Below are 57,430 nucleotides of genomic sequence, written 5' to 3' on the forward strand. Positions count from 1 at the left end.
TGGCGGCCGATACCCTGCTGCAGGCCGGCATGGAACTCGTTGCGGAAGCCGGGATTGAACGGCACCGCAATGCACGAACCATACTGCTGCGAGAAGATGCCGTTGAGCACGGGATCGAGGCAGCCCTGGCTGGAGAGCACAAGGTTCTCGTTGAAGGGTGTCTCCTGCGTACGAGCGTACGAAACGCGCAGCACCGTGTTCGTCTTCTTGACGTTATAGGAGATGCCCGCGCGGGGCTCAGCCTGACGCTGGATGGCGAGACCGTTGTAGAAGTCGCCACGGATACCGGCATTGAACAGCCAGTTGCCGATGGTGATCTGGTCCTGCGCGTAGAGTGCAAGCTGCTTCACATCGGTCTGGCCGTGCCAGGCGTAGAACTTGCCGCCGCGCGTCAGGTCGAAGGGAAAGAGCACGGGGTTGAAGTTCGGGTTCGGATTCGCGCAGGGGTTCGGGTTGCCGGGAAGCGCGTTGCTGTTGTCGTCCAGGCACGGAGCATTCAGCGTGGGATCAACCAGGGCAAGCTGATCGTTCTCACGCAGGAAGGTCTGCGCATACATGCCGCCGATCTTCACGTTGTTGATGCCCCTCACATACGACCAGTCGGAGTGAACGCCAGCATTGGTCAAAGAGCGCTGCTGCGCCACGCTCTCCTGCTGCAGGTTCGCAGGGCCAAGGTCCGACAGAGGATTGTTGCTCGGATAGTAGTTGTACGCGTCGCGGCGGATATACGGACCGAAGTTGAAGACGCTGTACGCGCCGATGGTACGGGTATAGGTCGGCGCCAGGTCGAACGTCTCGATCTTCGAGCGCTGATCAGTTACCGTGGGATTCTCGCCACTCTGCACGAAGCCGAACTGCGAGTCGAAGCTGTTCGGCGTCTGGAACCACGAGCGTGTGTACTGCACGTTGGTGTGGATCGAGCTCACGTTGCTGAGCTGATAGTCGAAGCGATCGAAGAAGTTCTCTTCGTTGCCCTTGTCGTGATACACAGCAAACTCCGGCGCGTCGAGGAAGCGTCCCGACTCAAGCCCGTTGGCCGCGATGAAGTTGCCCCAGTTCTTGCCGCCGTAGGCGAGATCGAAGGCGAGGTTCCCGGAACCGAACGTTCCGTACGACAGGGTGATAGCACCGGTCGGCTTCAGCACACCCTGGCCTGAACGGGTGGTTGCCTTCACCACGAGGCTGGTCTTATCGCCATACTCAGCCGGAGGAGCGCCTTCGATTACCTCGAGGGACTGCACAGCCGCTGCCGGAACCTGGTTGGAGAAGACCTTGCTCTGCTGATCGGTGATGGGCTGGCCATCAATGTTGAACGAGTTCTCCGCGTGGTCTCCGAGGCCGTGCATCAGGCCGTTGGAGTCTGCCGCAACGCCCGGGGAAGCCAGCGTGACGATCGAGCTCAACTCGGACGAGGCGCTCTCGAGCGGCAGGTGATCAATCATCGAGCGGTCGATGTCGGTGTGCGCCGTGGGGTCGTTCTCAACAAGGTCGGAAGGCGCGTCTACATCGACACTGGTCGTCGAACCGGCCACCTGCAGTTTGACCGGAAGCGTGATCTGCACCACCGAGTTCACCTGAACAAGCTTATTGAAGGGCTGGAATCCGCTGCCCGTCACACCAAGGCGATAGGGGTTGAAGGGAATATTGACGAAGCGAAACTGTCCGGTCGTGTCTGTTGTTACCGTGCGGCTATAGCCGCTTACCGGGTTGGCCAGAACAACGGTGGCATTGGCGATGGCAGCGCCGGTCGAATCGGTCACAGTGCCGGCGACGTTGCCGGAGGTGCTCTGGGCAAGTGCCGCACCGGCGGCGAAGGCCATCAGCAGGCCCAACACAAACGTGATGGCAAATATTCGGGGAAAGGGGGATCTTTGCATGAAAACGAAACTCCTGTCTGTTGAAACGCAGACTCCGGACATCGCGAGATGCGGTCCGTGGTCTTCTGCCGCGCGGGTTGGCGTGGGAGAAGAGCCTCTGAAGGGAAGATGACGCCAGCGGCGCTTAGCCACGCTCTGATTTAGGAGCGCAACCATCTTCGAAAGTCGAAAAAGATGAAGGGACTAGAGAGTTTTCAGAGCAGGAGGGGGCCTGCTGAACATCGCAAAGTGCCACTGACTGACCGGCACATGGTCGATCGCCGTCGCCAGCCTGCATTCCATCAGCACCAGGCCAACCGCAGCGAGATGGGAGTCCACCGGGAGCGACAGATGCATCGCCACGCAGAGCGGGCAGTTGATCTCCCCGCCTGGAACCTGTGAATTATCGGCTGCGGAGCCTACCTGCGCTGCGTGATGCGGCAGCCAGTCACCATGGACGTGTGCCGCCTGGGCAGAGCTGGTAAAGCCGAGCAGCAGAGCGCACAGAAGAGCCAGAACGCGCAGCCAAGTAGGGTGCGCAGGGGCATTCGCTCCGCGTTTGATTCGTTTCGTCAAAGGATTGCTGGGCAGCGATGCGAGACACCGCTCTCCCTAGTATGACGCAAGTGAGGCCGCGCTGGTCTCATTTTAGCGCTAGGCCGGGCCACTGCACCCCAGAAGCTACCCCGGAAAGACCGTAAATATAGCGGTATTCGCCATTTTGTGGGGGATGAATTTGCGTTTGCATTCGCAATTATCTTTGCTTTTGCTTTTCTGGTTGTCATTCCGAGCGCAGCGAGCGAACCTGCTGTCTCCTGTTCTTTGTTCGTACCCGCCAGAAATTATGCGCGCGCTGGAACTGGAGTTTGGTTTGAGCTCACGCACAACGTTTGCGGTGACAATGGCGAAAAGCGGGAGACAGCAGGTTCGCTCGCTGCGCTCGGAATGACAACCAAAAAAGCAAAGACAACTACAAAAGCAAAGACAAAACAGCCCGGGCAATCTCCCCAATCCTTACGCCGCCCCCTTGATCGCCCTCGTCAACGCCGGTACGACCTCAAACAGATCGCCCACCACCCCTATATCCGCAATCTCGAAGATCGGAGCATCGGCATCCTTGTTGATCGCGATGACTGTCTTCGCCCCCTTCATCCCGACGAGATGTTGAATGGCTCCCGAGATACCAACCGCCAGGTACAGCTTGGGTGCAACGGTCTGGCCGGAGCTTCCAACCTGACGTTCCATCGGCAGCCAGCCCGCGTCACAGATCGGCCGCGATGCCGCCAGCTCTGCACCAAGTGCAGCGGCAAGCTCTTCGGCGAGCCCAAGATTCTCCTGCTCGCCGATCCCGCGCCCCACGCTGACGATCACCTGAGCGGCGGAGAGATCGACCGTCTGCGTGGCCTCACGGAAGGGCTCACTCGGCTTGGTGCGCAACTGTGCGGCCTCAAGCTGAGGCACAAAGGTCTTCACTTCGCACGAGCCTGCCTCTACCTCATCGGCGCGAAAACTGCCCGCCTGCACTGAGACCAGGCAGACACCATCACCCTTGTGCGCGTACTCCGCATTCAGCTTGCCCTGCATCCATTGGCGCACGAACACCGGGCCCGAATGGATTCCCGTCACATCGCTGATGAGCACCTGCCCCAGCCGCGTCGCGAGCGCGGGCGCGTAGTCGCGCACCTGATACGTGTGCGGGAATACGACATACCGCGGCTGCGTCTCAGCAATGAGCTGTTGCAGCGCAGCCACCCAGGCATCCGCAGTGTAGTGGGCCAGCAAAGCATGACCGGCAGCCCAGGCACCCGCAAGCTTCTTCGTCGCAAGCTCGGCGGAGAGCGGCGCAATCCCTGCATCTTCGCCCAGGACAACGGCAGAGCACGGAACGCCAAGCTCTGCTGCCAGCTTCTGCCCTGCAGCCAGAGCCTCCAGGCTGATGCGATGCCATCCGGCATCGCCCTTCTGTTCCATCACGACCAGGACGCTCATAGAACCTTTACCTCAAACTTCAGCTTCTCGACGATCTTCGTCGCAATCTCATCGGCCGAACCGGTCAACATCTCCGTCCGCTTCACGCGCTCCGGAGGAGCGACCTTCACCACCTCGTCGACACGTGCGCCAGCGGCCACGGCTTCAACCTCGCGCGTCTCTTTCGACTTGGCTTTCTTGATTCCCATCAGCGTGGCATAGCGCAGCTTGTTGCCGCCGGACTGGATCGTCAGCAAGGCGGGCAGCGGCATCTCGATGTGCTGGAACCAGCCATCTTCGAGCTCACGCTTGACCTTGATTCCTGCTCCGGCGCGCTCTACTTGCAACACCAGCGTCGCGTGCGGCACCCCCAGCAGCTCCGCCACCACAACGCCGGTCTGTCCCGCCCCGAGATCGTCCGACTGCAAGCCCGTCAGTACCAGGTCAGGCGACTCCGCCTTGATCGCCTCGGCCAGCAGCTTCGCCACGCCCAGCGTGTCGCGCGAAGGCAGGGCACCTTCCCCCTCCTCCGGCGTAACGACATGGATCGCGCGGTCCGCGCCCTTCGCCAGCGCTTCGCGCAGCGTGCTCGTCACACGCTCCGGCCCGGCGCAGAGTACGACCACTTCCCCCTCGCCGTCGCGCTCCTTCAACTGCAACGCCTCTTCCAGCGCATACGCATCGGGTTCGTTCATCGTCCATGCAACATCGCTCTCGTCGACGCTGCGGCCATCCGCCGCAACCCGTACAGCGGCATCCCGCTCAGGAACCTGCTTCACTGCTACAACGATCTTCATCGGCACCCCTCAACATCCATTAGACGCAACCGGTTAGCCTACCGCATCGGAGGCTCCGTCGTCTCTGCCGGACGCTCCAACCTCCAAAGCTCTTCATGCCGGAAGTTGTAGAGAGAGCAGGAACAGGGCTCCGGAAAAGGTGAAGAGCAGATGAGAGTGAGAGAAACTGGAGCTTCTGTCTATTGAACAGTCAGCGTCAGGTTAGCCGAACTCTTCGCTCCTGTGGCCGCATCCATTGCGGTCATTACCAGAGCATAATTCTGTGCAGTCGGGGATGAACTGGAAGAACCATGATTGCCACCGCAACCGCTCAAACTCAACATGGCTCCCAATGACAATGTCGCTATAGCCAGCATTACCGATAGGCGCAATAGCTGCCGCTTTCGCAACGATGTCATCCCTGCCAAGGGCAGGATCAACAGCGCAAATGCCATCGTGGCCAGAGACCCTTTCAAGGGTGAGTTCTCATTCCGGGCGGTCTGGGCATTGCTGGTCTGGATGGTCAGGGTGACCGTGGTCGCTCCACTACCGGCCGGAAGTGTCACCGGAGAGAAGGTCGCTGTCGCCCCTGTAGGCAGACCCGTTACGCCGAACGCCACCGTGTTGGGGAACTTTGTCCCGGCTCCAGGCGTCAGGGTAAGGCTGTAACTTACCATTCCACCCGCAGTCGTCGTAGCACTGGCAGGACTCGAACCCGAGGCAAGCGTAAAGACGTCTGCAGTTACGGTAAAGCTGGTGGTCGCAGATGCCACACCATAGTTACCGATGCGTTCCTGGTTGGCGCTTAGAACGACCGTACCTACCCCGGTGAGCGTAACCGTCGAACCGGAGATAGTTGCCGGCCCACTGACCACTGCATAAGTTACCGCTCCGCCGGAAGCCGAAGTTGCACTTACCGTAAAGGGTGCGGTGCCATACGTCTGTGAGGGGATCGCTGCGAAGCTCAACGCGGGCACGATGGGCGCAACGGTAAAGCTGGTGGTTATCGTTATCTCCTCATAGTTGACAGTGGCTAACTGCGTGGCGCTCAGAACTACAGTACCTATCCCGGTAAGCGTAACCGTCGAACCGGAGAGGGTTGCCGGCCCATCGATCACGGTATAGAACACCGCTCCACTGGAGGCCGAGGTTGCACTTACCGTAAAGGGCGCGGTGCCATACGTCTGCGGAGCGATCTCCGCAAAGCTCAGCGCAGGTACTCCGGGGGCAACGGTGAAACTGGCGATTGCTGTCGCTGGGCCGTAGTTTCCACTGGCTGCCTGACTGGCGCTTAGAACTACATCACCTGCTCCGGTGAGGGTAACCGTCGAGCCAGAGATGGTTGCCGGTCCACTGACCACGGCATAGGTCACGGCTCCACTGGAAGCCGAAGTTGCACTTACCGTAAAGGGCGCGGTGCCATACATTCGCCCGAGAATCGTTGCAAAGCTCAGCACAGGCGCTGGTGGCGCCGTCCCACTCAATGCAATGCTCTGCACCGCATAATTTGGCGCTACGGCATTAAGGCTGTTATCCGTCAGCACCAGGGCTCCGGAAGAGGTCCCTCCAGTGGTTGGAACAAAGTTGATGGGCAGCAGGCAGGAGCCACCCGCTACCAGGGTTCCGGCCGTTGAGGCGCTGGCTCCCACAAGAGGACAGGCCGTCGTTCCCGTGCTGTCCAAACTAAAGTTGGCCGAGATGCTCGGATTATTTCCCGAAGCTGGAATGGGGAAGCTCAATGGAGCATTGCCGATGTTCTCGACTGTTACCGTCTGGACGCTGCTGGTGGGATTCGCAGGCGTGGTCGTGAAGCTGAGGCTCGGTGGATTAGCGAAATTCAGCTCCCATGCCGCGCTACCATCAGCGCTCGAGGCAAAGACATTCCCGATACCATCCACTGCCACTCCCAGAACATGATTCAGGCCGCCTGCTACCGTACTTTGGGTGTAACTGCTCCCCGAAGGCGTCTCCTTGACGATCTGGTTATTGCCGGTATCCGCGATATACACGTTGCCGCTGCCGTCGACAGACACCGCATGGGGCTGATTCAGCCCGCTACCAAGCGTGCTCTGGGTGTAGCTGCCGTTGGACAAGGTCTCCATCAACACCTGGTTGTTTGTGGTATCGCCGAGATAGACATTTCCTTGTTCGTCCACGGCGATTCCGGAGGCATTAACGGCCTTGGCAATGGTGCTCTGAGTGTAAGCGCCTGCGGTCAGAGTCTCCTTCAACACCCCGTCTGTAGGGCTGGCAATATAGACATTTCCGTTCCCATCAACCGCGACCGATTCGACATTGCCCAGGTTGGTGAATGCGACACTTTGCGCATAGCCGCCACCGCTCGCCGGAGTCTCTTCCAGCACCTCCGCGGCATCCTGATCCGCAATGTAAACATTTCCGGCCCCATCGACTGCGACCCCAACGGGATACGCCAGACCGGTAGCTACCGTGCTCTGGGTGAAGCTCCCGTTGGATAAGGTCTCCTTCACAACCGAGTTCTGAGGACTGTTGCTACTGACAGCATTCGCGATATAAAGATCTCCCGCTGTATCCGCCGCCAGGGCATAGGGATTGGTCACATTGCTGAGAGATAAGGTGCTCTGGGTACCAGGCTGGAAGTTCACTTGAGGCCCCAGTCCGGTGCCATGAACATACCCCGTGGCAATTACATTCCCCGAGCTGGACTGCAGTTCCGCCGCCCCATACCTAGGCCCAGCTAAGCCCGGCTTCAAGACCACATCCACGGTGCAGCTATCGCCCGCAGCATGTTGGAAGGTCGTTCCAAACGTGCTGCAGGTTCCTGTACCGGCATCGGTAAAATCCAGACCCGTTTGGCCCTGGGTCAGCACCACGGGGGCGCCAATCGTACCTGCTGTGTCGAGGGTAAAGATCAGGGAAACAGGCGAGCTTGAACTGCCAACGCTGACCATGCCGAAGTCTCCGGCTGATGGAGTGACCTTCAACAGACTGTTGGAAGTAGCCACAAAGACATTGCCGCCAACATCCACTGCAATATAGATCGGAACTACATCAAAATAACTACTACTACCAACCAGGCTTTGAACGTAACTGCCATTTGATGGCGTCTCCTTCAATATCTGGCTTGCCTCCGCATCTCCGGCGGTACCGTAGACGGAGATATAAACGTTGTTGCTACCGTCCACTACAACACTACTGACAGAACTCAGGCCACTGACGATCGTGGTTTGGATGTAGCTACCGCCTGACAGCGTCTCTTTAAAGACCTGATTGCTGCCCGTGTCTCCAATGTAGACATTCCCACTTCTGTCAACAGCCAAAGTAATGGGCGTAGAAAGATTACTTCCGATTGTGCTCTCAACGTAGCCATTTCCCGAAGGTGTCTCTTTTAACACGCGGCTGTTTAGCGGATCGGCTATAAAGATATCTCCGCTCGCATCTACCGCAATATTCAACCTAAAACCTAGGTTGCTGCGGACCGTGCTCTGGGTATAGCTGCCGTTCGACAATGTTTCTTTTAATGCCCTGCCGTTATTCGAATCGGCAATATAGACGTTCCCGCTCGCATCTACTGCAACTCCGGTGGGCGAGCTCAGGCCGCTGCCGATTGCGGTTTCGGTGTAGCTACCGCTCGATAGCGTTTCCTTGACAACCCGATTATTAGAAGTATCAGCAATATATAAGCTGCCGTTCGCATCCACAACGATCTGATGGGGATTATTAAGGCCTGCGATAGGCAACGTGACTTGCGACCCACTGAAATGCGCAGTCTGCGCATAAGCGCCTGAAGATGCCACTCCTGCAATCATAGACAGAACAGCGCCCATTCCGGCAACGGCACAATTCTTCCATAAAGGACGAATAAAGGAGTTAGCGGAGATAGTGCGAGGACGCAGGAAGGCAGAGAAGGTGTTCAACAGAGACTCCACGAAAACAAGTTGAAGTTACGCAATCGGCGCCACATTGCTTCAAGGTTGAAGACGCAACGCCACAAATAAAGTGCAATCTCTGTCAGATGAAACCGGCTGCGGGACTCATTGTTTCTGTACACAGGAAACCTGGCCCGTAGTTACAATCCAGCAACAATTCTTCTAGTGATCGGCCTAGACACGGTACCACGGACATTCCAGCCTTCGCTACACCCTTCGTGTGAATCAGCGGAGGTACGAGGTTTCGGAAAAGCTGAAAACACGATTCGTTCAAAACTCGCTTCGCAAATCGAGCTCCACTGAACGGAGTTCAATAATTTCGCACGTTTTCGCTTGTACCTCTCCAATACAAAGGAGACGCTCGTAATAGAGGACAACAGAAGATGGCAAAGCTTTCGCGACGGGACTTCACGGCGCTCTGTGGTGGTGCGCTGGCGGCAGGTGGATTGATGGCCTCGTGGCCGCTCGGCGCGGAGGCCGAGGCCATGGCAGACGACAAGCTGACCACCATGACCCTGTCCGAAGCTTCGGCTGCCATCCGGAATCGCAGCGTCACCCCAACCCAGCTGACGAAGGCTGTCCTGGGACGCATCGCCGTCTACGATCCCAAGCTGAACTCCTACATCACCGTGATGGGCAGAGAAGCTTTGAAACAAGCCGCCCAACTGGATGAGGAACAGAAGGCGGGCAAGTTTCGCGGGCCGTTACACGGCATTCCCATCGCCCTGAAGGACAACATCGACACCGCAGGCACCCGCACAACAGCGGCCAGTGGCGTCTTCCAGAAGCGCATCCCGACCGAAGACGCCACCATTGTGCGCAAGCTGAAAGCCTCGGGCGCGATCATCCTGGGCAAGCTGAACCTCCATGAATTCGCACTGGGCTGTACGGGCGATGTCTCCTACTTTGGGCCGACACGCAATCCCTGGGCCCTCGATCGGGTAACCGGCGGATCTTCGGCGGGCTCCGGCGCTGCTGTTGCCGGGGACCTCTGCTTTGCGGCGCTGGGGACCGATACCGGCGGCAGCATCCGGGTGCCTTCGTCGTGGTGCGGTATCGCCGGACTGAAGCCGACAACCGGACTCGTCTCGATCCGCGGCATCATCCCCTGCGCCGCCTCACTGGATCACTGCGGACCGATGGCGCGCTCCGTGGAAGACGTCGCTCTGATGCTGGGAGAGATGACGGGTTATGACAACCTCGACATCTTCAGCGTGCAGCACGGGCCCGAAGACTACACGAAGGCCATGAAGCAGCCGGTCTCGAGCTTCAAACTCGGCGCGCCCGCCGAGTTCTACGACCACATGGAGCCCGAGGTCGCAGCAGCCATCGCCGCTGCCTGCGAGGTCCTGTCCAAACTGACTGCCGGCATCACCTCGCATGCGCCTTTGCCGGACATGCCGGAGGGCAACAACTTCTTCATGCAGCTCGGCGATACGGCCTCTTACCATGAGCCTCTGTTTAAAGGCGCCCCAACGGCCTACATGCCGCCCACGCGGATGCAGTTGGAGAGGATGATCCAGGGAGGCAGCGCCGTGGATAGTGCCCGCGCCCATGATGAACTGGCCCTGATTCGCAGAACCGTGGATGCAGCCTTTACCGATATCGACCTCGTCGTCATGCCGACCATCCGCAATCTTCCGCCCACCATCAACGACTCGCTGGCAGCAGAGATGGGGACGAAGAAGCCGCGGGTCTATGACTTCTTCGCAGCGCCCTCGGGCTGCACCAACACGGCTCCGTTCGATGTCTACGGTCTCCCCGCACTCACGATCCCCTGCGGCTTCAGCACCAGCGGCCTGCCCATCGGACTGATGATCGCCGGGCCGCACTTTGCCGAAGGCAAGGTGCTCGCCCTGGGCTATGCCTACCAGCAGGCCACGGACTGGCATAAACGCAAGCCGACGCTTACGCCGGACATGGTGCCTCCGTCGATCGTAGAAGCTTCGTAAAAAGAACCAGGGCACGGAAATGCCCTGCGATCACACAGCATCGCGGATATGCGATCCTGAAATAGCGATGCACAGCTCCATCACAAACCGCAGCAAGGCCGCAGCGTTACTGCTCTGCGCTTTGCTGGTTGTGATGAGCATCGTCTCGCCGATATGTCCCACCTGCGATGGCTTTGGAGGCTGGCACAGCAACCATGCCCCGCTTGCCGACAAGCAGGCGCCGCCTGTGAACGACACCTGCAATGGAGTCTGTTCCTGCTGCGGCTTTCACTGGCTGCCACCCCAGCAGACGCAGTTATTTACAGTCGCTGTCGTAACGATCGTTCCTGTCTTGTGGAAGGAACATTACCCGACACACGATACCCCGCCTCCTTTCCTGCCCCCTCGCGCTTAGCCCAGAACAGAAATCGCAACACACGCTTCGGCGTGCGATCTCACTTCTTTCTGGAGCCTGAAATTTATGACACAACTTCGCTGCGCCCTTCTCGGGGCGGCTACCCTGCTCTGCATGGCGCAGATGCGGGCACAAACTCCTACCGTGGAAACACCAGAGGCCAATCCGGGCCGCCCTACCGTCTCCACGCCCGCGACACTCACTCCCGTGGGATATCTTCAATTTGAAAACGGTGGTCTCTACGCCCAGACATCGCCCGAATTCAAAACGCGATTCGGCATCAATCAGGTTACGAAACTCGCCGTGACCTCTCGCCTGCAGTTGCTGGCGCTCTCAGAACCGTTCGTCCACGCAACGGGAGCGGAGGTCTCAGGAGACCGCCCGGGCGAGGTCTTTGCCGGATTACAAGCAGTGGCTCTATCGGGAACAGGCCACACTCCCACGGTGAGCCTCAGCTATATCCGCCGGCTCTACGAAAGCCCCGCACCGGAGATCGATATCGGCACCTTCCGGCAGAGCGCGCTTTTCCTGGTAAGCAACGATCTCGGCGGATTCCACTTCGACGTGAACGGCGTCTTCTCCGAACAAGCGGAAGGAACCGTTCGTCGCGGGCAATTCGGTCAAACGCTTTCGGTCTCTCACCCGCTGGCCCGGTTCACGATCTCAGGAGAACTCTGGCACTTTACGCAGCCGCTCACGAGAGGGAACGCCGTCGGCAACCTATGGGCAGGGTCATATCCAATCAGGAAGAATCTGGTCGTAGATGCAGGCTTCGACCATGGACTCACCTCGACCTCGACGCATTGGGAGGAGTTCGCAGGATTCACGTATGTTCTGCCTCATCGGCTCTGGGGAGGGCGGGAAAAGCATTAGGACCTAACAACGCTCGCGCCCTAAAGAATCAGATCGGAAGCTAATCAGGAACATAGCGCGAAGCGCGTTCCCTGACGCTTTAGCGTCAGGGAGTCGGAGGGAGCCGTAGCCTTTAGACTACGGTAGCAAGGTCAGGCGAGAATCGGGCTTCAGTCTCGGGCCTTTTGTTCGCAGCCAAAAGAAGGCCCGGGCCTAAAGGCCACATCTTTGCCAAGCCTGAATTCCGTAGCCTAAAGGCCACGGCTCCCTCCGAACCGCGACGCTCAAGCGTCACGGTGTGACGCTTCGCGCTGTTGTGAACGCGCCTGATTCAACAAATTTTATGATTCATCCGACAGAAACCCTTTGGCATCGTAGAAAAAACTTCCAGGTATTGCTAACAGGAGCACATTCTCGATACCCTAGAAACATCATGCGCCTGCAACCGGAAATCGCTCTCGAACCAACCGCAACCGCATGGCCCGACCGCGTCGGGATATGGGCATCCGTCCTTTGCGTCGTTCACTGCCTGATCACACCCATCCTGCTTTCGATGTCGACGGTCTTTGTGCACTTCCTTCCGTCGGAGGAGCGAACGCATCGGTCGCTGGCGCTGATGATTGCGCTCATCGGAACGATTGCCCTCATCAGGGGATTCCGCACTCATCGGCGGGCGCGGGTGATTCTCCTAATGGTTGCAGGACTGGGTTGCATCTTCTTCGCTGCCTTTGCAGGAGACCGGCTGCCTGGCCACTGGATCGAAGTGGCAATCACCTTTCTCGGCAGCCTCCTCATGATTTCAGCGCACCGCCTGAATCACACGTTCTGCAAAGACTGCGCCTGCTCAAGCCGGTAAAAGTTACGAGCCGTGCAGCAGCAGGTGCATCGCGATAGCACCCCCCAGCGCGACGAATAGAGCAATAGGCATAGCGACGATGCCGACCTTCAGGAAATCCCAAAAGCTCACATCCAGCTTCTCCTTGCGCAGGGCGAGCAGCCAGAGGATGGTTGCGAGCGATCCTGTGACGGAAAGGTTGGGCCCCAGATCAATTCCGATCAGCACCGCATTCGCGAGCAAGCCCTTCGCCTGTGCAGCATGCAAGGTCGCCCCTGCAATCAAACCGAGCGGAAGATTGTTCACGAGATTGTTCGCAATGCCTACCGCGTACCCGACGACCAGGGTGCCTGCTACCGCGGGAAGGTTTTGCGCCCAGGCCAGCCAGGTCTGCGTCAACTTCAGCGCGCCCTGGCTCTCGACCGCGTCCACCAGGAGAAACAATCCTGCGACGAGAACCAAGGTTCCCCAACTAATCTCGGCGGCCAGCTTGAGCGGGTTGCTCTTCGCCTTGATCGAAACAATGGCTGTAATCACCAGGGCCGCAAGGCAGGTAGGAAGTCCCAAATCCTTCCTCATCGCCGAGGCCGTCAGAAGAACGGCGATCATCACAGCCAGACCCGAGAGGACCAGCTTGCCGTTCGTGCTGAGAGGCGCGTCCTCAGCCTCGCTATCGATCGTCTCGCAGAGTTCTTTGCGAAACAGGAAGCGCATTACAAGATAGGTTGCGCCAATCGAAAGCAGCGACGGCACCCCAAACAAGGCGAGCCATTGTCCGAGCGGTGGCATCCCCGTATGGAAGACCACGAGGTTTGCGGGATTGGAGATCGGCAGCACGAACGACGCGGCATTCGCGATCAGGGCGCAGATAAAGAGATACGGAAGAGGTTGAATCTTTGCCTTCCGTATGGCGGTCAGAATCGCAGGTGTAAGAACCACCGCCGTCGCATCGTTCGACATGAAGATCGTGACCAGCGTTCCGACGGCATACACCATCGTGAACAGCCGCGTACAGGAGCCCTTCGCACTTCGCACCGCGACCGATGAAACCCAGTCGAAGACGCCTTGCTCGCGTGCCAGTTCGGAGAGCAGCATCATGCCGATCAGGAAGAGATAGACGTCCGATCCCTCGGCCACGGCGTGCCCCGCAAGTGGCAGCGGAACGAGACGAAGAGCAACCAGCAGCAAAGCCCCACCGCTGATCCAATAGACCTCCGCAATGCCACGCGGGCGCACCAGCATCAGCAGGATGCTGAGCACCACGATGAGTGGCAAGAGAATATGAGCTAGAGCAGGAGTAGGCACCTAACCTTTTCTCCCGTACTTCAGTGCCCTCTCAACATGGCATCGTTGCAAAGAGTTTTCAGGCTCGCGATTCATGCGGCCACTCCGGAAGGTGTCTTGGTTGAGGCTGGCTTGCTGCCAGCAGGGTCATCCTGTCTCAAGGTCTCCGGGATACCGAAAAGCAGCACCAGCACAGCGAATATCGCTACCGCACCGAGGGAAAGGAAAGAGACGCTGTAACTAAAGTGTTGAATGATCTTCCCTCCAAAGGAAGTGCTGAGCGCCGCGCCCAACCCAACGGCAGTAGCCAATCCTCCCTGTGCGAGATTGAAGCGGCCGGTGCCGCGCGTGCGATCCGCGACGACAAGCACCGAGACCACACCGAAGATGGCGTTCGCGACACCATCGAGTAGCTGGATTGCGATAAGACCACCCTTGTTATGCGTCAGCGTATAGAGCAGCGCGCGAAACGGAAGCACACCGAAGCCCAGCAGCAGAAGAGGCTTTCTCCCGATACGATTCGCGAACCGGCCGATCGAAGAGGCAGAGAGCATAATCACAACCTGCGTGACCACAATGCAGGCGGACATGAACGGAGCAGCCGACGCACGCGCCCCTCCGGAGAGCATCTCACCAAGCTGCGGAAGCATGGCAGCGTTTGCGAAATGAAAGAGAAAAGCGCAGACCATAAAAAGCAGGAGAACCCTGTCGCCAAGAAGCGTCTGCATAACAGATGCAGTAGTTCCAGGCTCTCCCCCTTCAAGCCTCTCGCATCCTCCGCGTGCCAGTTCATAGTCAATGTCATCACGCCGAATGGACGTCACCGAAAGAACCGTAGGAATCGTCAGGACAGCCGCGGAGATAAAGATAGTGCGGTTCCCCAGAAAGTGACTGACCACGGCGATGAGAAGAGCACAGAAGACATTTCCCGCCGAGTTGAAGGATTGATTCTTTCCAAACTGCCGGTCGAAGAGAGACACGCCGACCAGCCCCATCGTGATCGCCGCGAGTGTGGGCGCGAGGAATGGCCCAGCGCCGCCGATGAGAACCTGCGACGTATAGACCGCCCAGGGCTCGGCAGTCAGGCTCAGCAGAATTGCGCCCAGGGCGAGCACACCGCAGCCACAGATGAGAATCATCCGCTTGGAGCGCAGCTTATCGACCAGGGCACCTGCAGGGGTCTGCAGGGCAACGGTGATGATGCCACCCAGCGTAAGGGCAACACCAACCCGTCCCGGCGCCCACCCTGCACCGGCGAGATAGGCGGCCAGAAAGGGACCGAGCCCGGTCTGCACATCGGCAAGAAAGAAGTTCGTGGCTTGCAGCGCACGAAGGCTCTTCCTTTTCTCAACCAGAATGTTGGGCTCTGTCTTCATATACAAGGAGATCGAAGTCGCCTATGCGAGATACAGATTGCTCGTAACTTCAGAGTTGAAACGTCTGCGAGACTTCGGCTACGCCAGCAGATTAGAGCGAGAAGCTCCTCTCCTCTGATGCGAATGCCGCAAACAGAAGATGTTCCGCAGTCCGCAAAAGATCGGCTAGCGTTCTACCAGGAAGAATCCGATTCGCAGGCTCTACAGCGCACGCGCCGTCAACTGGGCAATATCCAGCAACTGCGGCGGCTGTTCTCCGCCGACCGCACCCAGGGCATCGCGGAACATCGTATTGCAGAACGGACATGCCGTACCGATGGTCTGCGCTCCGGTGGCGACAAGTTCCTTCGCGCGCACGTGGCTTACGCGCTCCCCAGTCTCTTCACCAAGAAACGCCAGCCCTCCGCCCGCCCCGCAGCAGAACGATCGCTCATGGTTGCGCTCGGCTTCAACCAGCGAACCCGCAGCCGCAACAACCGCACGAGGCTCTTCGTAGACGTCCTGGTAGCGGCCCAGATAGCAGGGGTCGTGGTAGACGATGCTCTCGCCCTTCTGTTTTGGCAGCTTGTCCGCAAAGCGCGCCATGAACTCGGAGTGATGTTCGATCTCCGGAGCGATGCCGTACTCGCGCCAGTCGGTAGCGATGGTGCGAACACAGTGCGGGCAGATAGCGACAATCTTCTTCACCTGCGCCTGCTCAAAAGCTTTCAGTCCCGCCTCAGCGAGCGAGCCGAAGACAAGATCGTTGCCGAGACGGCGTGCGGGATCGCCCGTGCATTTTTCTTTCTTCAACACTCCAAAGCTCGTGCCGAGATAGCGCATCACGCGTGCAAAGTCGGCGATGATCTCGCGGCCCTTAGGGTCGTAGCCGCCCATGCAGCCCAGCCACAGGCAGTACTCTTGCGAGCCATCGAAGATCGGGAACTCCTGTTTGGCGATGAACTTCTCCCGCTCCAGCGCGCTCAGGCCCAGGGCATTGCCCTGCTTCTCGAGCGCGAGGAAGAGCTTGGTGCCGTAGCGGTCCTCCCATGCGCCGGTATTGACCGCGCCGCGCCGCAGACCAACCATGATCGGCAGATGTTCCACGCCGACCGGGCACTGGTACTCGCACGCACCACAGGTCGTGCATTCAAAGGCGGCCTCCATGCTGAGGTAATTGGCGACGGGATTGTCTGGTGAGGTATTGGCTGACTCTTCCCTCATCTCGTTCAGCAACGGCGTCTCGCTGGCCGGACCGAAGGTATTGAGATAGCTACGCACGCCCAGCACAATCTCTTTCGGGTTGAGCACCTTCCCAGTCGTCGAAGCAGGACAGTGCTCAGTGCAGCGGCCGCACTCCACGCAGCTATACGCCTGCAGCGAGATGATCTGCGTGAGGTCCTTGCCCGCCACGAGGCCGAAGTCTTCGTCGCCCTCCAGCTTCGGTATCTGCGAGAACTCGCCGCGCTTGAGGAAGACCGTCAGCGGACTCAGCACGAGATGCAGGTGCTTGGTGTGCGGGATCAGCGGCAGAAAGATCAGCAGCGCCAGCGTGTGGGTCCACCAGAGGAGCTGTACGGCCACGCTATCGTCCGCCACGAAGAAGGCGGCGAGATAGCTGACCATCAACACAAAGATCAGCCCGGCGATCACACCGGACTCGACCGAGACCTTCTCCCCCAGCCAGCGTGGACGCGAGATGAAACGCCGCCAGAACAATCCGGCGATCGATATCGCAACCAGCACCGCCCAGATGCCGGCGAAGCCGAAGTAGAACGTCCCCACGAAGCCCGCGTGCTGCAGAAAGCCAAGGCGCACTCCTGTCGCGAGATGGTTGAGGCTGACCAGCGCAAACGCCAGGAACCCCCAGAAGACGAAGGCATGCGCGATGCCCGGCAGAGGCCGCTGACGAATGACCTTCGCCTGGCAAAGAACCTCCCAGACGAAGACCCAGACGCGCCTGCCGACCGGGGCAAACGAGAAGTCCGCGTCCTTCTTCGAGCGCCAGATGTTGCTGGCAATCGGCCACAGCCGCCAGAGAAACATGGCTGCCGAAGCAGCGCACAAAAGTAGCAGCAGAACCATCTCGACAACCGAAAAACGCAACGGTTCAGCGAGGACAATACTCGCCAAAGCTCTCATCTCGAAACCAACAGCAGCCACTCGTGCCTCCGCATAAGAGCGAACTTGCCACAATAGCAGATGCAAACACCGACTGTTTCAAACACTCACAGAAGATGCTTGCAGCGATTTCAAAATCTTTAGGCACACCAAACAAAAACGGCGAGCCGAAGCTCGCCGTTTCGCTATTCCAAAAACCAATCTCTAGTAAGAGAAGAACTCGTTGACGCCGCGGCGCATGCGGAGACCCTTGATTAGGAAGGTCACCGCGCAGGTGAACACCAGCATGTCCCAATAGACCATGGGGTGGGCCCAGCCGGGCGAGTAGGTTGCATCCTGTCCGCTCCAGAGCAGGACGAAGACGCTGACCAGCAGGAACTGGAAGCCCATCACCAGAAACAGATGGCCGCGACGGCGGCGTTGATCCAGGTGCGCTACCTCAGCGGGGGTCAGGCTACGTTCTTCTACGGGGATGAGAGCTGCCATGGTGAGTCTCCTGCTAAATCTTGTCGCGCGGTTAGAGCGCTGCAAGCTCATTAAATCACAACCTGCCCTGTGAACCACAAAGGCCATTGCCGAATCGGTAACACCTCAACCAACGCTTGAGGTGGGGTTAACTCCCTTGGTTCACCCCTGCGAGCGTCGGCTGAAGGCTGCCTTGATCCGCTCGGCGCGGTTCTCCGTGGGCCCCACCGCAGCCTCCTGCAGCTCCGCCACGGACTGTATCCCTATGACTTCAAACCGTTTGCGGCAGCGAATATTCTTGCACCCGACCATATCGTCGCGCCGGACCATGTAGCTCTGGGCCTTGGCAAAGCGTGCGCGATCGCGCTCATCGGCTCCGCGAGGGACTTGCGGCTTCTTGCGCCGCACCAGCCACCCCAGTTGATATTCGCCCGCCTGGCCACAGTGCGGACAGGTCATGGTGTGCGTCCGCTGCTCAGGCTGTTCGTCAAAAAAATCGCGTTCTTCCATTTTCAGCACCTCCGGCGCGCTGCTCCGCGCCAGACCTCTTCGAGTTCTATGCTACCGCCGTGCGAGGCATCCCGAAGTATGCCACACTGACAGCCTATCCGCCTGACTGACCGCACTTTTGGAGTACGCTGGGAAACGCAGAGGGAGACAGCACCGTGGCCAAGACGAAGAAAAAGGTCTTTTCCGTAACGAAGGCCGTAAAAGCCAACGCCCGCGAACGTCTCGGCTCGCCTCCGCCGGAGCGCGTACTGCCCGACCCCAAAGCAAAAACCGCCGCTAAACCGAAGCACAAAGAGACTCTCGCCGACCTGTTGACCGGCGACAAGGATGCCTAACAATGCAGACTCTACGCTTTGCCACACTCGTTCTTCTTGCCGCCACGTTGCCATTCGCCACAAGGGCCCAGACTGCTGACAACCCGTCCGTTCAGATCAACAAGGACAATCGTACAATTGCGATCTCCGCCACGGATCACGCCGAGGCTGATCCGGACGTTGCCGATCTCCACGTCGGCTTTACGGTCTACGGCGCGACGCTGAAAGACGCGTACAAGGCTGCTTCCGATAGCTCCAACGGCATCACCAAGGCCATGCTTGACGCCGGAGCCACACGCTCCGAGATCCAGAGTCAGAGCCAGCGCGTCTCCCGCCTCACCGACTACGAGATCAAGACCCAGAAGGGGATGAAGTTCAGCGTCCAGCAGAGTTGGACCGTCAGTGTCGATCCGAAGGATGCCGCACTTATCCTCGATGCTGCCGTACAGGCTGGTGCCAACCAAAGCGGTGACATCAACTGGCGCATGAAGAACAACATCGCGCTGGACAGCGAAGCCATCCGCCTCGCCACCGAGCATGCCCGTGCGCTCGCAGCGGAGCTGGCTAAGGGCATGGGCGTCACGCTCGGCAAGCCCCTGTACGCAACCAACAGCATCAGCAATGGGTTCATCGCTCCTCGTGTTCGAAGCTTTGCCATGATGAGTGATAATGTCGAAGCCAAAACGGCTGCTCCACTCGCCATCGAAGCACAGCGCGTCCAGAGCACTGCCACCGTGCAGATCATCTATGCCATTGAGTAGTAGGAGATTCGGGATACGGCTGGCTGCCCAGGGCGACCTAAAGGCTCCGTGAAATTGTCCTCCGGTAAGCTATCTTTATGCCGTTGACTGGTGCACTCGTAATCTTTGAACTTCTTGTGATGGTACTTTCCATCTCACTGCATGACTGCGCGCAGGCGTGGATGGCCAACCGTCTCGGCGATCCGACGGCACGGATGATGGGCCGCATGACCATGAATCCTGCGAAGCACTTCGATCTCTTCGGCATGGCGATCTGGCCGCTGATTTATATCTTCCGCAGCCCGCTGATACTGGGCTGGGGCAAGCCCGTCCCCATGACTCCGCGCAACTTCCGCAACCCCTCACGCGATGAGATGATGGCCACCCTCGCAGGCCCGGCAGCACAACTGCTCGCGGCGGTCGTTGCCCTGGTCGTGCTGATCGTCCTGCGGCATGTCAACGCCGATGCGAACGCTTCGCTGCGAACCGCAGATGCATTGGGATTTCGTAACCTTGGAGTCTCGACGGAAGGCCTGCCGGCGATCTTTCCGCTGATCCTGTTTCTCTACTTCTGCATCCTGATGAACCTGCTGCTCTTCGTCTTCAACCTGGTTCCGCTGCCGTTTCTCGATGGCGGCAAGATCCTGATGCACTACCTGCCTTACAACGCCGCGCAGACGTACCAAAGCATTGGGCTCTACCTGATGTTCGCGTTCATGTTCCTCGGCTTCACGCTCATCATGATCGTCTTCGCACCGCTGATGGGCATCTTCCAGCAGTTGCTCTTCAGCCTGTAGCGGCTTTTGCTCTTGCTTTTCTTGTTGTCATTCCCGCAGGGAATCTGCTTCCGGCACGGCCTAGCCTTCCGCCGAAAACTTCGACCGCATGAACTGCACATAGTCCGCGTTCGACATCTCATCCCACGCGCGAATGAAGCCTCTCGCGTCATCGCCTACCAGATACCGAAGCCTGTCCGTGCCATCAGTTACGGCCTCAAAGATGACCTTCGCCACATCTCCCGAACAGATCGTCCGCGATGCCGTCATGCTGCCAAACGCCGCCTGCGTGCGCTCGACAAAGCCATCGTAGGCGGTTAGCGAATCGTCCTTCGCGCTGCTCTCCGCCGACCGCTCGGAGAAGTTCGTATTGTTCACGCCGCCATGAGGCTCAACCAGCTTGACGACGATGTTCTGCGACGCCAGTTCATACGCCAGCGCTTCGGAGAATCCCTCCAGCGCAAACTTGCTCGCGCAGTAGAGCGAGATCATCGGCAGTGCAAACAATCCTGCACCCGAACCGACATTCAGGACCAGGCCACCCTTGTTTCTTCTGAAGTGCGGCAGCAAGGCCCGCGTAACATCCATCACGCCGAAGACGTTGACGTCGAACTGCTCCTGGATATCCTCTCGTGAGAGCGCTTCAAACAGTCCGTACTGGCCGTACCCCGCATTGTTGATCAGGACATCGATCCTGCCAAAGCACTCGATGCCAGCAACGACAGCCCGCTCGATACTCGCGAGGTCTTTCACGTCGAGATGCACCACCAGGACATTGTTGTGCCCTGCAAATTCGCCGCCCGCCGCCGGGTTGCGCATAGTTGCGACGACGTTCCAGTCGTTCTCGGCAAACAGCTTCACCGTCGCCAGTCCAATACCTGACGACGTTCCAGTAATCAGCACCGTCTTCCTCATTTGTACGCTCTCCTGATCCGTTTCTATACAGAGATGGATGATCGAAAAGACGGCGCCGATGCATAACCGGTTTAGTCGTGCGAAGGCGGTGGTGGAGGTGCTGTAGACGATGAAACCGGCTTGCCGTCGATAGTATGAGACTCCATCAACTCGACGCGTGTTCCATCGGGATCGAAGATATTGACCTGATGTTTATGGTTGATGCCCGTAGCCACAGTCAACGGCTTGCCATACGTCTTAAAAGCAGGCCGCGCCTCGAGAGTCTCGACAGCCTTCGTCACATCCGGCACTTCGAGCGACAGATGATTCTTGCCGCCCCATGAGTCGGTCGGCAGCTTGCGGTAGAGCATGAACTCCACGTAGTCGTCACCATCGGGAACGCGCATATTGATCCAGCTCAACTCCGCTGGATTACCGCCTCCGCGCCACGTCTCCTTGAAGCCGAGGACCTTGCCGTAAAAATCCAGAGAACGCTGGCTGTTTCCAACGAGAAAACCAGCGTGATAGATCTTTGTAGAAATGCGGGTGTCCGGCAGGAACTTGCCCGCAGCCTTTTTCTCGAGCCCATCGGGAAGGCTCTGCACAAACTCCACCAGGGTGCCGTCCGGATCTTTGATCTCGAACGCATAGTCGCCCGTACGAGTCTTGCTGCCGTTGCCCGGCTTCACATTAAGCCCCTGCGACTTCAGATAGGTTCGCATCTGCTCCACGTCATCCACGGTGAAGCAGATGTGACTCATCATGTTGCGCGTATCGGAGGGAACCTCGTTAAAGAGCTCGATGTGCTGATGGTCGTTGATCTTGATGAACGCGATACGGGTCTCATCGCTGCCTGGCTTCTTCAGGTCGTATGCCTCATCGAAGCCGAGAAAGTCATGCCAGAAGGCGATACTCGCCTGCAGGTTGGAGACGAAGTAGCCGACATGCGAGATGCCCGTAATCCGGGGCCGTTGCGGAGCCGTGCTCTGTGCGTTCGCGCAGAGTGTAAGACTCAGCACACCAAGAAGAACGGCATAGCGAGACGGATTGAAAATCCGGCGAAGATTCATAGAATGAGTCCTTTCAACTTCCTGAGAGACTGTCTAACGCTGCCACCGAACTAGCCCCAAAGGGGCGGCGCCATCATAGCCCAGGGTGAAACCCTGGGTTAGAGACCCTACCTAGATGTGTAGCCCTGAAAGGGCGTCCCATCACGGCCGGCATAGATAGATCGCCCTTTCAGGGCTATACCTTTCGTATGGCATTGTTACCCAGGGTTTCACCCTGGGCTATGATGGCGTCGCCCCTACGGGGCTTAGATCTGTACCGCCTCTGTAGGGCATATGTTCATCTAACTGCGTGCATCGTGGTTTGGATAACCCTCTTAGGGTTGTGGCTGCAGAGAAGAGGCCGTGAAATCAGAACAGCAGGGCTTCTCATGCGGCTGGAAATCCATGAACTCAACACTTCATCACTTATTTCATTTTGAAACTCTGCTAGGCGAGATACTTCCGCAAATTTTGATAACTGATTGCAAGGCTTTCGAGCGGCGGCCCCGCCGTCTCATCCTGCTCGATAAATAGCAGTGCGCCGGTTTCACGAGCGATCTTCAGGATCGGAGGCCAGGCAATGGTGCCCGTTCCCACCTCGGTATAGAACGCCGATTCCTTGCTCATCGCAAAGTTTGTAGGTACGTTGGCCCGGCGATCCTTGAGGTGCAGCAGACGCACGCGGCGTTCGTTCTGCTTCAACAACGCGAGCGGATCGTTGCCGGACTGCGCAACCCAGTAGCAGTCCTCTTCCCAGAAGACGAGCTTTGGATCTGTGTGCTCCAGCAACAACTGCAAGCCGGTAGTGTCCGGCAGGCCGGAGCGTTTTATCGGCAGAAACTCGTAGTTGTGGTTGTGAAACGCGAACTTCATCCCCAGGCTCTTCGCCTTAGCACCAATCATGTTGTACCGCGCCGCAGCCTGTACAAAGCCATCGGCACTCCACATCGCCTTCGGCAGCATCGGGCAGACCATATACGACAGCCCAAGCGCCTTCGCGTAGTCGACACTCTCTTCGAGCTTGTCGTAGTCGAAGTGAGCGCTGGGGCAGGTAAGCCCCGCGTCTTCGATGATTCTCTTCAGCTCAGGGGCGGGATGGTTATACACCGTGGGGAACGCTTCGACCTGCGTAATGCCGATCTTGCGCACCGCAGCCAGGGTTCCCGGCAGGTCTTTCACCACTTCCTTGCGAAGCGTATAGAGCTGAGCACCGATGGGTGGAATCGTCTTTCCCCATACGGGGCGAACCGTTGCCAGCAACGCGGTCGCGGAGAGTGACTGGAGAAATACACGTCGATTACAGGAAGGGAGGAAGGACATAGTCTCGCGGAGCCTCTGCGGCACAAGAAGATCACTCCGCCGGTTCTGCTGTCAATCCGGTTGACTGACAAGAATGTCACACCCCAAATGTAGGATGATTGCCTTAGCGAGGACCATGGAATGAAACTCGGACTTTTCACCGCTGTGTACGGCAGCCTATCCACAGACGAGATGATTGAGAAGACTGCCACGCTCGGCATCGAAGCGCTCGAACTGGGCGCTGGAGGATTTCCAGGAAATCCTCACCTGCCCGTCGACGAGTTGCTGGCCGATCCCTCACGAGCGCAGGCCTTCGTCCGCCGCCTTGCCGATCACGGAATGAGTATCAGCGCTCTCTCCTGCCACGGCAATCCGCTGCACCCGGACCGCGACCTCGCCGAACGTGACGATGCCACCTTTCGCCGGACCGTGCTGCTCGCGGAACGGCTGGGCGTAAAGACAGTCGTCACCTTCTCAGGCTGTCCCGGCGATCGCGCCGGTTCCAAAGTACCCAACTGGGTGGTGACTGCGTGGCCTCCGGAGTTCTCCGAACTGCTCGCCTGGCAATGGGAAGAAGTCGCGATTCCCTACTGGCGCGAGGCAGCAGAGTTTGCTCGCACGCACGGCGTACGCGTCGCACTCGAAGCCCACCCCGGCTTCCTGGTCTACAACCCGGAGACGCTGCTCCGCCTGCGTTCCGCCGCAGGAGACAACCTCGGGATCAACTTCGATCCCAGCCACCTGTTCTGGCAGGGCGTCCACATTCCTACGGCAATCGCCGCACTGGGCGACTCCATCTTCCACGTTCACGCCAAAGACCTCGCCTTCCAGCAGCACACGCTCAACCGCAATGGCGTGCTCGACCCGAAGAGCTACCGCAACGTGGCAGAGCGCTCCTGGAACTTCCGCACCGTAGGCTTCGGCCACGGCGAGCAGGAGTGGCGCGAGATCCTCAGCGCCCTGCGCACCGTCCAGTACGACGGCGCGATCAGCATCGAGCATGAAGATCCTCTGCTGTCGGTCGATGAAGGAGTTCGGTTCGCCGTCGACCTGCTGAAGAAGATTCTTCCCCGCGAACCCGCCGCCGAGGCGTGGTGGGCCTAGAGCAGTCACATTCTCCCGCATCCCCCCTGCTCACAAAACGCTTCAAAGGAGCAACGATGTCACAGACCCAATGGACCGCCGTAGACCGCTACTTCACCGAGACGCTCGTGCCCTCGGATGCTGTGCTGGACGCCGCCTTGCAGTCCAACGCCGAGGTCGGGCTCCCAACCATCGACGTCGCACCGAACCAGGGCAAGTTCCTGCAGTTACTGGTGCAACTACGGGGCGCACGCAGAATCCTCGAGATCGGCACCCTCGGCGGCTACAGCAGCATCTGGATGGCCCGTGCGCTGCCTGCGGACGGCCGCCTGACGACGCTGGAGTTCAGCCCGAAACACGCCGAGGTGGCCCGCGCCAACATCGCACGCGCAGGATTGGCGAAGGTTGTCGAAATCCGCGTCGGCCCGGCGCTCGAAACCCTTGCAAAGATGGAGACGGAAGGAACCGAGCCCTTCGACCTGATCTTTATGGACGCCGACAAGCCCAATAATCCCAACTACCTGACCTGGGCCCTCAAGTTTTCACGCCCGGGAACGCTCCTCATCGGAGACAACATCGTGCGCGAGGGCGAGATCGCCGACGCGTCCAGCACCGACGAAAATGTGCAGGGACAGCGCCGTTTCCTCGAAATGATGGCGGCAGAACCCCGTCTTTCGGCGACTGCGTTGCAAACCGTAGGCAGCAAGGGCTATGACGGTTTTGCGATGGCTCTCGTCCTAGGGTAGCTAAGGGTAACTAAAAGCAACGAAATAGGCCTGCGTCCTTCCCGCCATGTATCCTTAACCTCGGAAACAATGAGCCCCTCTTCAACACGAACGATACCGCGCCCCCGCGTCCTCAGCGGCATGCGACCCACCGGCAGGCTGCACCTCGGCAACTACATGGGCGCCCTCTACAACTGGGTGCGCCTGCAGCACGAGTACGACTGCTACTTCTTCATCGCCGATCTCCACGCCCTGACCACGGACTACGCCGATCCCAGCCGCGTGCAGGACAACATCTTCGAGATCGCGCTGGACTTCCTCTCCGCCGGGCTCGACCCCGGCCGCTGTGTCGTCTTCCGCCAGAGCGATGTGCTGCAGCACGACCGCCTGAATACGCTCTTCGGCATGTTCACGCCGCTCGGCTGGCTTGAGCGCGTGCCCACCTACAAGGACCAGCAGCAGCAGCTTACGAGCAAGGACCTGAGCACCTACGGGTTCCTCGGATACCCACTGTTGCAGGCCGCCGACATTCTGCTCTACAAGCCGGACTTCGTACCCGTCGGCGCGGACCAGGTAGCGCACGTCGAGTTGACCCGCGAGGTCGCGCGCCGCTTCAACCAGCTCTACCCCGGCAACTTCTATCTCGCTCCCGACGCTGCGCCCTGGGAGATGCAGGCCATCCTCGAAAAGGCCCGCAAGCTCGCCGGAGAGCCGAAGAACTCGACCCGCACGGACTTCAGCCATCACCAGCTCTTTGAGGCCGCCGGTCAGACGAAGAAGATCGGCAGCTTTGGCCGTGGCGAGATTCTGCCCGAGCCCAAGGTGCTGCTGACGCCCTCGCCCAAGCTGCCCGGACTCGACGGCCGCAAGATGTCGAAGAGCTACGGCAACACGATCATGCTCGCCGAGCCCGAAGCCGATCTACGCGAAAAGCTGAAGACGATGGTCACCGACCCGGCTCGCGTTCGCCGTATCGATCCCGGCAATCCTGATGTCTGCCCGGTCTTCGATCTGCACAAGGTCTTCTCCAGCGAAACCGTACAGGCTGAAGCCGCCGAGGGCTGCCGCAAGGCCAGCATCGGCTGCATCGAGTGCAAGAGCTGGGTTGCGGACGCGATCGTCACCGCCATTGCGCCGATCCAGGCGCACCGCCGTGACCTTGAAAAGCGCCCCGGCGTCATCAAGGATGTGCTCGCCAACGGCAGCGCTCGCGCCGCCAAGCGCGCGCAGGAGACGCTGCACGAAGTGCAGCTCGCAATGGGGCTGGCCTAACAATGAGCGATGAGCTGAAGGACGAACAGAAGATCGACGCGAACGAAGAAACAGCCCCGGAGCAGGTTGCTCCGGAGACTGCTTCCGAGGAACGGAACGACACAGCGCCAGAAGCTGAAGCCGCTGTCGCGTCCAATGACAGCATCACGCCTTCAGAGCCCTTCGCGCTCGAGCACCCGCCAACACCGCCTCCGCCTGAGCCCAGAAAGCAGACTCAGAAAGAGAAAGACAGGGACAGGGAAGAGGCCTCGCAGTCCCCTTTCTCGATCACTGTCGGCCAGGTCTACGACGGCCCGCTCGATCTGCTGCTCGACCTCATCCGCAAGCAGAACATCGACATCTACGACATTCCCATCGCACGCATCACCGCCCAGTTTCTGGAATACACGCACCACCTGAAACAGACCGACGTCGATGCCGCGGGCGAGTTCATCTATGTAGCCTCGCTGCTGATCCACATCAAGTCGAAGACGCTGCTGCCGCGCGACCCTCTGGCCGTTGCCGCGGGCGTCGACGACGACCCGCGCCGCGAGCTCGTGGAGCGCCTGTTGGAGCACGAGCGCTTCAAGGCCGCCGCGCAGATGCTGATGCAGAAGCAGCAGATCGAAGAGGCCACCTGGTCCAAGCCCGGCCTGAAGGCCTTTCTCCACGACGAAGGCCTGGACTCCGTCGAAGGCGAACGCGAGATCGCCGCCGACACGGTAGACCTCGTGCGCGTGTTCCAGGACATCCTGCAGCGGCTGCGCGAACGTCCCGTGCACTCCATCAACGAGGACTCCGTCACCGTAGCGCAGATGATCGACTACGTGAAGCGTCGCCTGCTGATGGAAGACAAACCCGTAAGCCTGCGGCGCATGCTGCACAGCACGCACTCCGAACGCGCGCTGATCTGCACGTTCCTCGCGATGCTGGAGCTTGTGCGTCTACAGGCGATTGTCCTGCGCCAGGCCGAGCAGCTGGGCGATATCCTCGTCAAGAAGACCGATGCCTTCGAGCAGGTCTTCGCGGATCAGGCTGTAGTGAGAGACGACTGGAGCTAGCGGCTAGGCAGCCTGAAGCTCCTGGTGCTTTTCTGCCCACTCCCGTTCCCAGCGATCATTGCCAAAGCGGCCGGAGAGCATTCCCTCTACCGTAAAGCCATCGTCGAGCTTAGGAAAGATGACATACCAGCCGGCACCTGAGATATCTACTTCACTCAAGTCCTCATTCGTTGCGTTCGCCATCACCTGCGATCGCTCCTTCGGAAAGGAAACCGTGAAGCCCTTCTTCAGGGTGACGTGCATCAACCCAGTCGCAGCATCAAAGTGAGCAGCAACGGCATAAAGACCACTTTCCTTTATCTGTCGGGCGCGTGCTTCTGCAAGATCATGCGCTTCTTGTGTGACCATGCAACTCCTCCCATGCTTCACACAGAATAGCTCTATTTTCAGTAATAAATCGAGCCAATGCGGCCTCTTCAGCAACCGTTGTTCCTTCACTTCTTTGGAGAAGAACCGGACCACCGGCACAATTCAAAAGAAAGACGGCCTGGACGCCTCTGCCGCGCGCGTGAATATGTGCTGGTTCATGATCGTCCGTGAACACCATAATGTTGAAGCCGCGAAATCTCAGGATGGTCGGCACACGGCCAGTCTAACGGGCTGGCATCGCCAGCACCAACTCCATGAACACATCCGCACGCTCATACGCCGAAGGCACAACCCGCTCAATCGGAAGATGCCGGAACCCCAGCGACTCATACAGACGAATCGCCGGCGTCAGCGCATGATTCGTCTCCAGATAAAGCCTTTTCGCTCCCGCTATGCGTGCTGCCTTGATCGTGCTCTGCAATAGAAGCTTTCCAAGCCCGCTTCCCTGTGCGGAAGCAGTAACTGCCATCTTCGCCACTTCATATTCATCCGGCCCCATCGCCAGCAGGGCGCAGCAGCCTACGCACTCTCTGGCTCGCACGGCAAAGAAGATTCTGCCGCCGTGGTCGAGGATCGTTTCGCGTGGATTCGCAAACGCATACTCATCCTTGGCCTCCAGCTTGAAGTAGCGCACGATCCACTCCTCATTCAGTCGACGAAACGCCGACTCATCCCCCTCTCGAAACTCACGAACTTCAATGTCATTCATCGGCCTGCTCCTGCCAGTTCCAGTTCGGACACAGGAGCAGGCATAACGCGGCACAATACAGCCTCCGACTCTGCCAGCAACATACCGTCCGCATCGCCCACTCTCACCTCGGCCTTCGCGTCAAACAGGCGCTTCCGCTGCCCAACCACCCAGGCACGAACATGCAGCCGTGTGCCAATCGGAATCGGCCTGTGAAACCGCGTCTCGATACGCGCCGTGACCGATGGGATGTCCTGAAAGTACAGGCACCATCCAAACGCTTCATCCATCAGCGAAAACGTCACCCCTCCGTGCAGTATCCCGTTCCATCCACCGTGCTCCTTGCGTGCCACATAGACAGCCGTACTGCCCGCGTCGCCATCCGGCACGAACGGAACCCGCAGGCCTAGCGGGTTATCGGGGCCGCAGACAAAGCAGGTGGTGTCCTTCGTTCCAGAGATTGCCATGCCGTTACTCCTTCTTCTTCACGTTACGAAGAAGCATTTAGGATGTCCAATAGCTGAAACATGCTTATTCAGACAAAATCAATATGAATGATGAGATCGAGCTTCGCCATCTTCGTTACTTTCTCGCCGTAGCGGATACGCTGCACTTCACCAAGGCCGCTCAGCGGCTCGGGATCGCCCAGCCGCCGCTGAGTCAGCAGATTCGCAAGCTGGAAGGGCTGCTGGGACATCCGCTGTTTCTGCGCACAACGCGCGGTGTAAAGCTGACGCCCGCCGGCCAACTCCTCGCCGAACGCGCACGCGGCACGCTCGACAAAGTACGTGACGACCTGACGCAGGTGCGCCGCATCGGCCGAGGCGAAGAAGGAACGCTCACCGTTGGCTTCAGCGGCTCCGTAATGTTCACCCAGCTTCCGGCGGCCATACAGAGCTTCCGGCATCGCTATCCGAAGGTGGAGCTGCGCCTGCGCGAGTTCGTTACCTCCGCGCAGATCGCCGCACTGCTGGAGGGCACACTCGACCTCGCCTTGATGCGCGACGGCGATCCCACCCCAGGCCTCGAGATGACCACGCTGCTCAAGGAGCGCTATATCGCTGTGCTGCCGCAGTCGCATCCGTTGTCGCGCAAGCGCACACTACGCGTGAAGGATCTTGCCGCAGAACCCTTCGTGCTGTTCGCCCGCCAGATGGGCTCTCTCGCCTTCGATCGCACGATCGCCTGCTGCGAGCGCAGCGGCTTCCGGCCTAACATCGTTCAGGACGCGCCCCAATGGCCAACAGTCGTCCGCCTCGTCGCTGCAGGGCTTGGAGTCTCGCTCGCACCCGCGTGCCTCACGAACCTGGAGATGCCCGGCGCAGTCTATCGCGAAGTACAGACGCCGGACCGAACCACCATCGACTCTGGTGTCCGGTCCAGCGTTCCATCCACTCTCGCCAATAATTTTCTTGAGCTGGCCCGTCGCTATCTCGCGAAGTCGAACAGTCTTACTCGACCGAACCCACCCAGGAGCTAAACGGCGGCAGCGTAACATTCGTCAATGCCGACAACCCTTTGAGCGATGATTCGTCTGTCAGGATTGTCTTTACACGCTTGCCCTTCAATCCTGCTTCCGCAAGATCGAGCGAGAGAGTCTGCGGCTGCGCCGACATGTTCAGCATGACGACCACCGCCTTTGCGCCTGCTGGAGCCGTGCGCACATAGGACAACACATTCGAATTCGTCCTGTCGAGCATCACCATGCCGCCCTCGTGAAGGGCCGGCAGATCGCGCCGCAGATGGATCAACTCCTTGTGCCAGTTCAACAGCGAGTTTGGATCGCCGCTCTCGGCCTGTACATTGACCGTCTTATAGTTCGAAGCCACAGGCAGCCATGTGCTGGAAGCCGTGCTGAAGCCAGCGTCGGTTGCACCGTCCCACTGCATGGGCGTGCGCTCGCCATCACGGCCCTTCTCCTTCGGCCAGCCGGTAATGCCGATGGGATCCTTCACATCTTCAACGCGTGTCGGCACAGAGGTGACCATGCCCAGTTCTTCGCCGTAGTACATCAACGCCGTCGAGTGCGTAGTGAACAGCATCGCCGCGATCAGCTTGGCGATCTGTTCGTTGTGAACGCCATCGCCATAGCGCTCCCAGCTGCGCCCGTTATCGTGGTTGTCGAAGACCAGCAGCGGCTGCGAGCCGTGCACCTGCGTCTCGACCTCTTCAATCCGTTTGCGGAAGTTGGAAGCGCTCAGTCTGTTGGAAAAGCCGACGATCATATCCATCGGCAACTGCAACTCATCCTTGGCCGTGCCACCGTACCACTTATCCAGCTCAGCCGTGTTCGGGAGATAGGTCTCCCCAATCAGCACGCGGTTGCCGGGATACTTCGCCACCATTGCGCGCATGCGGCGAATCGTGTCATGCACCTCCGGCAGGTTGTTGGTATAGGTGTCTGCCAGGTTAGGATCGCCCTGCGCGTTGATACCGCCCGTCTCCGGGTTGTTATGCAACTTCGGATCTTCAAACAAGTCCGTAATGGCATCCAGCCGAAAGCCAGCAACCCCGCGATCCAGCCAGAACTGCATTGAGCCGAACATCGCCTTCTCCACCTCGGGATTGCGCCAGTTCAGATCGGGCTGCTGTTTGTAGAACTGGTGATAGTAGAACTGCTTGACGGTCGGGTTCCACTCCCACGCGGAACCTCCAAATCCCGAAATCCAGTTATTCGGCGGCACCACGCTGCCGTGCGGCCCCTGGTGCGCATTCTTGCCTGTGCCCGGTACGCCGTCGTTCCACACGTACCAGTCATGCTTCGGATTGGTGCGCGAACTCGCCGATTCGATAAACCACCGGTGCTTGTCCGAGGTGTGGTTCAACACCATATCGAGCATGATGCGAATATTGCGCTTCTTCGCCTCGGCCATCAGGCGATCGAAGTCAGCCAACGAGCCATACTTCGGATCGACATTCTCGTAGTCGGAGATGTCGTAACCGAAGTCCACCTGCGGCGAAGGGTACATCGGCGAGATCCAGATTGCGTCGATACCAAGCTTTTGGAGATAGTCCAGCCGCTGCGTGATACCGTTCAGATCCCCGATGCCATCGCCGTTGGAGTCCTGAAACGAACGCGGATAGATTTCATAGACGACCGCATGCTTCCACCAGGTTTGATCGCTGGAGGGTGTAGCAGCAGCGCGCAAAGCGCTGGGGTCGGCTGTAGAGGTCTGGGCTGAAATCGCGCCGCAAAGCAGCGCTTGAATCACGAGGAGGGGGAGAAGATTTCGTGTTTGCATGCAGGATCCCTAGGTAGAACGAACTCTGCGGAACCATACCATGCGCAAGAAACAGTTACCAGACCCTGCCTGCCGCTGAAGGTGCGATCTATCAGCGTCGCCGCGATAGATCGCACCTTCGTCCTTAGCACCTATCCCGCTTCATAGGGGCGGTTCCGTTACTTCGCCGCCGACTCGATCTCCTGCATCTCGTCATCCGACAGCGAAATCTCAGCGGCCTTCAGATTCTCCTCAAGGTGCTTGACCGACGAGGTACCGGGGATCGGCAGCATCACCGGGCTCCGGTGCAGCAGCCATGCCAGCGAGAGCTGCGACACGGTCGCTCCATGGCGCTTCGACACCTCATCCAGCTTGCCGCCCGGCTGGGCCAGCTTGCCGGCCGCCACGGGGAACCACGGAATGAAGGCCAGGCCCTCTTTCTCGCAGTACTCCAGCACATCCTCATGCTGCCGGTCGCCGACGTTGTACATGTTCTGCACGCTGACGATCTCGACCACCTTGCGAGCCTGATCGATCTCCTTCGGCTTCACTTCGCTCAGACCGATGTGCCGGATCTTGCCCGCCTTCTGCAGCTTGGCCACCGCTTCCAGGGACTCCTCCACCGGGACCTTCGCATCGATGCGGTGCAACTGCCACAGATCGATCACGTCGGTCTTCAGCAGGCGCAGACTCATTTCTACCTGCTGGGTCAGGTACTCAGGACGGCCTACCGGCAGCCACTGGTCCGGTCCCTGCCGGGTCAAGCCGGCCTTGGTCGCAAGCACCAGCCCCTTCGCATAGGGAGAGAGTGCCTCGCCGATCAGGCGTTCGCTCACATCCGGCCCGTAGCTGTCGGCCGTATCGATAAAGTTCACGCCCAACTCCACGGCACGCTTCAGAACGCGCTTGGCTTCTTCGGCGTCTGCGGGCTCGCCCCAGATTCCCTTGCCGGTCAGCCGCATCGCTCCGTAGCCAAGGCGGTTCACTTCCAGGTCGCCGCCGATCTTGAATGTCTTCTGTATTGTGCTCATTGTTTTCTCCAGGATGCTGCTCTGTTGCCAACTTCAGATGCTTGAGAGGCGTCACTCGATGCCAGCCTTTCCCCTCCGGCCACCGATTAACGGCCTGTTCACGGATACGAATGCGTTACTCTGAACCCATCAAGACTGCATCTCCCCTTCTCCAGGAGCTCCATTTGCGCACACCCGCCCCTTGCGTCCCGGCCATCCTCTTCCTGCTTGCGATACTCTTTTCCCCGTCCCTTCATGCTGAAGCCAAACCCTGGCCGATTCGGGCGGTCGTCATCGCGACCTTTGAGGTCGGTAAGGACACCGGCGATTTCCCCGGAGAGTTCCAGTTCTGGGTCGAGCGCGAACACCTGACGGAGATTATCGACTTCCCCGGCGGCGTGCACCCGCTACGCACCAACCCCGAGCACACGATCCTCGGCATGGTCAGCGGAACGACGCTGGTGAACGCTACCGCCTCCATGATGGCGCTCGGCCTCGACCCGCGCTTCGACCTCAGCCACGCCTATCTCCTGATCAACGGCATCGCGGGCGTCGATCCCCATAGCGCTTCGATCGGCTCCGCCGCCTGGGCCAACTACGTCGTCAACGACGTGGCCCGCGCGATCGATCCCCGCGAGGCCCCCGCCACCTGGCCCTATGGCATCTTCCCCAACGGAGCCTCTGCCCCCAAACCCGCCACCCTGCCCAAGGCCGACTGGATGCGATCGAACCTCTATCCGCTGAACCCGAAGCTCGCCGCCTGGGCCTTTGCGCAGACCAAAGACCTCAAGCTGGGCGACGACCCCACCGTAGCCGAGTTCCGCAAGGGCTTCACCGGATATCCCAACGCCCAGCGCCCGCCCTTCGTCCTCATGGGCGACACCTTCGCCTCCGACTACTACTGGCACGGCAAGATCATGACCCAGTACGCCGAGGATTGGGTGAAGCTCTACACTGAGGGCAAGGGAACCTTTGTGATGACCGAGATGGAAGACGCAGGCTTCATGAACGCCATCGAACGCCTCGACAAGATGCACCGCGTCGATTCGAACCGCGTGCTGGTGCTGCGTACCGGCAGTAACTACTCCATGCAGCAGCCTGGCCACGATGCAGTCGAGTCGGTCACAGCGCCTTACATCGGCACCAGGCTCGCACTGGAATCCGCCTGGCTCTGCGGCAGCACCGTGCTGCACAACCTCCTCACGCACTGGGACACAACCTACAGCCAGATTCCGGGGAACTGAATCCTGTAGTCTGTACTTCTACATGGCTCTCTCAGCAGCAGGAGATGCCGTCGTGCCGGCCAAACAGCCACGCACGTTGCTGTTATTCGATCCAGCAGCTCAGCCCCAAAGCTGGAACGAACGCATGGCCGACGGCGAATTTGCAGTGCTCTACGCAGGCGCCATCGTTCAACCAATCACATCGCAAGACGACATATCTGCCGGCCACTCCTTCTGCACGGTCTTCTCTTCCCTGCCCGCAGCCGAAGTGCATGCTACGCAGCAGGTGGCGCTCCATCCCACGCTGCGTTGCCGCATCTATGACCGGTACGGGTTAGGACAGCAACCTGTGCGAGAGGTTGCCGGAGGCCAGCACAAAGGCGAGAGCGAGATTACACCGCGCTTCCGCCGCTGGGTGGGTTCCGTGCTCTTCTTCGGCGGCCTGGGGCTAACACTCTTCGATTGGCACGCGGACTTCCGCTTCGGTTGGCCGTCGATGCTCGGCACCCGCATGCTTCCCACCGGACTCGTCCTGCTCTTCATCGAGCTGGCCATCCTCCTCAACGCCGCGCAAAAGCGTCGCAAACAGACCAGCCCGTGACCGCTCCGGACCTCGTGTCTCAGCTTCTGCTGCCCGTCCTGCAGGTGGCAGCCATTCTCTGTGTGACGAGCCTCTGCGGCTACGCCCTGCAACGGCTGCGCCAGCCGCGCGTCGTGGGAGAGATCGCCGGAGGCCTGCTACTTGGCCCCCTCGCCTTCGGCCACCTGTTTCCCGCGACCTTCGCAGCTCTCTTTCCAGCGACTCACTTGCAGGCCCTGGAGACTGTCAGCAACATCGGCCTCGTGCTCTTTCTTTTCCTGAGTGGAGCGGAGTTGGACCTCGCCACCATTCGCGGAAACCGCAGATCGACGCTGGCCATCCTCCTGGGGAACGTCGGTCTTCCCTTTGCGCTGGGAGCGGCGGTCTCTCCGATGCTTCGCGCACGCTTCGGAAGACCCCATGTCTCGCCGCTCGGCTTTCTGCTCTTCACCGGCATTGCGATGAGCATTACAGCGCTGCCGGTGCTCGCGCGCATTATCGAAGAGCGCAAGTCTACCCGCCTCCGCATCGATCCCTCCACGGCCACCACCGCGCTGATCTGTGCCGCAACCAACGACCTGCTGGCGTGGTCGCTGCTCGCCCTGGCTCTCAACCTGACGCACAGCCAGCAACCGGACCACAACCTTGCAGCCACGGGACTTCGGCTGCTTGCCTTGCTGGCCTATCTCGCGGTCATGCTACTTCTGGTGCGACCGCTCGCGAAGCGGCTGCTGGTCAGGAGCTCCAGCCCGCGCATAGCGTTCTGGCTACCCGGAGCCGTGGCCTTCGCCTTCCTCAGCGCCCGCATTACGGAGGCTCTCGGAGTGCATGCCTTCTTCGGCGCGTTTCTCGCCGGCATCTGCATCCCCCTCACCTCCAGCGATGCCGCACCACTGGAGCAGGCCTTCCGAAAGACATTCCGGCCCATCACCTGGATAGCCCTCCCGGTCTTCTTTGCCATGACCGGTCTGCGCATGCAGCCGGGAACGTTCTCTCTCGGCAGCATGGAGTGGTTCGCGCTAATTCTGGTGCTCGCCGTCACCGGCAAGATCGGAGGAGCGATCTTCGCCGCCCGGGCCACGGGCATGCAGTGGAAGATGTCCACGCAGATCGGCATCCTGCTGAACACCCGTGGCCTCGTCGAGCTGATCGTGCTGAACGTCGGCTACAAGGAGGGGGTTCTCACCCCGCTCCTCTTCACCCTCTTCGTCCTCATGGCCCTCGTGACGACGGCCATGACCGTTCCGCTGCTGGATCTCTCCGAGCGCTGGGGTGGGAATGACCGGCCGCTGGAGGCGTTCGACGATGCGCTACACCACAGCAGGCGATCCAAACCATCTCGTTAGCGCATCAGCAAGACCCACCAGGGTTCCCTCCCCCACCCAGCCCACATATCCGTCAGGCCGAACCAAAACGGCAGCTGGAGCCGTGACCACCCCGATTGCCGGAAGCTCCCATGCACCCACGTATTTGGCATCGACCATCTGAACGCGATCCGTCCAGAGAGTGAGGTCGAAGCCACCTGGCTCACCGAGGTTGAGCAACACCGGTCGAGCCTTATGCAGCAGGGTGAAGACCCTCCGTGGGCCGTCGGCTGTCACCAGGTCGAGATCGGGCATGCGGCGTCCGAGCAGCGGGTGCCCCTCGCCGAGGTCGTAACGAACGCCCAAGCCGGACATCTCCGCGACGACTCGTCTGCGCGACTCCTCCGTCCCGAGGAGTTCGGAGACGATGGTACCCAGGGCCTTGGTGCGATCGTCCGAACACCGCAGCGCGCTCTGCGCCATCGTGTTGAGTAATACGCGGGCAGCAACCGGATGGCGCTCTGCGTAATAGGTATCCAGAAGCTCTTCCGGCGATGTCCGCTTAACCACCTGGGCCAGTTTCCATCCCAGATTCACCGCATCCTGCACGCCGATGTTGAGGCCCTGTCCTCCCATCGGAGGATGCACATGCGCGGCGTCACCCGCCAGAAGCACCCTCCGGTCGCGATAGGCCGCCGCCTGCCGTGTCATGTCGGTGAACCGGGAGACCGAGACAGGACTGTGAATCCCATAGTCGGTTCCGTAGACGGCGATGAGAGCCTCGCTGACATCGCGCAGGGTGGGTTCGTTGTCGAGCCGCAACTGCGGTTCGACCAGCACGACCCGGACCGTCCCGCCCTCGCCTTTGCCGATCGCATGGGTGCCGACCGCATCCTCGTGAAATCCCCACTTTGGCTCCGCAGCCATCCTGGCTTCGGCGAGCAGCCAGCTCGTCGTCGGGTCCCACCCGGGGAACTCGATACCGGCTGCCTTGCGAATCAGGCTGCGACCACCATCGCACCCAACGAGATACTCCGCTCGAAGCGACCGACCGTCGGAGAGCGCGACATCGACGCCGGTATCGTCCTGCGCGAAGCCCGTCACCTCACGTTCGCGATAGATCGGCACCGCCAGCTCACCGACCCACTCGGCCAGGAGGCGCTCGGTATGGTTCTGCCACAGCCCAAGGACGTAGTTGTGCCGGGCAGGAAAGTCGGTGATGTCCAGGGACACGTGAAAGCGCACACAGGGATGTTTCTGTCCCTGCGAGACGAATCGATCGGCGATTCCGCGCTGGTCGAGGACCTCGAGGGTGCGCGCATGCAGGCCTGCCGCCCGCGAGCCAACGAGATCCTGGCTGGCGCGCCGCTCGACAATGGCGACATCCACCCCGGCCAACGCCAATTCGCCCGCCAGCATCAGCCCCGTCGGACCGCCCCCGGCGATCACCACTGCATGTTTATCCTTCGTCAAAAACGCATTCATGTCGTTCCTCCCATTCCAGAAGGTTCCGACTCTACGTCATGATCCGGGGCTTGCCGCAAGCCCCCCGGTGGGCTATATCTTAAGAATGGGGAGAGAAATTACTCTCACTCTCCTCTTGCGCAGCCGCGGACAGCATTTTTATCCCCCTCCACAGAATCGTCATCCTGAGCGTAGCGTCCCGGCTTTTGGGGACGCGAAGTCGAAGGACCCCGAGGGTTTGCAGCCCTGCCCATACCCTTCGCACCTTTTCTACCTCCAACGCTCGAGCCCGGACCTTCGTGCTGGAAAAGGTCCCAACCTCCTGGGCAAGATCAAGCCCCTCGGGGTCCTTCGACTCCGCACCTCGCAAAAGCGCGAGGTGCTTCGCTCAGGATGACGATCCTGTGGAGGGGGTTGGAAGGGAGCATCTAGCGTTTACGCTAGTTCACTTCCCGGCCCCAGCACCCGTTCATAGACCGCTGCCGTAGCCTCATCGAAACAGCAGAACTCGACGCGCTCCACCCCACACTCATCTGCCAGGTCGCGACACACCCGCACGGCGATCTCCGCAGCCGGCTCTTTGGGGTAGCCGTAGATCCCGGTCGAGACCGCCGGAAACGCCATCGTCTTTACCCCTTTCTCCCGAGCCAGTTCCAGGCAACGCCGGTAGCAGCTCGCCAGCTTCTCCGGCTCTTCGCGCTCTCCCCCGTTCCAAACCGGCCCGACGGCGTGAAAGATCCAGCGTGCGGGCAGCCGAAACCCCGGTGTCGCCTTGGCATCCCCGGTCTTGCAGCCGTGCAGCTTTCGGCAGGCCTCCACCAGCTCCGTCCCGGCGGCACGGTGAATCGCCCCGTCCACGCCACCTCCTCCAAGCAGCGAACTGTTGGCAGCATTGACGATAGCCTCCACCTGAAGCCTGGCAATGTCGCCCCGCACTACTTTCAACTCCGCCATCGCATCCCCCTTGCGCAACGCCTCTCAGATGCATCAGAATACCCAGCGCGCCGCTTCTCGGCTTCCCGCTGTACGCTTATTTCCCGACTGAAACTTAACGTAGCTTTCATTTTTGGGCTCAATCTGAGGTCTAGGCTGGAACCAACCAGCATCTATCTTCGATTGAACTCCGCAAGGCGAACCCATTATGGCAACTCCAGTATCTGACCCATCTGTTCTCGCCGCCACCTCCCCGCAAGGCTCCTTGCTCGACAGCAAGCTCGCGCACTCTTCCCCTGGAAAATGGGGCGCAATCGCCTTCGGCATCATGCTGCTCATCGGCCTGATCTACATCGGGACCCATCTGAGCGCGGACCTCTCCGTCGTCCACTCTGCCTCGGTGTTCCCTTTCATCCTGCTGGGCATCGCGCTCTTCATCGCGCTGGGCTTCGAGTTCGTAAACGGCTTCCACGACACAGCGAACGCCGTCGCAACCTGCATCTATACGCACTCGCTTGAGCCTCATATCGCCGTGGTTTACTCCGGCATCATGAACTTCATCGGCGTGCTTCTGAGCTCCGGTACCGTGGCCTACGCCATCGTCACCCTGCTCCCCGTCGAACTGATCCTCAGGGTCAGCAGGGGTTCGGGCTTCGCGATGGTCTTCGCCCTCCTGGTTGCCGCCATCCTCTGGAACCTCGCCACCTGGTGGAGAGGCCTGCCCGCCTCCAGCTCGCACACCATGATCGGCTCGGTCATCGGCGTCGGCGTTGCCAACCAGCTCATTCATGGCCGGTCGGGCGTCAGCGGCGTCGATATGGATCAGGTCATCAAGGTCTTCAAGGCCCTCCTGGTCTCCCCCCTCGTGGGCTTCGGCATGGCCGCCCTGCTCTTCTTCTTCTTCAAGCTGGTCGCTCGTGACCCACGCCTCTACAAGGCTCCCGAAGGCACTGCGCCGCCACCGTTCTACATTCGCGCCCTGCTCGTCCTTACCTGCGGTGGCGTCAGCTACTTCCACGGATCGAACGACGGACAGAAGGGCATGGGCCTCATCATGCTCATCCTCGTCGGTACCGTCCCCACGGCCTACGCGCTCAACCACACCGTCGGCCGGAGCGAGGTTCAGACCTTCGCCGCCGTCTCCACGCAGGTAGCCGGAGCGCTGCACAACTATGTAGATCCGACCGCGACGGTCGGCGACACGGGAGCTGAACTCGAGCGCTTCGTCTCCGACCACAAGTACCAGCCGCAGACCATGCTCGCCCTCGAGCAGATGGTCACCGACATCCGCAACGAAGCCACCAACTACGGTTCGCTGGGCAACGTCCCCGCCGGGATGCAGGCCAACGTCCGTAACCAGATGTACCTCACCAGCGCGGCTATCACCCTGCTACCCAAGTTCGGTCCCAAGCTCTCGGATAACGACACCAAGGTCATCACCAACTACAAGGCCTTCCTCGACAAGTCGACCAAGTTCATCCCCACCTGGGTGAAGGTCGCAGTTGCCTTGGCCCTGGGTATGGGCACCATGATCGGCTGGAAGCGCATCGTCGTCACCGTCGGCGAGAAGATCGGCAAGACGCACCTGACCTACGCTCAGGGCGCCTCCGCTGAAATCACCGCGATGATCACCATCTGGCTTGCCGATACCTACGGGGCCCCGGTAAGTACCACCCACGTGCTTAGCTCCGGCATCGCCGGAACGATGGCCTCCAGCGGCAGCGGCCTGCAGATGTCGACGGTCCGTGACATCGCCCTGGCATGGGTCTTCACCCTCCCCGCAGCGGCACTGCTCTCCGGTTGCCTGTTCTTCGTCTTCAACAAGATCGCCGGTTAGTTCTCCCCTTATCAACAGATCACGGCAGCTTCGGCTGCCGTGATCTGTTTAAGCAGCATCTCAGTTGTAAGTACCGATCGTGCCGCAACGATACTGCCGATGCGTATGGGCGGGATCGAGTCCGAAGGCGATTGCACCATCAAACACCTGCGCCCCAACCCAACGCGATACTATTGCGGATGATGCACGCAGTAAATCCGGAGGTTGAATGACGACGCAGTACGACTATGGCCGGCGTGGACCGGGAATGTTCTCTGGCCTGGTATTGGCACTCGTACTCGGCGCGGTGGTGCTTGGAATGTTCGTCCACCACGCACGTCAGGGCTTCCCCGGCAAACTGGCGTCGATGATCACCGGAAGGCCGCTGAATGTAGTCTCCGCGCCCATGGTGATCGAGAAAGTGCAGCGGCTGAGCCGCCTGGAGAGTGTCGTCTACTCGCTGGACACCGTTGTTGAAGGCGATAAATCAAGCCCGGTCCTCCCCGACGCACTCGCCGGAGACCGCATCCTTATGATCGTGCATGGACAGACGATCGCCGGTGTCGACATGAGCCAGATGAAGCCCGAGGACGTACAAATCACCGAAGGCGCAGGCGACCGTTCGATCAAGCTCACACTCCCGCCCTCGCAGGTCTTTCTTACCACCATCGACAACGCGCATACACGCGTCTATGCACGCGACACAGGCCTGTTCGTCGCCGCGGACCCCAATCTCGAAAGCCAGACACGGGCCAAGGCACAGCAGCAGTTGCAGACGGCGGCCCTCTCCGACGGAATCCTCGACGCCGCGTCGAAAAACGCGCGGTCAACCGTAACAGCCATGCTCGAAGGCCTCGGCTTCGAGCACGTCGAGGTGAAGTAGCGCGTGAGAATCTCCAAGTCAGCGGCGCGGTCCACTGAAACCGCGCCGCGAGCCCCCGAAACTTTGCTTGGCGCAAAATCGTACCACCCACATCCTGCGGGATGCATCGCATGACACAGCTAGCCTCGGCCCCGACCGCTTCCACCGCCTTCCCACCCGCTCCGACCTCGACAGGAGAAGCAGCCGCAGCTCTGCAACCCGCTCCCGTACGCAGCGAACGCAAGCCTCCCCTGCCCGCGCTTACAGGCCTCCGCACGCTGCTGGCGCTGACCATTCTGCTCTTCCACTTCACGCCGGCGGGACTGCGCTGGGAGGCCCATCCCTGGCTCTCGCTTTACCCGTTGATCGATATCGGCTACGTCTTCGTCAGCTTCTTCTTTCTGATCTCGGGATTCATCCTCTCCTACAACTACGCGGACCGGCCCGCGCCGCTGAATCCCCTTGATTTCTGGATGGCCCGTTTCTCGCGGCTCTATCCGGTCTACGTGCTGACGCTCATCGTCTCCATCCCCATGCTCATCGCGGAGTGGCACGTCCGCTCGCACACGCAGTTCTATGAAGGCGTCGTGCTGACGCCGCTGCTGCTGCAGGGCTGCTTTCCCCGGCTGGCCACGTTCTGGAATACCGTCACCTGGACCCTCTCCTGCGAGGTGATGCTTTATCTCGCCTTTCCCTGGCTGATGCGGCTGCGCTGGCCACGGAGCTGGGGCAAGCTTCTGGTGATGCTCACCATTCTGTGGGTGGTCGGAATGATTCCGCACTCGATCTACGTGCTGCACGACCCCGATCATCTCGGCCATATGGCCGACCGCTACAGCGACGGCTTCTGGATCAACACCCTGAAGTACACGCCGCTGCCCTACGTCTGCACCTTCCTCGCGGGGCTGACCCTTGGGCGCCTGCATGAGGCAGCAAAGCTTGGCGTTCGCGGACGCATGATCGTCGGACTGTGCGGCTTCGCGGCAGCCTGGTTTGTGACCTATCATCTGGCGACGCGGCTGCCCTACATCATGATCCACGGCGGCCTGCTGACCCCGATCTTCGGAGCCATCATCCTCGGGCTCTCCGGCCCCAGCCCCCTGGCCCGCGTGTTCTCCATTCGACCCCTGGTAGCCATCGGCACTTCGACCTACTGCCTCTACCTGCTGCACTTCAACGTGTTCATCCTGCTTCACCAGAACCATGTGCCGGAGAAATTGCATGTAGCGAGATTCGATCCGTGGATCTCGTATGTGTTCGTCGTACTTCTGGCCATGTCGGTGAGGAGATTTGTGGAGCACCCAGCACAGTTGGCCATCGGAGCCTGGTGGAAGCAAAAACGGGCAGCCCAAAAAGAGCGCGCGGCGGCAATAGTCTAGGACCTGTCACCAAATGGCTCTTGAGTAAAACCAAACTGCAAGCAGTCTGCTAGGGCACTGTTTCGTTAAGGGCATGGCTTCAGCCAAGCCATAAAATGCATGTATGCGCGTTTGGATTGTCCTGTGTTTCCTTCTACTGTTCCGCACGCCGGTTCCGGCGCAGCAGCGGCTCATCTATGACGATGATTGCTCGCAGGACGTCGATTGCGTAGCCACGCTGCCCATTCTGCACACCCTCGCCGACCGCGGTGAGATCAAGATCCTCGCCATGGTCGCCGATTCGGCCAACCCTCTTTCGGCCCCTACGCTCAAGCTCTTCGCCAACTACGCTGGCCATCCGCAGATGCCCGTCGGCGCGAACCAGGGTAACGATCCCTCCAACGTACTGTGCAGGAAGAACGCCTGTAACGAGAGCCAATGGACGGAGAAGCTGGTCGCACGCTTTGATCCCGGCGACACGCGCATTCACTATCCCGACTGTGTCGCGGTCTATCGCAGTGCGCTGGCAAAGCAGCCACCACACAGCGTGGCCATCGTAGCGACGGGATTTGCAACGTGCCTCAATCGCCTGTTAGCCAGCCCCGCCGATGCCATCAGTCCGCTGAGCGGAGCCGAACTCGTCAAGCAGAAGGTAAAGCTACTCTCGGTCATGGGAGGCAAGTATCCGTCGGGAACCGAGTGGAACTTCGAATGCGATGCCCCGGGCTTTCACGCGCTCTTTTCGCAGTGGACACGCCAGCACGGCTATCCGCCGGTCTACCTGAACGGCTTCGCGAACGGCCTCTACATCCTGGCCGGAGCTCCGGCCAAGGCCTCGCCTGCGGTCAATCCCACACGCTACGGCCTGCAGCTTGCCAAGACAGATCAGCGCCCCATGTGGGACATGCTCTCCGCGTTGTTCGCGGTACGAGGCCTGGCCTACCAGGGGACAACCTACTTCACGCAGAGCGCGCCGGGAACAGTGACGGTGGATGCCGCCACAGGCGCGGACCGATGGTCCACCGCCGTCGACTCCGGCCACTACGTGCTGACCAACGCGGCCTCGAACGAGACGTTCTCCGCGCTCTTCGACGGCTATGCCCACACGACGGGCTTTCTCGCAAAAGAACCGGCGCGAACAGACAAGTAATCGCCTGTTCTACGCAGTTACCAGCGAGCCCAGCTTTTCGCCCTTCACCACGCGGGCGATGTTGCCCTTCTCGCGCATGCTGAAGATGATCATCGGCAGGTTATTGTCCTTGCACAGGGACACCGCAGTCGTATCCATGACCTTGAGTCCCAGCTTGAGAATGTCCATGTAGGTAATCTGCTCGAACTTGACGGCGTCGGCGTCTATCTTGGGGTCGGCGGTATAGATGCCATCGACACTGGTGGCCTTGAGCAGGACCTCGGCGCCGATCTCCATCGCGCGCAGGCTGGCTGCGGTGTCGGTGGAGAAGTAGGGGTTGCCGGTGCCTGCGGCAAAGATGATGACGCGGCCCTTTTCGAGGTGCCGAATGGCGCGGCGGCGGATATAGGGCTCGGCGACCTGGTGCATCGCAATAGCGGACATCACCCGGCAGAACAGGCCCGTCTTCTCAATGGCGTCCTGTAAGGCGATGGCATTGATGACCGTAGAGAGCATGCCCATATGATCGGCAGCGACACGATCCATGTGAACGGCCTGTTCGGCGACGCCGCGGAAGAAGTTGCCGCCGCCGACGACAATCGCGATCTCACAGCCACTGCGGGCAACCTCGGCGATCTCATTCGCGATTGCGCTTACAAAGACAGCGTCGACGCCAAAACCACGGCCGGCGGCCAGGGCTTCTCCGGATAGCTTGAGGAGGATTCTCTTATACATTCTGTTACAAAGTGTACTAGGCCTGTCATCCATTCGTTACATGCGGCAATAATCGTTTTTAGTCCCTCCGCACTGCTCCGAACCCGGATGGGCTTTGCGGTGTCTAAACCAGGAATCCAGTCTGCGAGGTGGGGATGCGCCGGGTAAAGCGGATGGTCCAAGGGTGCCTCCTTACGCTGTTGTTGATCTTCCTTGCTCTTTGCACGGCAGGCGAGATCCGCCAACGTATTCTCGTGCATCGAGCCGCATCGTTGCTCTCAGACATACACTCGTTGCGCCTCCACCAAAGCAATTGGAACGATGCGCAGCGGTTCATAGCGCACTGGGGACGTTGGGGCCACTATGACGGCACATGTACGCCTGAAGACTGCCTGTACGTCATTACGCTGCACGACCTGACAGCACAAATCAATAACAACGCCGTTGAGTGGCCGTCGCGAACGACGTATTTCCTCTCTGCCTTTAGACTCCTGCCTAGGCAATGGGGAGGTGGTTTACGCCTGATGCAGGCGATGTTCTTAGTCCAGAACGGGATCGTTGTGCGATCGGGAGTCTGGATTGATATGACGCAATCGCCCTTCGCGAAGGGCGCGCAACCGGTGTGCTGTGGCGCTGAGCTCATCATGAGTGTCCGAAGCCAGGCTTCCCTTGGTATGCCGGAAGGGAAGCAGGAGGAACAGCGGAGCCATCACCCCGACTACACCACGTGGAGACCGGGAGGCTGCACGTTTTGCCTTATGGGAAGAGCGACTTACGCGGATAGCATGCCTTCTGAAGACGTAGCCAAAATAAGCGATTTTCAATTGTCCTGCGCTACCCGCTGGAGTTCCTGCCTTACCCTAGAGGAGCTTGACCCCGCCGCTCATTCCTGGCATCTGTACGAATCTCCCTGGGGAGACCCGCCGAAAAAACCCAGCTCTCAACAGATGCCGGTAGGATGTGCCCTGCCGCTGTATGCCCTGGGTCGGGATGCGAGCCGAATTGTGTCGGTCGAAGCGTTGGAAGATGGCGTAAGTCTTGGCAAGGACTCCGACGGTATCGAGTATGAAAGTTCACGAGTAAGGGTAATAGCCGGGCTCAAAGGAGATTCGCCATGGAGAAGTAATTCCATCCAGAAAGTTCTTTCTTCGGGAGCCCCCTTTGACGGCAAGCTGCGCAAGCCAGCCCATCTGGTGAAGACTCGGCGCTATCTCTTGATATTAGGGAAGGAAGATGACGTTCCTCGCGATAAGGTGGTGCTCGGAATCTGCGGAATTGCCGGGGAAGATGCGGCCAGCGATCAAGAGGTCAGGCGAGGAGTGGTCATGGACGATCAGCTCAAAGGGTTTGAGCCCATAGTCTCGTTTGGAGGCTTTGCGAGACGCCGGCTGGAGCCATGGGATCAATAAAGAGGGCCTTTGCACCGTTATCGGATAACGGCAGGCCCGGCATAAGATATTGCGGCTTAGATGGGTGCCTGTCTCTACCCTTTTATTCTCCATCTGCATCCATTCTCGATCTGCATCTTTGCAATTTCTCATTCAAGACTATCGTTTGTCCTCTATCCCATCCTTGCCTCATGCCCTTAGAATGTCTGGCATGATCATGCGCAGAGTAGCTGGATTCGGATGGATACTAAGTGCCCTCACCTGGGCTGGCGGGTTCGCAGTTGCACAACAGGCGAAGCCGGAGTTCGGGCCGAACGTCATGGTGTTCAGTCCGTCGATGACGCCTGAGGCCATACAGGCCCAGATCGACAAGGTCTACACCGTGCAACAGCGGAATGAGTTCGGGCCGGAGCGCAATGCTCTGCTCTTTCTGCCCGGCGACTACAAGGTAAACGTCCCGATCGGGTTCTATACCGAGGTGATCGGCCTGGGAGCCTCGCCCGACGACGTACGCATCGCCGGCGATGTACGCGCCGAACCCGTGCGCGGCAACAATGCGACGGTAACCTTCTGGCGAACCGCCGAGGGGTTCAGCGTAACCCCGGCAGGCGGCACGATGCGCTGGGCCGTCTCTCAGGCCGCACCCTTCCGGCGTATGCACATTCGCGGAGACATGGTGCTGCACAAGAATGGCGGCTGGGCCAGCGGCGGCTGGATGGCCGATGACCTGATCGACGGTACCGTGAACGCCGGTCCGCAGCAGCAGTGGATCGCAAGAAACAGTGAGTGGCACAACTGGACGGGATCGAACTGGAACATGGTGTTCGTCGGCATGGCCCATGCGCCTGATGGAGAGTGGCCTCAGCCTCCGTTCACGAAGATCGCCCAGACCCCCATCGTCCGCGAGAAGCCGTTTCTGCAGGTCGACGCGAAGGGCAACTATAGCGTGCGCGTGCCGGAGCTGCGAAAGGACAGCGCAGGCATCACGTGGCACACCGGCGTAACGCCGGGCAGAAACATTCCGCTCCAGAAGTTTTACATCGCTCGGCCGGACCGCGATACTGCAGCGACGATCAATGCCCAGTTGGCCCGAGGCAAGAATCTGCTGCTGACTCCCGGCATCTATGAGTTGACCGAAGCCCTGCACGTGACCCGTCCGAACACGGTCGTGCTGGGACTGGGATTCGCAACCCTCCGCCCGACGCAAGGCACCGCGGCGATGACAACCTCGGACGCAGACGGCATCATCCTTGCGGGGCTGCTCTTCGATGCAGGGGCCGCGAAGTCTCCCGTGCTGCTGGAAATCGGTCCCGCAGGCAGCAAGGCAAGCCACGCCCAGAACCCGATCTCGCTGCACGATGTGTTCTTTCGTGTGGGTGGAGCAGCGGTCGGAAGCACCACGAGCAACCTGACGATCAACAGCAACGATACGATCGTTGATCACACCTGGATCTGGCGCGCGGACCACGGTTCCGGCGTCGGCTGGGACAAGAACCTCAGCGCGAACGGCCTGATCGTCAACGGCGACCGGGTAACGATCTACGGTCTGTTCGTCGAGCATCACCAGGAGTACCAGGTGCTCTGGAACGGCAACCATGGCCGGACGTACTTCTATCAGTCCGAGATTCCGTACGACCCGCCCACCCAGGAAAGCTATACCAGCGCTCCCGGCACGAATGGCTGGGCCTCCTACAAGGTTGCCGACAACGTGACATCGCATGAGGCGTGGGGGCTGGGCATCTACAGCGTATTCAGGAAGCCTAACGTCATTCTGACCCGCGCCATTGAAGTACCGGAACAGCCAGGCGTTCGGTTTCACCACATGATTACGGTCGCCCTGGATAAGCTGGGCGAGATCAGCAATGTCATCAACAAAACAGGCGGAGCGACCGCGACAGCCCCGCGCGTGACTCCGAAGGTTACGAACTATCCATAGAACCTCAGGGCCCAGGACCCAGGGAACAGGGCTCAGAAAGCATTCTGGACTCTGAGCCCTGTTCCCTAGGCCCTGTTCCTGGCGTAGGATGTTGTGCAACAAACAAAATCCTACGCAGACGGAAGGAACGGGAACGATGCAAAGCAGGATTATAGGAACCACCATGCCGGTGCTGGAGGCGCTGCTGCAGCCGGGCGAGTCGCTCATCTCCGAAGCCGGCGAGCTGAGCTGGATGACCCAGAGCATCGCGATGTCGACACACACTCAGATGGCGGGCGGCGGTGGGTTCTTCGGCGCGATCAAGCGCATGGCCGGCGGCGGAACGCTCTTCATGAGCGAATACACCGCGCAGGGCTATCCCGGCGAGGTCGCCTTCGCAACCAAGATCCCCGGGCACATCGTACCGATCGAAGTCGGCCCCGGGCATGAGTTCATGATCCATCGCCACGGCTTTCTGTGCTCCACACCGCAGATTCAGCTCGGCGTCGGCTTTCAGCAGTCCTTGGGCGCGGGCATCTTCGGCGGCGACGGCTTCCTGCTGCAGAAGGTCGCGGGTTACGGCACGGCCTGGCTGGAGCTCAGCGGCGAGGTCGTCATTCGCGACCTGCAACCCGGCGAGACACTGCGCGTGCATCCCGGCCATGTCGGGGCTTTTCAGGCATCCGTGAGCTTCCAGATCACGCGTATTCAGGGCATTCGCAATATGTTCTTCGGCGGCGACGGCATCTTCCTCGCAGCCCTCACCGGTCCGGGACGCATCTGGCTGCAGACGCTGCCCCTCTCCAACATGGCCCATGCGCTGCAACCCTATCTCTCGAGCGAAGGCAGCGACCGGCGCGTTGGAACAGCAGGAGTTGTAGGCGGAATTGTTGGGTCCCTGCTGGACAACAATCGATAGTGAAAGGTCTGGGCCCAAAGCTGTTTTGAACGAGGAAATTTGATGTACGTTGTGGCCACAGATCTGGCCAGATTTGCATCAAACGCTTTGTCACAAACCAATAAAAATAATAGAGGAGCACGTCATGGATGAAACACCGAACGGCCAGCCTCAAGATCCCGGTACCGACCCTTCCTGGGGAACCCCCAACCCCAATTACCCGCCCCCATCCGCGCAGTACCCTCCGGTTCAACCTGTAGCCGAAGGCCTGAGCGACAACATGCTCGGAGCACTGGCCTACGTCACGATCATCCCGGCGATCTTCTTCCTCGTAGTGGCTCCCTATAACCAGAAGCCCTTTATCAAATTCAACGCCTTTCAGTGTCTTGGGCTGGCGCTCGTATGGTTCTGCATTGGCTTCATCTTCGTCATTCCGGTTTTCGGTTGGATTATCGGAGGAATCGGCAATCTCGCAGTGATCGTTTGCTGGCTGCTCTGCATCATCAAAGCGTCGCAGGGTAGCGTATTCAAGCTTCCTGTCATCGGCGACTTCGCAGCCCAGCAGTCCGGCTATCGGGTCTAGTTTCGCAACGAATACGAACGGAAGCCCGCTCTCCTGCAATCGGAGAAGCGGGCTTTCTTTCGTTGCTGTGGCCGACGATTCAGGACCCTATCGAGGGTCCGTATAAATCTCCATTGCAGTTGCAAGAAGGGCCAAGTAGACTCGCTGGCATGATGCGACTCCTCCCCTCCTTCTCTACTGGTCTAACGGTCGCCCTGTTGGGCGCGTGTGCTGTTCCGTGTGTGTCCCAGGACTGGGCCAAAACCATGCTTGCCAAGAGCCCTCGACACGGTGAGTACGTCACCATTCAAGAGTCCAATGGCCGAGCGCTGCAGGCGTTTGTTGTGTACCCCGAGGTCAAGGATAAGGCCCCCGTCGTCGTCCTGATCCACGAGATCTTTGGACAGAGCGACTGGGCCAAAGAGATGGCCGACGAACTCGCAGGCGCAGGCTACATCGTCGTCGAGCCAGACCTGCTGAGCGGCTTTGGGCCCCCGATGACAGGCGTGCCCGCCGATGCGGCAAAGTCTCCCCAGACTGCTGGAGCCACAGCTGCGGCAAAGGGGACATCCGCACAAGCAACGGAGGATCACTCCCACATGAACATGCCCGCGCCATCAGCGGGAGCAGCCTACATGGCGATGTCGCCCGGTGGAACTGCCGCGTTTCCCGACCAGAATGCAGTCGTAAAGGCGGTGTCGGCACTGGACGCGAATGTCGTGACAGGCGACCTCGATGCGGCTGCTGATTACGGCAAGAAACTGCCCTCGGCGAACGGCAAATTGTATGTGGCAGGGTTCTGCTGGGGTGGAGGCAAGACTTTTCTATTCGCCACACATCGCAAGGACCTGAGCGCGTCCTTCGTGTTCTATGGCCCTCCGCCACCAGCCGACACGATGCCGAGCATCACCGCTCCGGTCTACGGTTTCTACGCGGGCAACGATGCGCGCATCACCGCAACGATTCCGCAGACCCAGACTGACATGAAGGCCGCAGGCAAGACCTATGAACCCGTGACCTACGATGGTGCAGGACACGGCTTCATGCGTGCAGGCGAAGCTCCCGACGCCAACGCTCCTAACAGCGCAGCGCGAGCCGCCGGGTTCCGGCGGCTGGTCGATCTACTGGGCGGCGTGCGATAGCGTGATGAATCATTCCTTATAGCGCGAAGCGCAAACCGTGACGCTTCAGCGTCGCGGTTTGCACTTCACGCTGTAGTGAACACACCATCACGATTCGACGAACGGGGGGTCAGCACACCCGCCAGATCTAGATGAGAAAACTGCTGGCTTACATCGATTTAGAAGTGATTGTTTCCGAGATAGCGTTCCAGTTTTAGATAGTCTCTGGCGAATCAAAGACATCGCCTTTTTTGATTTTTTTACCAACAACAGCCCAGGAGTAGCAGCAAAAGCAAACGCCCCAGCCATAGGCTGGGGCGTTTGTCTTGCAGCTTTCTGTTCTAGTTGACGATGACCGACTGTGCATGGGCGTGGTTGCCATTAGCAACCGCGGTAACGCAGGTTGGATCCTGGCCGGTCGTGAACGGTGTGTTATCGATACCCGACAACTGACCCGTGTTCGGATCGATCTTCTCAGCCGAGATACTGGAATCGACCAGATTCGACGTGTAAAGGTAAATACCCAGCGCCGGCTCAACGGTAACGCAGGTTGGAGAAGTACCCACAGTCGCAGAGCCGGTAGTGGCTACACCGCTAAGCGAACCATCGGAGATGCTGATGGCGAAAGCACTCACCGTATTGGAGTTTTGGTTCGCGGTATAGAGGAACTTGCCGCGTGGCTCGATCGTCAGGTTTACAGGAAAAAGTCCGGTGCCAGTGCCGGTGCTGAACGGACTATTGTTCAACGCCGTCAGACCGCCTGCAGTTGGCCCAGCTCCATTAATCCCATAACCGATGATTGCATTTGAGGCCTCGTCCGTTACATATACATACTTTGTAGACGGCTCGACCACAATAGCACTCGGTTGTACGCCTGCCTTAACCCCCGTGCAGGCAGTCGGAGAAGTCGTGGTGCAACTGGAACCAGGCAGCAGGGTCAAGTTACCATTTGACTGATTCTGCAGGAAGCCAATCACCGACGGGCCTGTCGTCGATGTTTCCTGATCGACGACATAGGCGTACACGCTGGAACTGGTAGCACCGCTCAGAACAGTGGGATTCGAGATGGCGATAGAAACCGGATTATTACCAACATTTACATTGATCGCCGTACCCAGGCTGCCAACGTTGCTGCCCGACTGGGTGATCGGGAAGATCGTAATGCCGCCTGGTCCGGGCGAACCCGAACCGAAGCCCGTCTGAAACCGGTAGGTCACATACAGATAGGTTCCGGTAGAATCGACAGCCGCCGCTGTCCCGAAGCTGCCGGTGAGATTATAGGTGTTCTGTCCGTAAAGCTTGCCGTCCGTGCCGATGGCATACTCAACCACATTACTGTCCTTCTGGCTGACGACATAGAGGAAGTTGCCATCGGGCGTGACGGCCACGGCTACCGGATTTTGGCCCGTTCCTGAGAACGGGGAACCATTGATCTGCGTCAAGGCTCCGCTCTGGTAATCGACAGCATAGGCTGAAACCGTCGCGTTTTGCGATGAGATGGAGTAAACATACGCCACGGTGTAGTCGCGGCTGCACGCTGTAGAGCCAAGCCCTATTGCCAGTGACATTCCCGTGGCCAGTGCCGCGCGACCGATGCTTTTCAACTTCATGGGGCTTCCCTTGCGTCCGGCCGCCGTAGCGGCCCCTTGTTGAATACCGGCCTCAAAGACCGGGAACTTAAATTTCTCTACGGCAGGCCAGGCCTGCCGTAGAGTCTTTCTCTTTAGTTGACTGCGCCGCTGAATCCCAGGCACGTCGCCTGCCCCGTAGCCGTAAAGGTTGAGCCTCGAGACAGGGCACTCAAATTGCCTGTAGTCGGATCAATCACCTTACCCGTCACAGTGCCATCGTTGTGGTTGGAGACATAGATGTACTGACTCGATGCATCCTCCACCATACAGACCGGACCGGACCCCGTCGTGAATGGGGCACCCGCAATCGGGGCCAACTGGCCGTTCGTCGGATTGATCGTCCATGCCGACATCGAACTGAAGGCAGTACCCACAGTCGTGCTGGTAGTCGACTGATTCAGGACATACAGATACTTGTTGCTGATATCTACGAGCGAGTAGTCCGGATTCAAGGTGCCTGCGAAGTTCTGCACAGTACCACCGGTAACGGGATTCAGATTGCAGTTCGTGCCGACAGTGAACGGGTAGATACGACCTGGGCTTGGCCCGCCATTGACAATTACCCCAGGTTCCGTGTCCGTAATGTATGTATATGTACCATTGCCATTGATTGAGCTTGCGGAGACCGTATTGAGGGCTTGAGTCTTCGGTCCGGTAAAGCTAAGTTGCCCGGTCGAGCTATTAATACTGTAGGGCGAGAGCGACTGATCTGCCGAGTTCACGGTAAGCAGGCAACTGTTCGTGGTCTTCATCATGATAGGAGCCTGGCCAACCTCGAAGAAGGTCGGGGCAGCGCTGTTTGGTGGAATCGACTGGGTATTCTGAACCAACGTCAGGCGCCCTGTATTCGGATCAGATTGAAAGACCGTGATCGAACCGTTGCAGGTCGAGCCTGCGGTGGAGTCGCAAGTTGCATCAGGAGCGTACTTGTCCAGTACGTAGAGAAACGTACCACCACCATCGAACTGCGCCCACATGGGAACAAAGCCCTGGCTCTCATAGTTAGACAGGTAGGTCAGCGCGCCGTCACCACCAACAGAGAATACCGAGATGCCGCTAGAGGTGCCCTTCTGGCCGGGACCGCCGCCTGTGCCCTGATTGATCACGTAGACAAACCGTCCACCCTGCTTTACCACCATCATGACGGGATTCGTTCCGTTCGAAGAAACCGGGGAGCCGGCAATCGAAGTCAGATTGCCAGTAAAATCGTCCACTTTAAAGCCAGCGATCTGGTTGTACTGCTGTCCTAGAACCCAGACGTATCCGATGGTGCCGCCGCCGCAGGCGGTCATGCCTAATCCTAACGCCACCGATGCCAACAGGGCCATCGCTAAACGGCCATACAAACTCAACTTCATGCGCTTCCTTCATCACCCGTCTCGCCGCTTGATTAGAGCGTTCGAGATCCGGGGAAACCGTCTCGGGGAGGAGTACGAACCTTCGTCTGATTGTAGAAGGTAGTCGGCCTTTATGCCAATTTTCATAGCAGGAAAGAAGCAGGAAACAGGAAGTGGCAAACAAGAAACAGCAAAGACGAAGACCGCCGATCACTCGGCGGCCTCTGTCGTTTACCTGTTTCCTACTTCCTGTTTGCTGTTTCCTGCTTCTTACCAGACGCGGCAACCGCCGCTGGCTGGCATCATGGGCTGGCCGACCTTGCAACCGAAGGCCTTGCCGAACTCATCAAAGTTCTGCACTACCCCCTTCACGCGCCACTGTCCGGAGCTGTGCGGATCGGTCTTGGCGCCCACGCGTGCAGACTGCTCGGTCTTGTTCTCGCACCACACCTGGCCGAAGGAGATAAAGAAGCGCTGCGCCGGTGTATAGCCGTCGATCTTCGCCTCTTCGGCATCCTTGCCTTCCTTCGCCAGCACGCTCTGCAATGCCTGGAAGGCGATGCGGATGCCGCCGTTGTCGGCGGTGTTTTCGCCGAGCGTCAGATGGCCGTTCAGGTTTTGTCCCGGAGCGACCTCGAAGCCGTCATACTCCTTGGCCTCGCACTCGGTACGGTCTTTGAACTTGGCGAGATCGTCGTTCGTCCACCACTGGTTGACGTTGCCGTGCAGGTCGTACTTGGCGCCCTGATCGTCAAAGCCATGCGTCATCTCGTGGCCGATCACCACGCCGATCGCTCCGAAGTTTACAGCCGGGTCCTTCGAGTTATCGAAGAACGGAGGCTGCAGAATGCCGGCGGGAAAGTTGATGTCGTTCTGCGGCGGGTTGTAGTAAGCGTTGACGGTCGGCGGTGTCATGCCCCACTCCGTCTCATCGACGGGCTTGCCGTACTTGGAAAGGTTACGGTTGTACTCGAAGATGTCGCTGCGCTGGATGTTGCCCAGCAGGTCGTCGCGCTTGACCTCGAGCTTCGAGTAGTCGCGCCAGTGCGCGGGATAGCCGATCTTGTCGCGGATCGAATCGAGTTTCTTCTTAGCCTCCACCTTGGTCTCGGGGCTCATCCACGGAAGCTGCGCGATGTCCTGCGCCAGAGCCGCCTCGAGGGCATGGACGAGGTTCTCCATGTTGTCCTTGGCATCAGGCGGGAAGTTCTGCTTCACCCAGTCCTGGCCAACGGCCTCGCCGAGAGCGCTGTCCGTGAGACGCGTGCAGCGCTTCCAACGCGGCTGCTCCTCTTTTTGTCCCTGCAGGGTAGCGCTGAAGAAAGCGAAGTTCTCTTCCTGGAACGGAGCGGAGAGCAGCGGTGCCGCACCGTGCAGCGTGTGCCAGCGCAGGTAGCTCTTGAGCGAAGAGAGGCTCTCGGTGTCGAGAACAGTATTCACAGTCGTGAAGAAGCCAGGCGAGCTGACATTGACCGTCGGAACGCTGCCCATGCCGATACCCCCAAGAAACTGCGGCCAGTTGTAGTCCGGGGTGAGCTTCTGCATCTCGGCGATAGTCATGATGTGGTAACGCTTGGCCGGATCGCGCATCTCGACGCGATCCATCGATCCCTTGGCCAGCGCGACTTCGATGCGCATCACATTGTCGGCTTCCGTAGCCGCCTTTTCGGGAGTGTCGCCCAGCAGCACGAACATCTTCGTCACGTGGTCGACGTATTGCGCGCGAATCTTCACAAAACGCGCGTCGGGATTCAGATAGTAGTCGCGGTCGGGCAGCGAAAGCCCGCCCTGGCCAGTGCTTAGAATCTGCTTGCTCGAGTCCTTCTGGTCCTGGCTCACGCCCACACCCAATAGCTCGCCGCCGCCGTGCTCCTTGAAGAGCGCGACGTTCAGTGCCGCAAGCTCCTTGTTGCTCTTGAGCCCTTCAATCATGGCCAGTTCAGGCTGCAGGGGCTTGGCGCCAAGCGAATCGACCAGGGCGACATTCATGCAGGCGGCAAAGTAGTCGCCGTACTTCTTCTGCAGCGGTGTCTTCGGCGCATCGGCAGCAACCTTCAGCTCGGTATAGAGCAGATAGTTGTTGCGATCGGAGAGTTCGTTGAAGCGTCCCCAGCGTACCTGGTCGGCCGGAATAGGATTGTCCTTCTTCCAGTTGCCGCAGGCGTATTGGTAGAAGTCGGTGCAGGGATCGGCGGTCTTATCGATAGCCGAGACATCGAAGCTGATGGGTTTCTTGGGAACAGCGGTCGGGCCGGAAGAAGCATCGGCGCTGGCAAGGTTCTGGGCCAGACACAGTGGAGCGGCCAGGGCGAGCAGGCAGGCGGGAACAAACGTGCGCATGGAACTCCTTGAAAAGACAACAATCAACGCTATGCCAGAGAGCATACCTCCGAGAAGGTCCTCTTCGATAGAGCGAAGCTAACGGTTGTTTCGAGTACGAACAGAGAGAATGGAAAGTTGCCAAAGAATTGTCTGAATAGAGAGCCAGGTGAAAACAACGCCAGCTTCAGGCACAGGAAAACCTTTAGCGCAGAGGACGCTACGGGTGCCATCGCGGCCTCTGCGTTAAGATTTTCTTCCGGGAGCTAATGACGCTCCCTATCTGGCAGCAACTACTTCGCCTGCCAGAGAGCGATGGTCGCGCCCGTAGGGTCAATGAGGATGCTGAACGAACCCATGCCGGGAACCTCCTGAGGGCCGCGAACGAGTTTGCCGCCGAGGGAGGTGGCCTTTTCGGTAGCTGCCTTGAGGTCTTCGACCCCGACATAGGGAAGCCAGGCGACAGGGACACCGGGCATCGAAAAGATCCCACCGCCGGGACCGCTTTCAGGCTTGAAGGTGCTGTAGACCATGCCTTCGCCCATGTCATTGTCCACAAAGGTCCAGTTGAAGAGCTTGCCATAGAATTCTTTGGCTGCGGAGAGGTCGGGGGTGCAGAGTTCGAGGTGTACGAAGGGATTTGCCATCACGTGTCCTTTTGGAGATCCGATTTCACGCAAAGCGCGAGATGCGGGTCATCCTACGCGTGAGCGCGCAGAGATGTCTCGGACAGAAGAGGCATTTTATGGAGAAATTTTTGTTACAGCTCAGATATCGCTAAAAGATCTTCAGGTGGATCGTCAGGTATTTCTTCGGGTCCTTGCGGATAGCACCCACAAGATCGGTGCTCGACGTCAGCAGGTTGTTCAAGTTGGTATAGGCCGCATCATCCGTCGCCAGCTTGCCGATGGTTCCGTGCCCCTGGTTGACGCCCTTCAGCAGATCGTCCAGGTTCGTGACCGTATCGTTCAGCTTTCGGGCAAACGCCGGGTCCTTCACCAGCAATCCCACGCCGCCCTTGCCGGCATCCGCCTCGGCCAGCAGCGAGTTCGTATGTGCCAGCGTCGAGTTCAGATTGTTGTAGAGCTGGTCGTCGTTGAGCAGCTTCCCTGCCGACCCCTTGCCCGCGTTCAGGTTGCTGGCAATCGTGTCGAGCTTCGCAGCCGTATCGTTCAGCCGGTCGTAGAGCTGGTCGTCATGCATCAGCTTGCCGACAGAACCCTTGCCCTCATTGATGTTCGCCGTCAGGGTGTGGAGTTCGTCGATCGTTTGCGTAGCCTTGTTGTAAAGCTCGGGGTCCTTGATCAGCTTGCCGACAGAACCCTGCCCACTCTGGATGGTGTCGACGATGTGGTCCAGCTTCGACAGAATGACATTCACGCTCTCGATCGTGCCCTGGCTGGCCTTCACCACATCCATCAGGTTGGGCGTTTCGAGCGTCTTCAACTCATCGCCATCCTGCAACTCCGGCCCATTGGCCGACTGGCTGTTGATATCCACCACCGTGTCGCCGAGCACGCCCACCGTCGACAACGAGGCTCTTGAGTCCTTGTGCAGGCTGCCGATAAACTTCGGGTCCAGCCGCATCAGCACGAAGACCGGCGTAAGCTTGCGCGCCGGGTCGGTGGAGATCAACACCTTCTTCACCTCACCGATGGTCACGCCCTCCAGGCTGACCGGAGCTCCCACCTTCAGGCCGCCGGAGTTCTGGAAGAAGGTCTTGACCATCAGCTTCTTGCTGAAGGGGCTCATGCCCGAGGCGCTGGTCATCAGAAACAGCAGGGTGCACAGCAGCGTGACCGAGATAAGCACGATCAACCCTACCTTCAACTGTGACCACTTTACTTCCTGCTGACTCGGCATGGCACTCCTCGCATGACAACCGCTGGCTACTGCCGACTGGACGAATGGACTTGGCGGATGCGCGGATAATTTCCTTTATCGTAGCAGCGGCAGCGGTCTTTTTTGGATGAGATGCACTGCGAAGAGGATGCGAGCTAATCTTCGGCAATCACAACCGCCATCGAAAGTTCCCGGGAATGAGTCAGGCTCAGCGACAGACGCCGTATCCCCAGGGCGCGTGCAATCTCCTCGGCACGGCCGCTCAGATACAGTTCGGG

The 57,430-nt window shown here is 59.4% G+C and carries 52 protein-coding genes (2 of these 52 cut by a window edge); 24 read left to right on the forward strand and 28 right to left on the reverse strand.

The features are described from left to right. From ACIX8_RS22300 to ACIX8_RS22320, 5 genes are all read right to left on the reverse strand, one after another. Positions 1-1,877, reverse strand: partial view of a TonB-dependent receptor gene (locus ACIX8_RS22300; RefSeq protein ID WP_014267659.1) — the 5' portion only. It extends 850 nt beyond the left edge of the window; only the first 1,877 of its 2,727 coding nucleotides appear in the window; the start codon lies at positions 1,875-1,877; its stop codon lies beyond the left edge, outside the window. Positions 1,878-2,060: 183 nt separating this feature from the next. Then, positions 2,061-2,432, reverse strand: a complete 372-nt coding sequence (locus ACIX8_RS22305) for a hypothetical protein (RefSeq protein ID WP_014267660.1) — start codon at positions 2,430-2,432, stop codon at positions 2,061-2,063. A 438-nt stretch (positions 2,433-2,870) separates the two neighbouring features. Then, positions 2,871-3,845 carry an electron transfer flavoprotein subunit alpha/FixB family protein gene (locus tag ACIX8_RS22310; protein WP_014267661.1) on the reverse strand — a complete coding sequence of 325 codons (975 nt, stop codon included), beginning with the start codon at positions 3,843-3,845 and terminating at the stop codon, positions 2,871-2,873. Next, positions 3,842-4,621 carry an electron transfer flavoprotein subunit beta/FixA family protein gene (locus ACIX8_RS22315; RefSeq protein WP_014267662.1) on the reverse strand — a complete coding sequence of 260 codons (780 nt, stop codon included), beginning with the start codon at positions 4,619-4,621 and terminating at the stop codon, positions 3,842-3,844. Before ACIX8_RS22315 ends, ACIX8_RS22310 begins: the two co-directional genes overlap by 4 nt. A 179-nt stretch (positions 4,622-4,800) precedes the next feature. Further along, a complete protein-coding gene (locus ACIX8_RS22320; protein ID WP_014267663.1) occupies positions 4,801-8,496 on the reverse strand; it encodes an NHL repeat containing protein in 3,696 nt (1,231 codons plus the stop codon). 395 nt (positions 8,497-8,891) lie between these two features. Between ACIX8_RS22320 and ACIX8_RS22325 the strand changes: the two genes are divergently transcribed. The 4 genes from ACIX8_RS22325 (at position 8,892) to ACIX8_RS22340 (ending at position 12,562) form a co-directional block, all read left to right on the forward strand. Next, positions 8,892-10,460 (forward strand): Asp-tRNA(Asn)/Glu-tRNA(Gln) amidotransferase GatCAB subunit A, encoded by a 1,569-nt coding sequence (locus tag ACIX8_RS22325; RefSeq protein ID WP_014267664.1) that lies wholly within the window; start codon positions 8,892-8,894, stop codon positions 10,458-10,460. Positions 10,461-10,527: 67 nt separating this feature from the next. Next, complete coding sequence (locus ACIX8_RS22330; protein WP_044177311.1) at positions 10,528-10,854, forward strand: hypothetical protein; 327 nt, start codon at positions 10,528-10,530, stop codon at positions 10,852-10,854. A 66-nt stretch (positions 10,855-10,920) separates the two neighbouring features. Next, a complete protein-coding gene (locus ACIX8_RS22335) occupies positions 10,921-11,727 on the forward strand; it encodes a hypothetical protein (protein WP_014267666.1) in 807 nt (268 codons plus the stop codon). A gap of 412 nt (positions 11,728-12,139) precedes the next feature. Then, entirely contained in the window at positions 12,140-12,562 is a 423-nt protein-coding gene (locus tag ACIX8_RS22340; RefSeq protein ID WP_014267667.1) for a MerC domain-containing protein, read from the forward strand. Positions 12,563-12,565: 3 nt separating this feature from the next. Here the strand turns inward: ACIX8_RS22340 and ACIX8_RS22345 are convergent, their stop codons facing one another. The 5 genes from ACIX8_RS22345 to ACIX8_RS22365 all read right to left on the reverse strand — a co-directional run bounded on the left by ACIX8_RS22345 (position 12,566) and on the right by ACIX8_RS22365 (position 18,276). After that, positions 12,566-13,846 carry an arsenic transporter gene (locus ACIX8_RS22345; protein WP_014267668.1) on the reverse strand — a complete coding sequence of 427 codons (1,281 nt, stop codon included), beginning with the start codon at positions 13,844-13,846 and terminating at the stop codon, positions 12,566-12,568. A 71-nt stretch (positions 13,847-13,917) separates the two neighbouring features. Continuing rightward, positions 13,918-15,201 carry an MFS transporter gene (locus ACIX8_RS22350; protein ID WP_014267669.1) on the reverse strand — a complete coding sequence of 428 codons (1,284 nt, stop codon included), beginning with the start codon at positions 15,199-15,201 and terminating at the stop codon, positions 13,918-13,920. Positions 15,202-15,402: 201 nt separating this feature from the next. After that, positions 15,403-17,343, reverse strand: a complete 1,941-nt coding sequence (locus ACIX8_RS22355; RefSeq protein ID WP_014267670.1) for a (Fe-S)-binding protein — start codon at positions 17,341-17,343, stop codon at positions 15,403-15,405. A 162-nt stretch (positions 17,344-17,505) separates the two neighbouring features. After that, a complete protein-coding gene (locus ACIX8_RS22360) occupies positions 17,506-17,787 on the reverse strand; it encodes a hypothetical protein (RefSeq protein ID WP_014267671.1) in 282 nt (93 codons plus the stop codon). A 141-nt stretch (positions 17,788-17,928) separates the two neighbouring features. Continuing rightward, on the reverse strand, positions 17,929-18,276 hold the full coding sequence (locus ACIX8_RS22365) for a hypothetical protein (RefSeq protein WP_014267672.1): 348 nt from the start codon (positions 18,274-18,276) through the stop codon (positions 17,929-17,931). Between the two features lie 155 nt (positions 18,277-18,431). Between ACIX8_RS22365 and ACIX8_RS22370 the strand changes: the two genes are divergently transcribed. From ACIX8_RS22370 to ACIX8_RS22380, 3 genes are all read left to right on the forward strand, one after another. Continuing rightward, entirely contained in the window at positions 18,432-18,611 is a 180-nt protein-coding gene (locus ACIX8_RS22370) for a hypothetical protein (RefSeq protein WP_014267673.1), read from the forward strand. A gap of 2 nt (positions 18,612-18,613) precedes the next feature. Next, positions 18,614-19,351, forward strand: a complete 738-nt coding sequence (locus ACIX8_RS22375) for an SIMPL domain-containing protein (RefSeq protein ID WP_014267674.1) — start codon at positions 18,614-18,616, stop codon at positions 19,349-19,351. A gap of 77 nt (positions 19,352-19,428) precedes the next feature. Next, positions 19,429-20,127 (forward strand): site-2 protease family protein, encoded by a 699-nt coding sequence (locus tag ACIX8_RS22380; RefSeq protein WP_014267675.1) that lies wholly within the window; start codon positions 19,429-19,431, stop codon positions 20,125-20,127. 60 nt (positions 20,128-20,187) lie between these two features. Here the strand turns inward: ACIX8_RS22380 and ACIX8_RS22385 are convergent, their stop codons facing one another. The 3 genes from ACIX8_RS22385 to ACIX8_RS22395 all read right to left on the reverse strand — a co-directional run bounded on the left by ACIX8_RS22385 (position 20,188) and on the right by ACIX8_RS22395 (position 23,369). Further along, a complete protein-coding gene (locus tag ACIX8_RS22385) occupies positions 20,188-21,021 on the reverse strand; it encodes an SDR family oxidoreductase (protein ID WP_014267676.1) in 834 nt (277 codons plus the stop codon). Positions 21,022-21,092: 71 nt separating this feature from the next. Next, complete coding sequence (locus ACIX8_RS22390) at positions 21,093-22,070, reverse strand: VOC family protein (RefSeq protein ID WP_014267677.1); 978 nt, start codon at positions 22,068-22,070, stop codon at positions 21,093-21,095. 426 nt (positions 22,071-22,496) lie between these two features. Next, entirely contained in the window at positions 22,497-23,369 is an 873-nt protein-coding gene (locus ACIX8_RS22395; protein ID WP_044177318.1) for a sugar phosphate isomerase/epimerase family protein, read from the reverse strand. Between the two features lie 120 nt (positions 23,370-23,489). Here ACIX8_RS22395 and ACIX8_RS22400 point away from each other — a divergent pair, with 120 nt between their 5' ends. From ACIX8_RS22400 to ACIX8_RS22415, 4 genes are all read left to right on the forward strand, one after another. After that, complete coding sequence (locus tag ACIX8_RS22400) at positions 23,490-24,452, forward strand: sugar phosphate isomerase/epimerase family protein (RefSeq protein ID WP_014267679.1); 963 nt, start codon at positions 23,490-23,492, stop codon at positions 24,450-24,452. Between the two features lie 56 nt (positions 24,453-24,508). Continuing rightward, positions 24,509-25,177 carry an O-methyltransferase gene (locus ACIX8_RS22405; RefSeq protein WP_014267680.1) on the forward strand — a complete coding sequence of 223 codons (669 nt, stop codon included), beginning with the start codon at positions 24,509-24,511 and terminating at the stop codon, positions 25,175-25,177. Positions 25,178-25,246: 69 nt separating this feature from the next. After that, positions 25,247-26,428: a tryptophan--tRNA ligase gene (gene trpS, locus ACIX8_RS22410; protein ID WP_014267681.1), complete on the forward strand. Its 1,182-nt coding sequence runs from the start codon at positions 25,247-25,249 to the stop codon at positions 26,426-26,428. Positions 26,429-26,430: 2 nt separating this feature from the next. Then, positions 26,431-27,468: a segregation and condensation protein A gene (locus tag ACIX8_RS22415; RefSeq protein ID WP_014267682.1), complete on the forward strand. Its 1,038-nt coding sequence runs from the start codon at positions 26,431-26,433 to the stop codon at positions 27,466-27,468. Positions 27,469-27,471: 3 nt separating this feature from the next. Here the strand turns inward: ACIX8_RS22415 and ACIX8_RS22420 are convergent, their stop codons facing one another. The 4 genes from ACIX8_RS22420 to ACIX8_RS22430 are packed head-to-tail and all read right to left on the reverse strand — an operon-like array spanning position 27,472 to position 28,992. Beyond that, on the reverse strand, positions 27,472-27,816 hold the full coding sequence (locus ACIX8_RS22420) for a DUF2442 domain-containing protein (protein ID WP_014267683.1): 345 nt from the start codon (positions 27,814-27,816) through the stop codon (positions 27,472-27,474). Beyond that, the gene (locus ACIX8_RS26660; protein ID WP_083836747.1) at positions 27,794-28,015 is read right to left on the reverse strand and encodes a DUF4160 domain-containing protein; all 222 of its coding nucleotides are present in this window, start codon (positions 28,013-28,015) and stop codon (positions 27,794-27,796) included. Before ACIX8_RS26660 ends, ACIX8_RS22420 begins: the two co-directional genes overlap by 23 nt. A gap of 45 nt (positions 28,016-28,060) precedes the next feature. After that, positions 28,061-28,546 (reverse strand): GNAT family N-acetyltransferase, encoded by a 486-nt coding sequence (locus tag ACIX8_RS22425; RefSeq protein ID WP_014267685.1) that lies wholly within the window; start codon positions 28,544-28,546, stop codon positions 28,061-28,063. Then, positions 28,543-28,992: a PaaI family thioesterase gene (locus tag ACIX8_RS22430; protein ID WP_014267686.1), complete on the reverse strand. Its 450-nt coding sequence runs from the start codon at positions 28,990-28,992 to the stop codon at positions 28,543-28,545. Before ACIX8_RS22430 ends, ACIX8_RS22425 begins: the two co-directional genes overlap by 4 nt. 83 nt (positions 28,993-29,075) lie before the next feature. Between ACIX8_RS22430 and ACIX8_RS22435 the strand changes: the two genes are divergently transcribed. Continuing rightward, a complete protein-coding gene (locus ACIX8_RS22435) occupies positions 29,076-30,005 on the forward strand; it encodes a LysR substrate-binding domain-containing protein (protein WP_014267687.1) in 930 nt (309 codons plus the stop codon). Here the strand turns inward: ACIX8_RS22435 and ACIX8_RS22440 are convergent. Next, positions 29,977-31,767: a glycoside hydrolase family 13 protein gene (locus ACIX8_RS22440; protein ID WP_014267688.1), complete on the reverse strand. Its 1,791-nt coding sequence runs from the start codon at positions 31,765-31,767 to the stop codon at positions 29,977-29,979. The two genes, ACIX8_RS22435 and ACIX8_RS22440, sit on opposite strands and share 29 nt — an antisense overlap. Before the next feature lie 158 nt (positions 31,768-31,925). After that, positions 31,926-32,777, reverse strand: a complete 852-nt coding sequence (locus tag ACIX8_RS22445; RefSeq protein WP_014267689.1) for an aldo/keto reductase — start codon at positions 32,775-32,777, stop codon at positions 31,926-31,928. Positions 32,778-32,941: 164 nt separating this feature from the next. On the opposite strand from ACIX8_RS22445, the gene ACIX8_RS22450 reads away from it, so the two are divergent. Genes ACIX8_RS22450 through ACIX8_RS22460 form a run of 3 tightly spaced genes read left to right on the forward strand, consistent with a single transcriptional unit; the run spans position 32,942 to position 35,905 of the window. Beyond that, positions 32,942-34,000 (forward strand): purine nucleoside permease, encoded by a 1,059-nt coding sequence (locus ACIX8_RS22450; RefSeq protein ID WP_223295418.1) that lies wholly within the window; start codon positions 32,942-32,944, stop codon positions 33,998-34,000. A gap of 22 nt (positions 34,001-34,022) precedes the next feature. Beyond that, the gene (locus ACIX8_RS22455; protein WP_223295419.1) at positions 34,023-34,580 is read left to right on the forward strand and encodes a hypothetical protein; all 558 of its coding nucleotides are present in this window, start codon (positions 34,023-34,025) and stop codon (positions 34,578-34,580) included. After that, complete coding sequence (locus ACIX8_RS22460; RefSeq protein WP_014267692.1) at positions 34,577-35,905, forward strand: cation:proton antiporter; 1,329 nt, start codon at positions 34,577-34,579, stop codon at positions 35,903-35,905. The genes ACIX8_RS22455 and ACIX8_RS22460 overlap by 4 nt, the downstream gene beginning before the upstream one ends. Here the strand turns inward: ACIX8_RS22460 and ACIX8_RS22465 are convergent. Further along, the gene (locus ACIX8_RS22465) at positions 35,870-37,348 is read right to left on the reverse strand and encodes an FAD-dependent monooxygenase (RefSeq protein ID WP_014267693.1); all 1,479 of its coding nucleotides are present in this window, start codon (positions 37,346-37,348) and stop codon (positions 35,870-35,872) included. The two genes, ACIX8_RS22460 and ACIX8_RS22465, sit on opposite strands and share 36 nt — an antisense overlap. A gap of 414 nt (positions 37,349-37,762) precedes the next feature. Then, positions 37,763-38,281, reverse strand: coding sequence for an O-acetyl-ADP-ribose deacetylase (locus tag ACIX8_RS22475; protein ID WP_014267694.1), 519 nt, complete (start codon positions 38,279-38,281; stop codon positions 37,763-37,765). A gap of 187 nt (positions 38,282-38,468) precedes the next feature. Here ACIX8_RS22475 and ACIX8_RS22480 point away from each other — a divergent pair, with 187 nt between their 5' ends. From ACIX8_RS22480 to ACIX8_RS24925, 4 genes are all read left to right on the forward strand, one after another. Beyond that, the gene (locus tag ACIX8_RS22480; RefSeq protein ID WP_014267695.1) at positions 38,469-40,097 is read left to right on the forward strand and encodes an inorganic phosphate transporter; all 1,629 of its coding nucleotides are present in this window, start codon (positions 38,469-38,471) and stop codon (positions 40,095-40,097) included. A gap of 208 nt (positions 40,098-40,305) precedes the next feature. Further along, positions 40,306-40,959: a DUF4230 domain-containing protein gene (locus tag ACIX8_RS22485; protein ID WP_014267696.1), complete on the forward strand. Its 654-nt coding sequence runs from the start codon at positions 40,306-40,308 to the stop codon at positions 40,957-40,959. Between the two features lie 110 nt (positions 40,960-41,069). Next, positions 41,070-42,317 (forward strand): acyltransferase family protein, encoded by a 1,248-nt coding sequence (locus ACIX8_RS22490; protein WP_014267697.1) that lies wholly within the window; start codon positions 41,070-41,072, stop codon positions 42,315-42,317. Between the two features lie 103 nt (positions 42,318-42,420). Then, complete coding sequence (locus tag ACIX8_RS24925; protein WP_014267698.1) at positions 42,421-43,446, forward strand: nucleoside hydrolase; 1,026 nt, start codon at positions 42,421-42,423, stop codon at positions 43,444-43,446. A gap of 9 nt (positions 43,447-43,455) precedes the next feature. Here ACIX8_RS24925 and pyrH read toward each other — a convergent pair whose 3' ends face one another. Next, the gene (pyrH, locus tag ACIX8_RS22500; protein WP_014267699.1) at positions 43,456-44,160 is read right to left on the reverse strand and encodes a UMP kinase; all 705 of its coding nucleotides are present in this window, start codon (positions 44,158-44,160) and stop codon (positions 43,456-43,458) included. Positions 44,161-44,432: 272 nt separating this feature from the next. Between pyrH and ACIX8_RS22505 the strand changes: the two genes are divergently transcribed. The 5 genes from ACIX8_RS22505 to ACIX8_RS22525 all read left to right on the forward strand — a co-directional run bounded on the left by ACIX8_RS22505 (position 44,433) and on the right by ACIX8_RS22525 (position 50,044). Continuing rightward, entirely contained in the window at positions 44,433-45,548 is a 1,116-nt protein-coding gene (locus ACIX8_RS22505) for a hypothetical protein (RefSeq protein ID WP_150110714.1), read from the forward strand. A 190-nt stretch (positions 45,549-45,738) separates the two neighbouring features. Next, entirely contained in the window at positions 45,739-47,463 is a 1,725-nt protein-coding gene (locus ACIX8_RS22510; protein ID WP_190273721.1) for a coagulation factor 5/8 type domain-containing protein, read from the forward strand. Positions 47,464-47,599: 136 nt separating this feature from the next. Then, complete coding sequence (locus ACIX8_RS22515; RefSeq protein ID WP_014267702.1) at positions 47,600-48,361, forward strand: TIGR00266 family protein; 762 nt, start codon at positions 47,600-47,602, stop codon at positions 48,359-48,361. A gap of 124 nt (positions 48,362-48,485) precedes the next feature. Beyond that, a complete protein-coding gene (locus ACIX8_RS22520) occupies positions 48,486-48,923 on the forward strand; it encodes a DUF4870 domain-containing protein (protein ID WP_014267703.1) in 438 nt (145 codons plus the stop codon). A 149-nt stretch (positions 48,924-49,072) separates the two neighbouring features. Then, positions 49,073-50,044, forward strand: coding sequence for a dienelactone hydrolase family protein (locus ACIX8_RS22525; protein WP_014267704.1), 972 nt, complete (start codon positions 49,073-49,075; stop codon positions 50,042-50,044). 320 nt (positions 50,045-50,364) lie between these two features. Here ACIX8_RS22525 and ACIX8_RS22530 read toward each other — a convergent pair whose 3' ends face one another. The 6 genes from ACIX8_RS22530 to ACIX8_RS22555 form a co-directional block, all read right to left on the reverse strand. Then, a complete protein-coding gene (locus ACIX8_RS22530) occupies positions 50,365-51,633 on the reverse strand; it encodes a lactonase family protein (RefSeq protein ID WP_014267705.1) in 1,269 nt (422 codons plus the stop codon). A gap of 113 nt (positions 51,634-51,746) precedes the next feature. Continuing rightward, entirely contained in the window at positions 51,747-53,012 is a 1,266-nt protein-coding gene (locus tag ACIX8_RS22535) for a lactonase family protein (protein ID WP_014267706.1), read from the reverse strand. Between the two features lie 249 nt (positions 53,013-53,261). Then, the gene (locus tag ACIX8_RS22540) at positions 53,262-55,331 is read right to left on the reverse strand and encodes a M13 family metallopeptidase (RefSeq protein ID WP_014267707.1); all 2,070 of its coding nucleotides are present in this window, start codon (positions 55,329-55,331) and stop codon (positions 53,262-53,264) included. 272 nt (positions 55,332-55,603) lie between these two features. Beyond that, positions 55,604-55,957, reverse strand: a complete 354-nt coding sequence (locus ACIX8_RS22545; RefSeq protein ID WP_014267709.1) for a VOC family protein — start codon at positions 55,955-55,957, stop codon at positions 55,604-55,606. Between the two features lie 130 nt (positions 55,958-56,087). After that, on the reverse strand, positions 56,088-57,173 hold the full coding sequence (locus tag ACIX8_RS22550) for an MlaD family protein (RefSeq protein WP_014267710.1): 1,086 nt from the start codon (positions 57,171-57,173) through the stop codon (positions 56,088-56,090). 134 nt (positions 57,174-57,307) lie between these two features. Next, positions 57,308-57,430, reverse strand: partial view of a holo-ACP synthase gene (locus tag ACIX8_RS22555; protein ID WP_014267711.1) — the 3' portion only. 255 nt of this gene lie beyond the right edge of the window; the window shows 123 of its 378 coding nt (coding positions 256-378); the start codon falls outside the window, past its right edge; the stop codon is at positions 57,308-57,310.

This window comes from Granulicella mallensis MP5ACTX8 (assembly GCF_000178955.2).
GTDB lineage: Bacteria > Acidobacteriota > Terriglobia > Terriglobales > Acidobacteriaceae > Granulicella > Granulicella mallensis.

Coding starts and splice junctions, on each gene's coding strand:
- ACIX8_RS22310 (WP_014267661.1), bottom strand. CDS start 3,845: ATGAGCGTCCTGGTCGTGATGGAACAGAAGGGCGATGCCGGATGGCAT.
- ACIX8_RS22315 (WP_014267662.1), bottom strand. CDS start 4,621: ATGAAGATCGTTGTAGCAGTGAAGCAGGTTCCTGAGCGGGATGCCGCT.
- ACIX8_RS22325 (WP_014267664.1), top strand. CDS start 8,892: ATGGCAAAGCTTTCGCGACGGGACTTCACGGCGCTCTGTGGTGGTGCG.
- ACIX8_RS22330 (WP_044177311.1), top strand. CDS start 10,528: ATGCACAGCTCCATCACAAACCGCAGCAAGGCCGCAGCGTTACTGCTC.
- ACIX8_RS22335 (WP_014267666.1), top strand. CDS start 10,921: ATGACACAACTTCGCTGCGCCCTTCTCGGGGCGGCTACCCTGCTCTGC.
- ACIX8_RS22340 (WP_014267667.1), top strand. CDS start 12,140: ATGCGCCTGCAACCGGAAATCGCTCTCGAACCAACCGCAACCGCATGG.
- ACIX8_RS22350 (WP_014267669.1), bottom strand. CDS start 15,201: ATGAAGACAGAGCCCAACATTCTGGTTGAGAAAAGGAAGAGCCTTCGT.
- ACIX8_RS22360 (WP_014267671.1), bottom strand. CDS start 17,787: ATGGCAGCTCTCATCCCCGTAGAAGAACGTAGCCTGACCCCCGCTGAG.
- ACIX8_RS22365 (WP_014267672.1), bottom strand. CDS start 18,276: ATGGAAGAACGCGATTTTTTTGACGAACAGCCTGAGCAGCGGACGCAC.
- ACIX8_RS22375 (WP_014267674.1), top strand. CDS start 18,614: ATGCAGACTCTACGCTTTGCCACACTCGTTCTTCTTGCCGCCACGTTG.
- ACIX8_RS22380 (WP_014267675.1), top strand. CDS start 19,429: ATGCCGTTGACTGGTGCACTCGTAATCTTTGAACTTCTTGTGATGGTA.
- ACIX8_RS22385 (WP_014267676.1), bottom strand. CDS start 21,021: ATGAGGAAGACGGTGCTGATTACTGGAACGTCGTCAGGTATTGGACTG.
- ACIX8_RS22390 (WP_014267677.1), bottom strand. CDS start 22,070: ATGAATCTTCGCCGGATTTTCAATCCGTCTCGCTATGCCGTTCTTCTT.
- ACIX8_RS22395 (WP_044177318.1), bottom strand. CDS start 23,369: ATGTCCTTCCTCCCTTCCTGTAATCGACGTGTATTTCTCCAGTCACTC.
- ACIX8_RS22400 (WP_014267679.1), top strand. CDS start 23,490: ATGAAACTCGGACTTTTCACCGCTGTGTACGGCAGCCTATCCACAGAC.
- ACIX8_RS22405 (WP_014267680.1), top strand. CDS start 24,509: ATGTCACAGACCCAATGGACCGCCGTAGACCGCTACTTCACCGAGACG.
- trpS (WP_014267681.1), top strand. CDS start 25,247: ATGAGCCCCTCTTCAACACGAACGATACCGCGCCCCCGCGTCCTCAGC.
- ACIX8_RS22415 (WP_014267682.1), top strand. CDS start 26,431: ATGAGCGATGAGCTGAAGGACGAACAGAAGATCGACGCGAACGAAGAA.
- ACIX8_RS22420 (WP_014267683.1), bottom strand. CDS start 27,816: ATGGTCACACAAGAAGCGCATGATCTTGCAGAAGCACGCGCCCGACAG.
- ACIX8_RS26660 (WP_083836747.1), bottom strand. CDS start 28,015: ATGGTGTTCACGGACGATCATGAACCAGCACATATTCACGCGCGCGGC.
- ACIX8_RS22425 (WP_014267685.1), bottom strand. CDS start 28,546: ATGAATGACATTGAAGTTCGTGAGTTTCGAGAGGGGGATGAGTCGGCG.
- ACIX8_RS22430 (WP_014267686.1), bottom strand. CDS start 28,992: ATGGCAATCTCTGGAACGAAGGACACCACCTGCTTTGTCTGCGGCCCC.
- ACIX8_RS22435 (WP_014267687.1), top strand. CDS start 29,076: ATGAATGATGAGATCGAGCTTCGCCATCTTCGTTACTTTCTCGCCGTA.
- ACIX8_RS22440 (WP_014267688.1), bottom strand. CDS start 31,767: ATGCAAACACGAAATCTTCTCCCCCTCCTCGTGATTCAAGCGCTGCTT.
- ACIX8_RS22445 (WP_014267689.1), bottom strand. CDS start 32,777: ATGAGCACAATACAGAAGACATTCAAGATCGGCGGCGACCTGGAAGTG.
- ACIX8_RS22455 (WP_223295419.1), top strand. CDS start 34,023: ATGGCTCTCTCAGCAGCAGGAGATGCCGTCGTGCCGGCCAAACAGCCA.
- ACIX8_RS22465 (WP_014267693.1), bottom strand. CDS start 37,348: ATGAATGCGTTTTTGACGAAGGATAAACATGCAGTGGTGATCGCCGGG.
- ACIX8_RS22475 (WP_014267694.1), bottom strand. CDS start 38,281: ATGGCGGAGTTGAAAGTAGTGCGGGGCGACATTGCCAGGCTTCAGGTG.
- ACIX8_RS22480 (WP_014267695.1), top strand. CDS start 38,469: ATGGCAACTCCAGTATCTGACCCATCTGTTCTCGCCGCCACCTCCCCG.
- ACIX8_RS22485 (WP_014267696.1), top strand. CDS start 40,306: ATGACGACGCAGTACGACTATGGCCGGCGTGGACCGGGAATGTTCTCT.
- ACIX8_RS22490 (WP_014267697.1), top strand. CDS start 41,070: ATGACACAGCTAGCCTCGGCCCCGACCGCTTCCACCGCCTTCCCACCC.
- ACIX8_RS24925 (WP_014267698.1), top strand. CDS start 42,421: ATGCGCGTTTGGATTGTCCTGTGTTTCCTTCTACTGTTCCGCACGCCG.
- pyrH (WP_014267699.1), bottom strand. CDS start 44,160: ATGTATAAGAGAATCCTCCTCAAGCTATCCGGAGAAGCCCTGGCCGCC.
- ACIX8_RS22510 (WP_190273721.1), top strand. CDS start 45,739: ATGATCATGCGCAGAGTAGCTGGATTCGGATGGATACTAAGTGCCCTC.
- ACIX8_RS22515 (WP_014267702.1), top strand. CDS start 47,600: ATGCAAAGCAGGATTATAGGAACCACCATGCCGGTGCTGGAGGCGCTG.
- ACIX8_RS22520 (WP_014267703.1), top strand. CDS start 48,486: ATGGATGAAACACCGAACGGCCAGCCTCAAGATCCCGGTACCGACCCT.
- ACIX8_RS22525 (WP_014267704.1), top strand. CDS start 49,073: ATGATGCGACTCCTCCCCTCCTTCTCTACTGGTCTAACGGTCGCCCTG.
- ACIX8_RS22530 (WP_014267705.1), bottom strand. CDS start 51,633: ATGAAGTTGAAAAGCATCGGTCGCGCGGCACTGGCCACGGGAATGTCA.
- ACIX8_RS22535 (WP_014267706.1), bottom strand. CDS start 53,012: ATGAAGTTGAGTTTGTATGGCCGTTTAGCGATGGCCCTGTTGGCATCG.
- ACIX8_RS22540 (WP_014267707.1), bottom strand. CDS start 55,331: ATGCGCACGTTTGTTCCCGCCTGCCTGCTCGCCCTGGCCGCTCCACTG.
- ACIX8_RS22545 (WP_014267709.1), bottom strand. CDS start 55,957: ATGGCAAATCCCTTCGTACACCTCGAACTCTGCACCCCCGACCTCTCC.
- ACIX8_RS22550 (WP_014267710.1), bottom strand. CDS start 57,173: ATGCCGAGTCAGCAGGAAGTAAAGTGGTCACAGTTGAAGGTAGGGTTG.